Annotated in this window: 38 protein-coding genes and 1 pseudogene; 25 read left to right on the forward strand and 14 right to left on the reverse strand. The window is 62.0% G+C overall.

Going from position 1 to position 41,023, the window contains the following annotated elements; all coding sequences use genetic code 11:
- Positions 1 to 497 precede the first annotated feature (497 nt).
- The 8 genes and pseudogenes from CXY77_RS00870 to fdxA form a co-directional block, all read left to right on the forward strand.
- Positions 498 to 710 carry a heavy-metal-associated domain-containing protein gene (locus CXY77_RS00870; RefSeq protein WP_092112330.1) on the forward strand — a complete coding sequence of 71 codons (213 nt, stop codon included), beginning with the start codon at positions 498 to 500 and terminating at the stop codon, positions 708 to 710.
- Positions 711 to 832: 122 nt separating this feature from the next.
- Entirely contained in the window at positions 833 to 1,672 is an 840-nt protein-coding gene (locus tag CXY77_RS00875) for a heavy-metal-associated domain-containing protein (RefSeq protein WP_369831279.1), read from the forward strand.
- A 70-nt stretch (positions 1,673 to 1,742) separates the two neighbouring features.
- Complete coding sequence (locus tag CXY77_RS00880; protein ID WP_092341430.1) at positions 1,743 to 4,013, forward strand: cation-translocating P-type ATPase; 2,271 nt, start codon at positions 1,743 to 1,745, stop codon at positions 4,011 to 4,013.
- Between the two features lie 50 nt (positions 4,014 to 4,063).
- Complete coding sequence (locus CXY77_RS00885) at positions 4,064 to 4,339, forward strand: hypothetical protein (RefSeq protein WP_092341431.1); 276 nt, start codon at positions 4,064 to 4,066, stop codon at positions 4,337 to 4,339.
- A gap of 94 nt (positions 4,340 to 4,433) precedes the next feature.
- Complete coding sequence (locus CXY77_RS00890; protein WP_104129417.1) at positions 4,434 to 4,751, forward strand: metal-sensitive transcriptional regulator; 318 nt, start codon at positions 4,434 to 4,436, stop codon at positions 4,749 to 4,751.
- A 60-nt stretch (positions 4,752 to 4,811) separates the two neighbouring features.
- Complete coding sequence (locus CXY77_RS00895; protein WP_092341433.1) at positions 4,812 to 5,966, forward strand: FAD-dependent oxidoreductase; 1,155 nt, start codon at positions 4,812 to 4,814, stop codon at positions 5,964 to 5,966.
- On the forward strand, positions 5,967 to 7,232 hold the full coding sequence (locus tag CXY77_RS00900) for an MFS transporter (protein WP_104129418.1): 1,266 nt from the start codon (positions 5,967 to 5,969) through the stop codon (positions 7,230 to 7,232).
- Positions 7,229 to 7,538 (forward strand): annotated as a pseudogene (fdxA, locus tag CXY77_RS00905) (ferredoxin); the annotation flags it as partial. The gene CXY77_RS00900 and the pseudogene fdxA, both read left to right, overlap by 4 nt.
- 360 nt (positions 7,539 to 7,898) lie before the next feature.
- On the opposite strand, the gene CXY77_RS00910 reads toward fdxA, so the two are convergent.
- Positions 7,899 to 9,089, reverse strand: coding sequence for an MFS transporter (locus tag CXY77_RS00910; protein WP_255409955.1), 1,191 nt, complete (start codon positions 9,087 to 9,089; stop codon positions 7,899 to 7,901).
- A gap of 87 nt (positions 9,090 to 9,176) precedes the next feature.
- On the opposite strand from CXY77_RS00910, the gene CXY77_RS00915 reads away from it, so the two are divergent.
- The 7 genes from CXY77_RS00915 (at position 9,177) to CXY77_RS00945 (ending at position 15,741) form a co-directional block, all read left to right on the forward strand.
- A complete protein-coding gene (locus tag CXY77_RS00915; RefSeq protein ID WP_255409956.1) occupies positions 9,177 to 9,617 on the forward strand; it encodes a helix-turn-helix domain-containing protein in 441 nt (146 codons plus the stop codon).
- A 326-nt stretch (positions 9,618 to 9,943) separates the two neighbouring features.
- Positions 9,944 to 11,434, forward strand: a complete 1,491-nt coding sequence (locus tag CXY77_RS00920) for an MFS transporter (RefSeq protein WP_104129419.1) — start codon at positions 9,944 to 9,946, stop codon at positions 11,432 to 11,434.
- 267 nt (positions 11,435 to 11,701) lie between these two features.
- On the forward strand, positions 11,702 to 12,013 hold the full coding sequence (locus tag CXY77_RS00925) for a metal-sensitive transcriptional regulator (RefSeq protein WP_092112347.1): 312 nt from the start codon (positions 11,702 to 11,704) through the stop codon (positions 12,011 to 12,013).
- A 168-nt stretch (positions 12,014 to 12,181) separates the two neighbouring features.
- Entirely contained in the window at positions 12,182 to 12,505 is a 324-nt protein-coding gene (locus tag CXY77_RS00930; RefSeq protein ID WP_233197148.1) for a metalloregulator ArsR/SmtB family transcription factor, read from the forward strand.
- A gap of 26 nt (positions 12,506 to 12,531) precedes the next feature.
- Entirely contained in the window at positions 12,532 to 12,672 is a 141-nt protein-coding gene (locus CXY77_RS20455) for a hypothetical protein (RefSeq protein WP_233197149.1), read from the forward strand.
- A gap of 560 nt (positions 12,673 to 13,232) precedes the next feature.
- Positions 13,233 to 15,413 (forward strand): heavy metal translocating P-type ATPase, encoded by a 2,181-nt coding sequence (locus CXY77_RS00940; protein WP_369831280.1) that lies wholly within the window; start codon positions 13,233 to 13,235, stop codon positions 15,411 to 15,413.
- 16 nt (positions 15,414 to 15,429) lie between these two features.
- Positions 15,430 to 15,741: a metal-sensitive transcriptional regulator gene (locus CXY77_RS00945; RefSeq protein WP_092341439.1), complete on the forward strand. Its 312-nt coding sequence runs from the start codon at positions 15,430 to 15,432 to the stop codon at positions 15,739 to 15,741.
- 107 nt (positions 15,742 to 15,848) lie between these two features.
- Here CXY77_RS00945 and CXY77_RS00950 read toward each other — a convergent pair whose 3' ends face one another.
- The 4 genes from CXY77_RS00950 to CXY77_RS00965 all read right to left on the reverse strand — a co-directional run bounded on the left by CXY77_RS00950 (position 15,849) and on the right by CXY77_RS00965 (position 20,701).
- The gene (locus tag CXY77_RS00950) at positions 15,849 to 16,373 is read right to left on the reverse strand and encodes a glyoxalase/bleomycin resistance/extradiol dioxygenase family protein (protein ID WP_104129421.1); all 525 of its coding nucleotides are present in this window, start codon (positions 16,371 to 16,373) and stop codon (positions 15,849 to 15,851) included.
- Between the two features lie 916 nt (positions 16,374 to 17,289).
- On the reverse strand, positions 17,290 to 18,477 hold the full coding sequence (locus tag CXY77_RS00955; protein WP_092341441.1) for an MFS transporter: 1,188 nt from the start codon (positions 18,475 to 18,477) through the stop codon (positions 17,290 to 17,292).
- A gap of 256 nt (positions 18,478 to 18,733) precedes the next feature.
- A complete protein-coding gene (locus tag CXY77_RS00960; protein WP_092341442.1) occupies positions 18,734 to 19,231 on the reverse strand; it encodes a universal stress protein in 498 nt (165 codons plus the stop codon).
- Between the two features lie 39 nt (positions 19,232 to 19,270).
- Complete coding sequence (locus tag CXY77_RS00965) at positions 19,271 to 20,701, reverse strand: MFS transporter (RefSeq protein WP_092341443.1); 1,431 nt, start codon at positions 20,699 to 20,701, stop codon at positions 19,271 to 19,273.
- Between the two features lie 114 nt (positions 20,702 to 20,815).
- Between CXY77_RS00965 and sucB the strand changes: the two genes are divergently transcribed.
- The 4 genes from sucB (at position 20,816) to CXY77_RS00985 (ending at position 24,806) form a co-directional block, all read left to right on the forward strand.
- A complete protein-coding gene (gene sucB / locus CXY77_RS00970; RefSeq protein WP_255409957.1) occupies positions 20,816 to 22,192 on the forward strand; it encodes a 2-oxoglutarate dehydrogenase, E2 component, dihydrolipoamide succinyltransferase in 1,377 nt (458 codons plus the stop codon).
- A gap of 488 nt (positions 22,193 to 22,680) precedes the next feature.
- Complete coding sequence (locus tag CXY77_RS00975) at positions 22,681 to 22,911, forward strand: hypothetical protein (RefSeq protein WP_092341445.1); 231 nt, start codon at positions 22,681 to 22,683, stop codon at positions 22,909 to 22,911.
- A gap of 20 nt (positions 22,912 to 22,931) precedes the next feature.
- Entirely contained in the window at positions 22,932 to 23,447 is a 516-nt protein-coding gene (locus CXY77_RS20975; protein ID WP_369831281.1) for a GNAT family N-acetyltransferase, read from the forward strand.
- 234 nt (positions 23,448 to 23,681) lie between these two features.
- A complete protein-coding gene (locus CXY77_RS00985) occupies positions 23,682 to 24,806 on the forward strand; it encodes an epoxide hydrolase family protein (protein WP_092341447.1) in 1,125 nt (374 codons plus the stop codon).
- Positions 24,807 to 24,886: 80 nt separating this feature from the next.
- Here the strand turns inward: CXY77_RS00985 and CXY77_RS00990 are convergent, their stop codons facing one another.
- Both CXY77_RS00990 and CXY77_RS19780 read right to left on the reverse strand, forming a co-directional pair.
- Complete coding sequence (locus tag CXY77_RS00990) at positions 24,887 to 25,702, reverse strand: acyl-CoA thioester hydrolase/BAAT C-terminal domain-containing protein (RefSeq protein ID WP_092341448.1); 816 nt, start codon at positions 25,700 to 25,702, stop codon at positions 24,887 to 24,889.
- Positions 25,703 to 25,822: 120 nt separating this feature from the next.
- Entirely contained in the window at positions 25,823 to 26,179 is a 357-nt protein-coding gene (locus CXY77_RS19780; RefSeq protein ID WP_134505264.1) for a hypothetical protein, read from the reverse strand.
- 261 nt (positions 26,180 to 26,440) lie between these two features.
- Between CXY77_RS19780 and CXY77_RS00995 the strand changes: the two genes are divergently transcribed.
- Entirely contained in the window at positions 26,441 to 26,908 is a 468-nt protein-coding gene (locus CXY77_RS00995) for a GNAT family N-acetyltransferase (RefSeq protein WP_035880386.1), read from the forward strand.
- 547 nt (positions 26,909 to 27,455) lie between these two features.
- Here the strand turns inward: CXY77_RS00995 and CXY77_RS01000 are convergent.
- From CXY77_RS01000 to CXY77_RS20980, 4 genes are all read right to left on the reverse strand, one after another.
- Positions 27,456 to 28,343 carry a DUF6024 family protein gene (locus CXY77_RS01000; RefSeq protein WP_035879775.1) on the reverse strand — a complete coding sequence of 296 codons (888 nt, stop codon included), beginning with the start codon at positions 28,341 to 28,343 and terminating at the stop codon, positions 27,456 to 27,458.
- The gene (locus tag CXY77_RS01005) at positions 28,343 to 29,560 is read right to left on the reverse strand and encodes an HAD hydrolase family protein (protein ID WP_081882460.1); all 1,218 of its coding nucleotides are present in this window, start codon (positions 29,558 to 29,560) and stop codon (positions 28,343 to 28,345) included. Before CXY77_RS01005 ends, CXY77_RS01000 begins: the two co-directional genes overlap by 1 nt.
- The gene (locus CXY77_RS01010) at positions 29,557 to 30,267 is read right to left on the reverse strand and encodes a hypothetical protein (RefSeq protein ID WP_198410940.1); all 711 of its coding nucleotides are present in this window, start codon (positions 30,265 to 30,267) and stop codon (positions 29,557 to 29,559) included. Before CXY77_RS01010 ends, CXY77_RS01005 begins: the two co-directional genes overlap by 4 nt.
- Positions 30,268 to 30,890: 623 nt before the next feature.
- A complete protein-coding gene (locus CXY77_RS20980) occupies positions 30,891 to 32,069 on the reverse strand; it encodes an MFS transporter (RefSeq protein ID WP_104129423.1) in 1,179 nt (392 codons plus the stop codon).
- 809 nt (positions 32,070 to 32,878) lie between these two features.
- Here CXY77_RS20980 and CXY77_RS01025 point away from each other — a divergent pair.
- Positions 32,879 to 33,127 carry a hypothetical protein gene (locus tag CXY77_RS01025; RefSeq protein WP_134360431.1) on the forward strand — a complete coding sequence of 83 codons (249 nt, stop codon included), beginning with the start codon at positions 32,879 to 32,881 and terminating at the stop codon, positions 33,125 to 33,127.
- Positions 33,128 to 33,551: 424 nt separating this feature from the next.
- Here CXY77_RS01025 and CXY77_RS01030 read toward each other — a convergent pair whose 3' ends face one another.
- A complete protein-coding gene (locus CXY77_RS01030; protein ID WP_233197150.1) occupies positions 33,552 to 33,995 on the reverse strand; it encodes a rhodanese-like domain-containing protein in 444 nt (147 codons plus the stop codon).
- Between the two features lie 94 nt (positions 33,996 to 34,089).
- On the opposite strand from CXY77_RS01030, the gene CXY77_RS01035 reads away from it, so the two are divergent.
- Complete coding sequence (locus CXY77_RS01035; RefSeq protein ID WP_104129425.1) at positions 34,090 to 34,566, forward strand: Lrp/AsnC family transcriptional regulator; 477 nt, start codon at positions 34,090 to 34,092, stop codon at positions 34,564 to 34,566.
- A 611-nt stretch (positions 34,567 to 35,177) separates the two neighbouring features.
- On the opposite strand, the gene CXY77_RS01040 is transcribed toward CXY77_RS01035, so the two are convergent.
- On the reverse strand, positions 35,178 to 35,774 hold the full coding sequence (locus CXY77_RS01040) for a hypothetical protein (protein WP_233197151.1): 597 nt from the start codon (positions 35,772 to 35,774) through the stop codon (positions 35,178 to 35,180).
- 260 nt (positions 35,775 to 36,034) lie between these two features.
- Here CXY77_RS01040 and CXY77_RS01045 point away from each other — a divergent pair, with 260 nt between their 5' ends.
- Positions 36,035 to 36,463 carry a GNAT family N-acetyltransferase gene (locus CXY77_RS01045; protein ID WP_104129426.1) on the forward strand — a complete coding sequence of 143 codons (429 nt, stop codon included), beginning with the start codon at positions 36,035 to 36,037 and terminating at the stop codon, positions 36,461 to 36,463.
- An 892-nt stretch (positions 36,464 to 37,355) separates the two neighbouring features.
- On the opposite strand, the gene CXY77_RS01055 is transcribed toward CXY77_RS01045, so the two are convergent.
- Complete coding sequence (locus tag CXY77_RS01055; protein WP_104129428.1) at positions 37,356 to 38,366, reverse strand: YafY family protein; 1,011 nt, start codon at positions 38,364 to 38,366, stop codon at positions 37,356 to 37,358.
- Positions 38,367 to 38,461: 95 nt separating this feature from the next.
- On the opposite strand from CXY77_RS01055, the gene CXY77_RS01060 reads away from it, so the two are divergent.
- Positions 38,462 to 39,493: an NADP-dependent oxidoreductase gene (locus tag CXY77_RS01060; protein WP_104129429.1), complete on the forward strand. Its 1,032-nt coding sequence runs from the start codon at positions 38,462 to 38,464 to the stop codon at positions 39,491 to 39,493.
- On the forward strand, positions 39,490 to 40,881 hold the full coding sequence (locus CXY77_RS01065) for an MFS transporter (protein ID WP_104129430.1): 1,392 nt from the start codon (positions 39,490 to 39,492) through the stop codon (positions 40,879 to 40,881). The genes CXY77_RS01060 and CXY77_RS01065 overlap by 4 nt, the downstream gene beginning before the upstream one ends.
- Positions 40,882 to 41,023: the final 142 nt, after the last annotated feature.

Below are 41,023 nucleotides of genomic sequence, written 5' to 3' on the forward strand. Positions count from 1 at the left end.
CCATGACTGGGCAGTTTTCATGGCCACCAGCGGGCATTACTAGTGGCCGCCAGTGGGCCGTTCCTCATGGCCCTTGACAGGTGTACGAGTTTGAGTTCTTCGCATGCCACTGGATCGGTGACGTTCATGAAAGTCGCCCGGCGCACGACGATGGGCTGAGACATGAATAGGGTGCTGCCCGTGACTCGTGTCACCACACGCGGAGCGCCGGGTGCTCGCGACTGCCCAGGAGAGGCTCTTGAAGCAAGTTGATTCATGATGAGCCGCGTTTTGGCGGGGGCCGGCTGATTCGCGGCGTCAGATTCGTGGCGTCGCACGAGACGAGGCCGCGAAGAGCGCTCCGCCGTCTGAAGTTCGCAGCACGGACGAGTGCCTTCTGGTATCGAATAACGGTAGCCAGCGTCCCAGCACCCCCAATTGCGGAATACCCCGTCGGGGTATAGTGTTGGCTCACACATACCCGGTACGGGTACCAGCAAACGGGAAGAGGATATGCGATGGCCACGAACGAATACCAGGTGACGGGCATGACCTGCGGGCACTGCGAGATGTCGATTCGTGAAGAGGTCGCCGAGATCGCCGGGGTCGAGGACATCCAAGTGAGTGCGCAGACGGGCAAGCTCGTTGTCACGAGCTCCGACTCCGTCGAGGATGGGCAGATTCTGGCGGCCGTGGCGGAGGCGGGCTACTCGGCGGTGCGGACGGTATGAACGCGGGCGCACGGCTTGCTCTGTATGGGCTCGGGTTGGTGGTGGCGTTCGGCGGTGCATTCGGTCTCGCTGACGCCGTTATCCCCACGAGTGTTGTAAGCGATTGGACGAAAGGCACTGAAATGAACAATCACGATGACGGCCACGATTCCGGCGCAACCAGCGTCAATGGTTCGACGAGCGCTACTGCGGACAATTTGAAGGGCCTTGCGCTTGGCCTCAACGGGTATGTGCTGTCGCCCGTTGAGGCTCCTGCGGGGATTGGCGAACCCGGCGAGTTGAGTTTCCAGATTCAGGATGCGTCGGGCACACCGGTCACGGAATATACGACCGCACACGATAAGGACCTGCATCTGATCGTGGCGCGGTCCGATGGCAGTCAGTTCCGTCACGTTCACCCGGTGCTGGATGTATCCACGGGCACGTGGTCGTTGCCGTGGGAATGGGCTGCAGCCGGGAGCTATCGAGTGTTTGCAGACTTCACGCCGGCAGGTGCAGATGCATCCGGTCTGACGCTCACACGCACTGTTCAGGTGGCGGGGGAGTTCGCTCCCGTGGCACCCCAACCGACACAGGTTGATCAGGTCGGCGGCTTCACGGTTTCCCTCGATGGCGACCTAGTAGCGGGTTCAGCGAGCGAACTCATGCTCACCATCACGCGTGATGGTGAGCCGGTTACCGCCCTGGAACCGTATCTGGGTGCGTTCGGTCACCTCGTTGCGTTGCGTGACGGCGACCTCGCGTATCTGCACGTGCACGCCGAGGGCGAAGAACCCAGAGCCGGTGAGATATCCGGTCCGGAGATCGCGTTCGCAGCCGAGGCCCCGACCGCGGGCCGCTACATGCTGTACCTGGATTTCCAGGTCAACGGCCAGGTGCATACCGCCGAGTTCGTGCTCGATGCTACTCACGGCGATGGCGCGACAGGCCCCGATGGCGAATCACACGAGGACGGGCATTAATCGTCGAGTCTCGCCTCTGCTGCAGCTGATGGCTGCAGCACTCAGCCACAGCTAATAGAAGGAATAGTACATGAGTACATCAGCGCTCCCGAGTATGGGGACAGGCGTCGAGTTGGAGATCGGCGGGATGACCTGCGCTTCCTGTGCGATGCGGATCGAGAAGAAGTTGAACAAACTCGACGGTGTCATTGCGACCGTGAACTACGCGACTGAGAAGGCGAAGGTCACTGTCCCGGACGGGTATGACCCGGCGCTGTTGATCGCCGAGGTCGAGAAGACGGGGTACTCGGCCGTGATGCCCGCTCCCAAGGGCCAGAAGAAGGACGGTGCAGCCGCCGGTGACGCTGACGACGCGGACCCGGAACTGCTGTCGCTGCGCAATCGGCTGATCGGCGCGATCGTACTGACCGTGCCCGTGATCGCGATGGCGATGATCCCCGCTTTGCAATTCACCTACTGGCAGTGGGCCTCGCTCGCGCTGGCTGCTCCCGTGATCCTCTGGGCGGCGTGGCCATTCCACAAGGCCGCGTGGACAAACCTCAAGCACGGCGCCGCGACGATGGACACTCTCATCTCCATGGGCACTTCCGCCGCGTTCCTCTGGTCGCTGTATGCGCTGTTCTTCGGCACCGCCGGCACCCCGGGCATGACACACCCGTTCGAGTTCGCGTTGGCACCCTCCGATGGTGCGGCGAACATCTACCTCGAGGTGGGCGCTGGTGTGACGATGTTCATCCTCGCCGGTCGGTACTTCGAGAAGCGGTCGAAGAAGCAGGCCGGTGCTGCCTTGCGTGCACTGCTCGAGCTTGGCGCGAAAGAAGTTGCGGTACTACGCGGTGGGGTCGAGACGAAAATCCCTGTTGAGGATCTGCAAGTTGGTGACGAGTTCCTCGTGCGTCCGGGGGAGAAAATCGCCACCGACGGTGTCGTGGTCTCCGGCACGTCAGCAGTGGACGCATCCATGCTTACCGGTGAAGCGGTCCCGGTTGAGGTCTCCGAGGGCGACACCGTCACCGGCGCCACGACGAACGTCGGCGGTCGACTCGTGGTCCGTGCGACCCGGATCGGCTCGGACACGCAGCTGGCGCAGATGGCCCAGCTCGTCGAGGACGCTCAGACCGGAAAGGCCGAGGTGCAGCGCCTCGCCGACAGGATCTCCGGCGTGTTCGTGCCGATCGTGATCGTAATCGCGTTCGTCGCACTCGGCGGCTGGCTCGGCGCGGGATTCCCCGTGACCGCGGCGTTCACCGCCGCAGTTGCCGTACTCGTGATCGCGTGCCCCTGCGCGTTGGGCCTGGCAACGCCGACGGCACTGCTGGTCGGCACTGGCCGTGGCGCGCAGATGGGTGTACTCATCAAAGGTCCGGAAGTGCTGGAATCCACCCGCAAGATCGACACCGTCGTGCTCGACAAGACCGGTACGGTCACCACCGGCAAGATGACCCTGGTCGACGTGGTTGTCGAAGCCGGCACCGATCGTACCGAACTGCTGCGGCTGGCCGGTGCGTTAGAGGATGCCTCGGAGCACCCGATCGCGCAGGCGATTGCCAAGGGTGCAACGCAGGAAGTCGGCGCGCTGCTGACCCCTGAAAGCTTCGCAAACATCGAAGGCAAGGGCGTGCAGGGCATTATCGATGGCCACGCCGTACTGGTTGGCCGTGATTCGCTGCTCGCCGAGTGGTCTCAGAAACTGAGCCATGAACTGACTTCCGCCAAGGCACGCGCTGAGGGCGAAGGTAAAACCGTGGTCGTGGTGGGCTGGGACGGGCAGGCGCGCGGCCTTCTCGTCGTGGCCGACACGGTCAAGCCGACCAGCGCCGAGGCGATCGCACAGTTCAAGGCGATCGGGTTGACTCCGATCCTCCTCACAGGAGATAACGAAGCCGTCGCCCGGCAGATCGCCGCAGAGGTGGGCATCGAGGAGGTCATCGCCGAAGTGCTCCCGAAAGACAAGGTCGACGTGGTCATCCGACTTCAGAAGGAAGGGAGGATCGTCGCGATGATCGGCGACGGCGTCAACGATGCCCCCGCCCTGGCCCAGGCCGACCTCGGACTTGCCATGGGCACCGGCGCCGACGTCGCGATCGAAGCATCCGACATCACCTTGGTGCGCGGCGACCTGCGCAGCGCGGTCGACGCGATCCGCCTGTCCCGCAAGACGCTCGGAACGATCAAGACCAACCTGTTCTGGGCGTTCGCCTACAACGTCGCGGCGATCCCCGTCGCGGCGCTCGGAATGCTCAACCCCATGCTTGCCGGGGCGGCAATGGCGCTCTCCAGCGTCTTCGTCGTCGGCAACAGCCTGCGCCTGCGCGGGTTCAAAAGCGTCGCTAAGCACTAACGCAACCACCCCCACACCACCAACAGAAAATGCGAAAGGAATCACCCAGCATGACGAACGACCTCGAGGCAACCTCCAGCTGTTGCAGCACCACCGCACCCAACCCCGCCACGGCAGGAAACGGCCGCGAGAACCTAATGGGCGGCAGCACGAGCGACGATATGACCACCTGCCCGGTCATGGTCGGCAACCCCGTCAGCAAGAAGGCCGCAGAAGCAGTCGGTCTCTACCGCGACCACGAAAGCGAGCGGTACTACTTCTGCTGCGGCGGATGCGGGCCAGCCTTCGACTCAGACCCCACCAAATACGCCGCCAACATGGCATAACACACGGACGCGGGGTTCACGGCCCACTCTCGCGCGCCGTGAACCTCGCTGACCGGAACGGAACCGAGGACACTGCCCAACCGCCGAGGCACAAGTGTCTCCATGCCCAACCAGCCGGCATGACGCGGCGAACCACGGCTACATCACCGACAAGAACTCGTACCGCAACCGGCTCAGGCGCTTCGAAGGTCAGGTCCGTGGCATCGACCGGATGATCGACAAAGAGCGCTACTGCATTAATATCCTCACGCAGATCTCTGCCATCACCAAGGCCGTCGACAGCGTTGCGCTCGGCCTGTTGGACGATGGTCTTCGCCAGTGCGTCCTCGACGCCGCTGCCGCTGGGCAACAGGTCAGTGAGGTCACGATGGCCGAAGCGTCTGACGCAATCGCCCGACTGGTGCGCTCCTAACACAGGAGCAGCAATCAGCACGCCGCAACCGCACTCACCCGAAACCGGAGGACGCAACACATGACCGCACACCATGCCGTGATACTCGGCGCCGGAGCGGCAGGCACAGCCGCCGCTCGCGCCCTCGCCAAACAGGACAATATTACGATCACTCTCGTCGGACAGACCGACGAGACCCCATACACGCGCATGCTCATCAAAGACGTGGCCTTCGGCAGGATCACGCCTGATTTCGTCGGGCTGCCCATGCCGCGGGCCGATTTCATTGCGGACACGGCCGAACAAATCGACGCCGAAACGCGAGAGGTGCGCCTGGCCTCGGGTAGGGCGATCATGTACGACTCGCTCATCGTCGCGACCGGAAGTCGAGCGCGCCGCCTCGACGCCAACCTTCCGGGCGCGGAACAAGCCGCGCAAGAGGGAACCCTTATCGCCCTGCACTCGCTCGATGATGCCGTGCGAATCAGGGACGCGGTCCTCGCGTGCGGCAAGCCCGCGCGCATTGCGATCTATGGCGCTGGACTGATCGCGTCCGAGACGGCGTCGGCGCTGCAGGAACAAGGTCACCAGATCAGCCTCATCGCCCGCAGCACGCTGCCTGGTATTGCCACATTCGGGAGGTCCGTTGCCGCGCGCGTTGCCGCCGATCACCAGTCCCGAGTGACCACATACTTCGGCCGCACCATCAGCCGGATCCATCCTGAAATTGATGCGACAACCGTCACCCTCGATGACGGAACCGACCTCTCCGCCGACCTCGTCATCATCGCCCTCGGCACGACGCCCATCGCCCCCGCACCGTGGCACGACAGCGTCGACGTCGATGATCGACTCCGCGCACACGACTTCGAAAGCGTATACGCGGCGGGAGGCGTGACAGTGCATCACGACAACCACCTCGGAACCTGGCGCATCGACCACTGGGACGACGGGGCCGCACAGGGAACACACGCCGCTCAGATGCTGCTGTACGTCCTCGGCCGAGGCGAGGACCCCGGCCCGTACCGGCCCCGCAGCGCCCACATGGCCATGATCTACGGCCGGATGATCGCCGGAGTTGGCTACACCGGACACCCGGAGGACACACCCATCGAGAGCGCCGAGGAATTCATCGTTCTGCACGAGCACGGAGGCGCCGTAGTCGGTGCAAGCGGCATCGACGCCGTGGGCGCGGTCTACCAATGGGGCCAGCGGCTCCATGAGGTCTATCCCTAAATGTCAGAGATACCCATCCCGGGACGCCGCCGAAGCTTCAGCTTCGCCATCATAGCGACCATGCTGCTGATGGTTGCCGCCAGCGCACCGTCTCCGTTCTACCCGCAGTTCGCCGAACAACTGGGGTTGCTGCCGGTCGCGACCACGCTAATCTTCGCCGTCTACGCATTCACGATGCTCGCGGCCCTGCTGCTCACAGGAGCACTATCCGACGTCGTCGGCCGACGCCCCGTCATCACGGTCGGGTCCGTGCTGCTGGCCGTGAGCCTCGTGATGTTTTGGCAATCCGGCGGCCTGACCATGTTGCTCGTGGCCAGGGCGCTCCAGGGGGTCGCTGCCGGCCTACTACTCCCCGCCTTGTCGGCAATGGTGGTCGACTTCGCGCCTCCCAAGCACGCGGAGGCAGCATCGCTGTGGAACACCATCGCGGCCATGACCGGGCTCGGAATCGGCGCGATCACGGCAGCGATCGTTCTCGATCTCACAGTCAACCCCGCCGGCGCCGTGTTCGGCTCGCTCGCTATCGTGTTTCTTCTGATCGCCGCACTGGTATGGGCGACTCCAGAAACGTCGCGCTCGGCTCGCCTGCGCGTCACGGGCACCACGTTGAGGCTGGCGGTTCCCGCGTACCTGCGTCGTGCGCTCGTGGTGGCCGTTCCCGCCATCATCGCCGGATGGGCAACCAACGGTTTGTTCCTCGCCCTCGGATCTTCCGTTGTCAAGAGCGAGTTCGGTGCGACGACCCACGCGGGGCAGAGCATCGCCATTCCGATCTTCGCGGTCTCGGGCATTATCGCATCAGTCCTCCTTCACCGCCGGTCGGCCCGCGTCGTCAGCGTGTACGGAACGTCCGCTCTTGGCATCGGCACCGCCCTCAGCCTGGGAGCCCTGGCGCTGCACTCACTCCCCGCTTACCTGATCACCGTGGCGGTAGTCGGAACCGGCTTCGGGACAGCGTTTATGGGGGTTTTGAAGACACTGATGCCGCGTGTCGATCCGACCGAGCGCGCGGCAGTTATGGCGGTCATCTACACCGTCTCGTATCTCGCCTTCGGTGTGCCCACCATCGTCGCAGGTCTGCTCGTTCCCATTATCACGCTCCAGGGAGCGATGATCGGCGTCGGCGTCGTGATCGTGGTGCTCTGCCTTGTCGCGACCGTGAAGCGCGTCCGCATCCGAGACCGTTCGCGCACGGATCCCCACGGCCCAGTGCCACACGAAAACGTCCAGGCGGTACCCGCGAAAAGCAACGGAGTTATTCGATGACGTATGTGATTGCCTTCCCTGCGTGGACGTCAAGGATCGCGCCTGTATCGACGAGGGCCCTGTCGACTGCATCTACGAGGGTGATCGGATGCTGTACATCCACCCGGACGAGTGCGCGGACTGCGGCGCCTGCAAGCCGGTGCGCCCGGTAAAGGCGATCTGCTACGAGAATGATCTGCCCGATATCTGGGCCGACTACTACACGGCCGACGTTGAGTTCTTCAACGACCTCGGATCCCCGGAACCGCATCAAGGGTGGGTCCAACTTTCAGGGACCACTCCACTCCTGCGCCAATACTTCCCCAAGGGCACCGACCACTCAATCCACTCTTCCGAGGAACTCGACTGGGTCGCCGCGGAGCTCAAGGACCGACCACGCAAACGCCTACAATTTCAGAAACCGATCGAAGCAATCGGCGAACTCTTGTTGCAATAACCGCTTGAATCCGCCACCTATGGGCTTCGACACACCTGGGTTACGAGGCGTCCAGTCGGCGGTGGCGATTCACATGCAGCGTCGGCCTGATTCGCCGTTTTCTATTGCGGGTTGGCAACACCGCGGGCGTGGTTGGGAACGCCTACGGATGCACTTCGCGCCGACCCACCAACGTCCGCGGGTACCGATAGTCGTGCCGGCAGGTGAACCTTCACTGAGACAGAGTGAATCTATTTTCTGAGGTGATCGGGGCAAGCAGCGCGTTTCGCGCTTCGCAAGCTGAGCACCCAAGTAACTAGCCCACCGGCTGCGAAGGCAGCTCCAAGACTGACCGAGCCCCGCCAGTCTGCGGTGGCATATACGGCGGTCGTGGCAGCGGCTCCGAGGGCAGAGCCGGTGGAGTAGAAGACCATGTAGGCACCAATGGTGGTGCTGACGCGGTTGGCATAAAAGGTCGTGAGGATGTGCTGGTTGCTGACGTGGACGGCTTGGACGGCAAAGTCGAGCAGGATCACTCCGAGGATCAGCAGGACAAGTGACCAGGTGAGCTGTCCGATCGCGAGCCACGAGGCGAGCAAAATCACTACCGCGATGCCGGTGGTGCGGTTCGCCTGCCCGGCGTCTGCCCAGCGACCAGCTCGGGCGGCGCCGAGGGCACCAACAAGGCCAGCGATACCGAACAACCCGATCTGCGTCTCGCTGAGATACCACGGCGAACCGGCCAAGGGAAGGGCCAGGCCGCTCCATAGCGCCCCGAAGGACGCGAACAGAAAGAACGCGATCAGCCCGCGACTGAGAAACACCGGCTGGGTAAACAGGCCAGCGAACGAGCGGAGCAGGAGCCCGTATTTAGAGGCACTTGAGCGGACATCGGCGGGAAGCAAGAGCGGCACCAGCAACGCGAGAATCGCAGCGAGGACCGCCAGAACGATGTAGACGCCGCGCCATCCCCATAGGTCGGCGAGGAATCCTGCGAGGATCCGCGCACCAAGGATCCCGATCACTACACCTGAGGTCACGATTCCCAGGGTACGGCCGCGCTCGGAAGGAGCCGAGAGCTCCGTCGCGTAAGCAACCGCTGTTTGCACCACAACGGCGAACAGTCCTGCTATCGCGAGTCCTGCGAAAACGACCCACGCAGTAGGGGCGACCGCGACAACGACCAGGCTCGCTGCTACCAAGGCAAGGTGGAGGACGATCAGCCGTCTGCGGTCAAGCAAGTCTCCCAACGGCACCAGGAAAATTAGGCCGACGAGATAGCCGAGTTGACCGGCGGCCACGAACCAGCCCACCGCATCGACCGAAACATCCAAATCAAGGCCCATCTGGCCGAGGACAGGTTGGCCCGCGTACGTGCTCGCCACCGCAACCCCGCAGACAACAGCAAGAAGTAGCCTCGTTCGCTCATTGATACCAACCACCCCATTCAGTTGCAATTTGCTACTTAATTGAATCTAGAGCAGAATGATTGCATTCTGCAACTCAATGGAGGCGTGATGGGACACGATATGACTGCGAACATCGCGTGGACAGACCCGAGATGCCCAGTCGCTCGCACAGTTGACCTGGTCGGCGATCGGTGGAGCCTGCTAGTCATCCGTGACGCGATGGATCGCGCCCGCTCGTTCACCGATTTCCAGCAGCGGACTGGCATCGCCCGCAACATCCTCGCTGACCGACTCCGCAAACTCACCACATACGGACTACTCGAACAAGTCGATGCGCCATCGGGCAAACGCAAGCTCTACAAACTCACCGACGCAGGCAAAGACCTCTTTTCCGTCATTGTCACGCTGCGACAGTGGGGCGAACGTCACGCGTTTGTCGCTGGAGAAGATCATTCGGTGCTGGTAGACGACAATGACGCTCGCATACCGGAGTTCGTGCCGATGTCCTTTGACGGCACGCCACTGACGAGCGACAACACACACGTCCAGCCTGCAGAATGACCGGAACAACGCTCGGCACGAATTCCAATCAGACGAGCGCCCGTAAGCCGGTCGATCACAGGGGCATATGACTTGGCGCGATAGCGCCTTCGACTTCGGGGCGCTCCATGAGTGGCATTCCTTCGAATCATTCGGACGAATTCTCCAGTGAGCTGCTGGCGCAGGCTACTAGCGCTGCGCCCAGCGACTTGGTAGGACCCGGCAGAAGAAGATCGCGTCGCATCGGGAATACCCCAGGGGGGTACTTGGTTGCAGCGTGCATGGCGTGACGAGCCGATACAGATCGACCCGAGCACCACGAACCGCAACGGGAAGGAGCTGCAAAAATGAAAAAGTTGCCATTAGCGATTTGGGCAATGGTCATTGGTGCATTCGCAATGGGAGCCGATGAGTTCATCGTCGCCGGAGTCGTTAGAGAGATTTCCGAAGACCTCAACGTCACGTACGGGCAGGTCGGCGCGCTGGAGAGCATGTACGCGCTCGGCGTGGCGATCGGTGCGCCCGTGTTTACAGCGATCGGTACCAGGTTCGGACGGCGGTCCATGTTGCTGCTGACGACTGCAGTGTTCCTCCTCGGCAACACGCTGTCGGCGCTGGGCCCCAGCTACGAGCTGATCATGGCCGGACGGGTGGTCTCTGCCACAGCCCATGGTGCGTTCCTCGGAATTGCGGCCGTCTTCGCAGCGGAACTTGTCGACGCGAAGCGGAAGGGGCGGGCGGTAGCGATCGTCTTCTCCGGGCTTACGGCATCTACGGTGCTCGGCGCTCCGCTCGGTGCCGCAGTCGGTCAGGCCTTCGGATGGCGGTTCACCTTCTGGACCCTGGTCGTCTTCGGAGGGATCGCACTGATCGGACTGCTCACCTCGCTGCCGCGAACCACGAAGCATGAGGTGCTCTCGTCCGACGTGCAACACCACTCTCATGAACAGGTCGATGCGCACGCCCACGAATCCGCAGGAGGGCATGGGCGCGTCGAGCACGTCGACATTCCTGCTGCTGCGGAGGACCACGACCACGCCGTGCCGGCACCCGGAAGCGAGTTCGAGGGACTTGACGCCCACGCCCTCGCGCACCTCGGTGGTGGCGGCCATGGACCCACCCTGCGAGAGCAGCTCACCGCCCTCACCCGGCCTGCTGTGTGGGGAGCGCTGCTGACCACACTGCTCGGTTACGGCGGTGTGTTCACTAGCTTCGTCTACCTCGCACCTCAGTACACTGAGGTCACCGGATTCGACGCGGCATGGGTCACCCCGCTCTTGCTGCTGTTCGGAGCGGGCCTGTTCGTCGGAAACGCTCTTGGTGGTGAGCTCGCCGACAAGGCAATCATGCCGACAGTGCTCGGCACGCTCGCAGCTCTGGCGGTAGCGCTCTTCGCGATGACCTTCGCCATTCAGAACCCGATCACCGCAGTGATCATGACCTTCGTCTTCGGGGTGACCGCGTTCTCCGTCGTCGCACCCCTTCAACTGCGGGTCATGAACGCCGCCGGTCACGCACCGGACGTGGCGTCCGCCGCGAACATCTCGGCATTCACCCTCGGCAGCGCTATCGGAATCACCCTCGGTGGCGCAGCCATCGACGGTGGACTGGGCTTGGCATCGGTGAACTGGATCGGCGGGCTGATCACCACGACCGGGCTGATCATTGCGGTGGTCACCTGGGCGCTACTCGACCGTCGCACGAGCGCTGCGTCGCACGATCTCGGCCACGCCCATGACCACGAGGCTGGGTCAGCAGGCGTAGCGCACGACCACGGCGACACCGCAGCGCATCATGGCCCCGTCCCGACCGGACACGAAGCCCATCACCACCACTGAGCAGCGTTCGCTGAAACTCACAGGGCCGTCCCGTCACAGTCAGGCGGGACGGCCCTGTTCGATATCGACAGAAAGGCTCATAGTCCAGGCGCACTGCTCCAAAATACTAGACAGTGACAGACCAGTGGGCACGATCAGACTCAGCAGGCAGACGGGGCCTGTAGCCTATCAACGGTTAGGACGCGCTCCACTGCCGACCGGGGTAATCTCAACTTCGCCACACGCACCCTGCCCTATCTTGAACCGCGAGAACCTAAGGAACGTACGATGTCACCCTCATCCGAGCCATCCACACAGCCACACGGCTATATCAGCGACAAGGACCAATATCTCAAGCGAATGGGGCGTATCGAGGGGCAAGCCCGCGGCATCTCCAAGATGATCAACGAGGAGAAATACTGCATAGACATCCTCACCCAGATCAGCGCCCTCACCAGTGCGCTGCAGGTCGTCGCACTCGGCCTGCTCGATGACCACCTCTCGCACTGCGTCCTCGACGCGGCGAAGCTCGGTGAGGACGAAGCTGCGACAAAGATCAAGGAAGCCAGCGACGCGATCCGTCGACTCGTCCGCTCCTAATCAACACCTGTCGTCACTTCGGTACGAGAGACGCCAAGCGCACCCGCTGATAACCCAGGCGCAGCTCCTCTCGCCTCCTCTATACGTATATGCTCACGGCATCGCCGCTTGTTACCCGGTACCGGTGAGGGGTTTAGTGGAGGGATGCACGCAGATGCTCATGGTGCCGTGACGTACGATATTGTCTACCTTCTACCCGCCGTCGACGTCGTCGCTGAGCTTGCCAATCCGGTCCGGATGAAAATCATTCTCGCGTTGCGGGAGACGGAAATGTCAGCGAATCATCTCGCCGACATCGTCGACGGATCCCCTCGCATCGTGGCTCGCCAGCTTGCGCGGCCGAGCGCGGCAGGCATCGTCGCCGAGCGTAACCACGGGTTGAGGGTCTTCTATTGCCTAGCCAACGAGCATGTAGCGGACCTCGCGATCAACGGCGTCCTCCAGGCCCAGCACGCCGTTCCGACCGAACCCGATACCCGTCCCTCGCCCTAGACTGTTCGAAGTGTAAAGGAGTCACCATGCCCCGCCTTCCCCGCCTCACGCCTGCGACCGCTGTAGGAGCCTCGCGCGATCTGCTCGGCGAGCTAGTGGACCGGCACGGTCAGGTCGGCGCCATGGTGTCAACGATGGCGCACTCGCCAGCCGTACTCGGTGGCTAGCTGCAACTCAGTCGTTCCATGAGGCCTGCCAAGCTCGATCGTAAGATCAGCGAACGCATCTCGATCGCCGTTCAGGCTCAACAGGGATGCGGCCTGTGACTGCAGTCGCACATCGTCGCCGCTCGCTCGGCATCAGTGAGGAGGAGATCGAGCTGGCGCAGAAAGGGTCGTCTGCCGATGCCTCCTGGCTGCAATCATTGCCCTTGGCCTCCAGGTATATTAAGAGCCGACGTCGATCACCGACAAGCAGGTCAACAGCATCCGTGCCCAGGACTACAGCGACCGTGAGATTGCCAATGTCGTCGGCATTGTCGCACTCAACATCCTCACGGGAGCGTTCAACCTCCTCGCAGGGCTCACGCCGGGCGGGCATGACTGAGGTGCAGGGCAAGTATCGAGAGACTGCAACCAAACGTCGCTATACCTTGTGGCGAGCCCAGAGTTGCAACGGTGCGAAACCTGAGCTCGCCGCGGTCTCGGTTTGGCTTCACAATACCTGCTCGGCTCCTTCAGAGGACACCACCTAGCCTTTATACCCTAACGGGGTATACCCTAGTGGTATGCCGATGCCACCAGACCACGATGCGCACCATGTTTCCGATCTCACCCGTGAGAAGCATGAAGGACACGAAACTCCTATGACAGGTTCCGGCCGTGGGGAGCATTCGAATCACTCCGCTCATGGTGGGCAGGCGGGGCCCTCCGATCACGAGACCCCACTGGGGCATTCCGGTCACGGCGAACACGGAGCGGGTCATGGCGGTCACGGTGACCACGTGGGGCAGTTTCATCGGCTGTTCTGGATCAACCTGATCATCGCCGTCCCGGTGGTGACGTTGTCGCCCATGTTCGCGATGATCCTTGGTTACGACGTCCCCGGGTGGGCGACGTTCATCGCCCCCCTCCTCGGCACCGTCATGTATGTGTGGGGTGGGTGGCCATTTCTTACCGGCGCGGTCAGCGAGGTCAAGGGCCGCAAGCCCGGCATGATGCTGCTGATCGGCCTCGCGATCACGGTGGCGTTCCTGGCCTCGTGGGGTGCGACCCTGGGGCTGTTGGACCACGAACTGGAGTTCTGGTGGGAGCTGGCACTGCTGATCGTCATAATGCTGCTCGGTCACTGGGTCGAGATGCGTTCCCTTGCGCAGACCACCTCCGCCCTCGACTCCCTAGCCGCGTTGCTGCCCGACGAGGCTGAACGCGTGGAGGGTGACCTGATCGTGAAGGTCGCTCCTGCTGAGCTGCGGGTTGGTGACGTCGTCGTCGTGCGGCCTGGCGGCAGCGTTCCGGCGGACGGCACGATCGTCGACGGCAGTGCCGCGATGGACGAGTCCATGATCACCGGCGAGTCTCGCCCTGTGGGCCGTGGTATCGGGGACACCGTGACCTCGGGCACCGTCGCGACGGACTCGAGCCTGCGGGTGGAGATCACAGCCGTCGGTGACGATACCGCCCTGGCGGGCATTCAGCGGCTGGTAACCGAGGCGCAGAACTCCTCCTCCCGTGCGCAGCGGATCGCCGATCGCGCCGCGGGTCTGCTGTTCTGGTTTGCACTCATCGCCGCCGTCATCACGATCGCCGTCTGGACGCTTGTGGGCAACTTCGATGCTGCGGTTGTGCGCAGCATCACCGTTCTGGTGATCGCTTGCCCGCATGCGCTGGGGCTGGCGATCCCGCTGGTGGTATCGATCGCGACTGAGCGCGCCGCGCGTGGCGGCGTTCTGGTGAAGGATCGTCTTGCGCTGGAGAGCATGCGCACGGTCAACGCGGTCCTCTTCGACAAGACCGGCACGCTCACCAAGGGCGAACCCACCGTCACCGCCGTGCAGCCGGCGTGCGACCTGGACGCGGACCAGGTGCTCGCGATCGCCGCAGCCGCCGAATCCGACAGCGAGCATCCCTTGGCCAAAGCGATCGTGCGCGCCGCTCACGACAAGAAGCTTTCGCTGCCGACGGCGTCAGGGTTTTCGTCTTCCCCCGCGGTCGGTGTCACAGCGACAGTGGGCGGACGAGAGGTTCGTGTAGGTGGACCGAAGTTGCTCGACGAGGTCGGTGCGTCGGAGATCGTTCACGCCGACCAGTGGCGAGACGAGGGAGCGATCATTCTCCACGTCGTCCAGGATGGTGCTGTCATCGGCGGCCTCAAGCTCGCCGACGAGATCCGGCCCGAATCCCACGACGCCGTCGACGCCCTCCACAAGCTCGGCGTCGAGGTGGTCATGATCACCGGTGACGCGCAGGCCGTGGCGGACGCGGTCGGCGCCGAACTTGGTATCGACCGCGTCTTTGCCGGCGTCCGTCCCGAGGACAAGTCCGCCAAGATCGAGGAGCTGCAGAAGGAAGGCAAGAAAGTGGCGATGGTCGGTGACGGCGTCAACGACGCTCCCGCCCTCGCAAAGGCCGATGTTGGCATCGCGATCGGCGCGGGTACGGACGTCGCGATTGCTTCTGCCGGAGTCATCCTCGCCAGCTCTGACCCGCGCTCGGTGTTGTCAGTGATCGAGCTGTCCCGCGCCACGTACCGCAAGATGAAGCAGAACCTGTGGTGGGCCGCCGGATACAACCTCTTGTCCGTGCCGCTGGCCGCGGGAGTGCTCGCACCGATTGGTTTCGTCTTGCCGATGTCGGTGGGGGCGATCCTGATGTCGTTGTCCACGGTCGTGGTCGCTCTCAACGCGCAGCTTTTGCGCCGCATCGATCTCGGCCCCGAAGCAAGCACCCGGGCCATCCTGGGCCGCTAGAACGAAGGAACTGAAAATGACCACAATGCCCCTCACACAAGTACACCCGCACGGGTACATCACGGACAAGGACAAGTATCTTCAGCGGCTCCGTCGGATCGAAGGACAGGCTCGAGGAATCTCTCGGATGGTCGATGAGGAGAAATACTGCATCGACATCCTCACGCAGATCAGCGCGCTCACCAGCGCCCTGCAGGCTGTTGGCTTGGGGCTACTCGATGACCACCTCAAGCACTGCGTGCTCGACGCCGTCCGCATGGACGGCCCCGATGCGGAAGTGAAGATCAAAGAGGCCAGCGCCGCGATCGCCCGCCTCGTCCGGTCCTGACCGGCAAACGGGCGGTCAGCCGTCCTGGTGCTTCGCGCGATGCAGCAGCGTATCCAGCCCGAACTCGAGCCGCGACTCGAACGGGCCGTCCATCAACAGCTCCCTTATCATCGGCAGGGCAGGGCAGGGCAGGGCAGGGCAGGGCGGGGCAGGGCAGGGCAACGAGGACTNGGGGCTTTCTGCTCCGCAAAGCTCCGGCCCGTACGCTCGTTCTGTGTGCCATTGCGACACTGGAACGTCACGAAATGGGTGGCCGAAGTCCAGACGTGCACTTCTGGATCCGTTACCGAGAATCGCCTCTCCCCGTCAGCGTGGTCTTCGAGCTCGCTCGTGATCACCGCGCCGGCGGCGCGTGCCCGCGCGTAAGCGGCATCGACGTCGTCGACCTGCACGTGGATCTGGACGGTGGTGGCTCTGACGTGTTTCGGGCTGCGATAGGACGGGCCGGGGTCGCCGAGCATGATGGTGCCGTTACCACGGCGCATCTCGGCGTGACTGATGGACCCGGATGGGTCGTCGTGGCGCAGTGTCTCGGTGAAGCCGAAGCCGAAGCCGAAGCCGAAGGCGCGGGAAAGGAACACCAGCGCCGATGCTACATCTTCGTAGAGCAGGTAAGGGTTGACTGCGTTCATGGAGCTTTTTGCCTGTGAGTGCGCTGAGGCATAATTCGGGGTCAGAGCGGAAAATGTGCGACGCCAGCCGTGTGGCCGTTATATGAAAACTTTGGTCACGTACTCGTCGGCGGTGAACGGTGTCCCTTGCCAACGACCTTCGCTAGTGCCGTGGGCGAGCACCACAGCGACTTCCCCGTGACCCTCGCTTCGAGCACTTCGAAGGCCATCGCGGAATGGGTCAGATCCCCGGACTTGACGACTACGAGAAGTGGCGCAAGGCCCCGGTCCGCTTTTAGGGGCAACGATTGCCCAATCAGGTTCCGCACATGACCTGATCCGGGCTGCATCGTTGGCAACGATGACGTCGGCCCACTGGTCGAGCAGCGCTTGGAACGTCTCGAGAACGCCGGTTCCTATGCAGCAATCCTTTGCAAAGTCTGAGAGCCTGTCAAGGCGCTGCGTGGCCTTTTGGCTTGCGGGCCATTGCATGGTATACAAAGGTCTCGAGTTTCGAACGAGATGCGTTGTTCTTTGCCATTATTTTCGTCTCAGACCAGGAACTTTCTGGGACGTTGATGATTGCGGATACCGAAGCGAGCATGGCGATCATGATCGCCGCCGCGGCGATGACGAGGTAGCGAAGGTGGATGGTTGTGCCTTCATGGGGGAGAGAGTCGGATCAATCCAGGGTGAGGCGGATGACTGCAATTACAACCAACCATTCGGCCGCGAGGGTGACGGTGCCACGAGGCTTCTGCGTGAGCGCTTTTTACGGGATCGTTGGGCGTCTGCGCAGTCCAATTGTCTCTCGGCCCTGCGGCAGCATGCTCCACGGCCGGGCTAAAGTACGTTGACTACTCCTGCAGAAGGATCACTCTTTGAGTGCGCGAAGCCCACCACTTCTTTTCAACGTAGAACCGGGAGCGATGGACTGCTATCGACTCTTGTCGGTGGCGACTCTTAGCCCTCGTGTGGCGATCAATGCGGCCGGGATGAGAAGGAGGAAGTTGAGTTGCATGGCGGGAATGAGGCCAATCATTCCTTGGAGGATCCCAGAGCCGATGTAGAGCAGGCCGGCCAGACCGCTGCCGATTCCGATGACTACCCCGGCAGCGGCCGTCGGAGCGTTCGGGTTCAGCGTCTGCGCAGCCACGATGAGCAGCGGTTGACTCGCATACAACATGAACCCGGCAACCGCTCCAGCGATCAACGTGCCGCCTCCCGCCGGGAGTAGGAGAACGACCAAGAACGCAGCGGTGGCAGCAAGCAACGAGGCGACCGTCGTGGTGATGCCACCGATGCGTGGTGACATCACACCGCCCGCCACTGCGCCCAGCGCCGCTGCGATGGAAAAGGCGGCAAGCGTCCAGCCAAGAAGAGGGGCATTCGTTTCGATGCGGTGTTCGTTGACCAGCCATAGTGGAACGGCGCTGGTATAGGTGAGAAACGCCAGGTTGATCAAGGTTGATGCGAGGGTGAGGAAGATCGTTTGCCGGTTGAATGCGGACTTGACGAGTCGGAGCCGGGTGCGCCGAATGGCATGAGGTTCGAAATCGGGCAGCAGCAGGTAAACCAACACGGCGAGTATGAGACCGGGAACCATCAGCCAAGGGGTCATGTGAATGCCGAATTGCGAAATCAGATAGAGAATCAGGACCGGGCCGATAGCGAAGCCGACCATTCCTCCTGCGGTGAACAGTCCCACGGCCAGGCTCGGATTCTTCGACGCCGCGCCGCCGACGATGCTTGTCGAGATCGGGTGCAATGCGGCGGAACCGAGCCCGCCAAGCAGAAGTAGAAGGATGAGTACGAGCACTGTCGGGGCCACCCCGATAAGGCTCAAAGTGATGGCGGCGAGGGCGACACCGATTGCGGCGATCTGGCGCAGCCCGACACGGTCAGCGACGGATCCCAATACCGGCTGAGGCGCCGACGAGCTGATGCTGAACACCGCGACCAACACCGCGAGGAGGATCGGGCTTGCCGAGAACTTCACTTCCAGTGTGGGTAACAATGCTCCGAGAACCGCTGTGAGAGCATCGTTGGCCGCGTGTGTCAGTGCCAGGAGCACGGCAATCCACATGCCACTGATAGAGCCGGGACGGGTAATCACATGAGGCATAACGGTACTTCTTTCACTGACGCGGCGGCTGGAACCGTGAGGAAACCGGTCGGGGCTCGACGCTCAGCGCATGCCAACCCCGTCCATCTCGGTGGGGGACACCTGCCAGGAACGATCGGTGCCAGAGACCGTCGGGAACTAGGAAACCTGATTGCGAGATCGCTGTTCGGTCGACTCTGCGTGCTACGCCCTTGATTGCCGGATCCGTCATGCATCTCTGCCTGACAGACCCGGCACGAGCGCCGTCGGCGATTTCCTACTCAGCGGGCGTTGCAACCCGGCTATTGCGGCGAGCTGCTGCCACAGCATCCGACGGAATCACGAGGGTCGGGCGGGTGGCATGGTGAAGCACGCTCGCCGAGGTGCTCCCCAGCAAAGTCGCTTTGAATCCGCGCCGGCCGCGGGAACCGAGGACGATCAGATCGACGTTCAGTTCCTCGGCGGTGTCCACGATGGCCTCGGAGGCGGTGGCCATGGTGGAGGAGATGAGAGGCTCGGCGATCAGGCCGAGGTCGCGGGCCAGCTGCGCGCCGTCGGCCGCGATCTGTTCCGATACGTCGAGCGCTGCCGCGTCGAGACCCTGCAGCTTCTCCAGTGCCGGATGGCCTTCCAAGTGCGCTGCGAAGCCTTCCAGTGGTTGGCGGGCATAGAACAGCACCGCGGTCGCGCCCGGAAAAAGGCCTGCGACGGTGTGCATTGCACTTTGCGCGTTGGGTGAACCGTCGTAGGCGATGAGTAGTTTCGGAGTGGACATGTGTGTTTCCTTCCTAGTGATTAATCGTTGGGGTAGTTGTTAGACCGAGATTGATGCGTCGGATGCCCTAACGGATGCCCGTGGCTTCGTCATCGCGATTGCGGTGATGATTGCTCCGAGTAGAGCGAGGACTGCTGCGCCGATGAAGGCCGCAGAGTACCCCTGAGTTAGCTCTACCTTGGAGGCGTCAGTGCCGGCGATGCCGTAGACGATTGCCGTGAGGACGGCGAGGCCGAGCGCGGATCCGATCTGATAGCTGGTGCTGACGAGTCCTGAGGCGACACCGGTCTCGGCGGGCGGTGCAGCGTTGATGGCGGTACCGAGCGAGGGAACGAACGCGAGTGACATTCCGAGGGCAGCCAGGAGCGATGCGGGCAGAACATCGACCGCATAGTTGCCGTCGGGGCGAACGAAGGCGAGCCATACCATTCCTCCTGCCAGCAAAAGGAGGCCGCTGACGATCAGCGATTTCGCGCCGAATCTCTCCTGCAACCGAGGCGCCAACGCGATCATGACGATAACGACGAGACCGGTCATCGGGAGAAGTGCGGCGCCGGCGGCGAAGGCGCTCGCGCCGAGCACCTGCTGCAGATACAGGTTCAGGAAGAACCACATCGATACCCAGGCCGCACCCAACATCAGCTGGGCACTGTTAGCGGCCCCGAGCAGGGGTGCGCGAAGCAGGCTGAGGCGTAGCAGCGGGTTGCGGCTGCGCGCCTGGATAATGAAGAAGATCACGAGCAGGACGATGCCTGCGGCCAGCACGCTGAGGGTGGACCACGTGAGCCAACCGACTTCCGGGGCATTCACTACGGCGTAGACAACTGCGGCGAGCCCGACTGTCACGGTGAGGGCCCCGCCGATGTCGATCGACCCCGATGCCTTTCGGACAGTTCGGGGAAGTGCCGTTGCTGCGAACGCGAGGACGAAGACCGCGATCGGAATAGTGACGTAGAACACCCACGGCCAGCTCGCATACTCGGTCAGCACTCCGCCGAGGAAGACGCCAGCCGTGCCGCCGATTGGCGCCGCTGCGCCGTAGACGGCAAATGCCTTGGGCAGATCGGAGGTGCCGCCAAAGAGCATCATCAGCAGGGTCAGCGCCGCTGGCGCGATCATTGCGGAACCGGCACCTTGGATGGCGCGGCTAGCGACCTCGAGCCCGACGTTGCTGGCGGTTCCCGCCATCACCGATCCCGCGATCAGGACGAGCCAGCCGAGCACGAAAATTTTGCGGGCGCCGAATGCATCAGAAAGGCGACCTCCTAGCAGGAGGAGGCCACCGAAGGCAACCACGTAGGCATTGAACACCCATGACAGGGACTCTGGCGTGAAGCCGAGATCTCGCTGAATATCGGGCAGAGCAACACCGATGATCGAGGTGTCCATGATGACGACGAACTGCGCTGTGGCGATCAGCACGAGGCCGAGCCACCGCTTTGCCGGTGATATGGGTGGGTGGGTAGACATGGGTTTTCCTCCTGAGAAGCTGTGCCGGCGTACCCGGTCGGGGTGTAGTCTATACCCGTAGGGGGTAGGGGAAGCGATTGGCGCTCTCCTGAAGCTGCAACAAGTTTGAAAGCGATCCCACGCTGCGAAGGAGACAAGCGCATGAGCGAATCCGTCAGCCTCCCTGCACTCGGAGAGAGTGTCACGGAGGGCACAGTTACCCGCTGGCTGAAGAATGTCGGCGACCGGGTCGAGGTCGATGAGCTGCTGCTGGAGGTCTCGACCGACAAGGTCGACACTGAGATCCCGTCACCCGTCGCGGGTGTCATCGAGGTGATCCTGGTCCCAGAGGATGCGACCGTCGAGGTCGGCACCGCACTCGTAATGATCGGCGATGGTTCCGGTACAGGCGAGGCTCCGGCTGTCTTCGAAGCAGCAGAGCCTGCGGCAGCCCCGGAGGCTCTGGCAGCCCCGGAGGCTTCGGCAACACACGCAGCTGCAGACCCCATTGTTCCTGTCGAGGTGGTGTCTGCAGCCCCGGTGGAGTCCACACCGGTAGCTGAGGTCGCTCCCGCTGCGCCTGCTGCCGCGCCGATGGGAGATTCGCTCACCGTGCCGGCCGGTTCCGTGACGTCGATCGTGCGCAGGCTCACGAACGAACAGGGCGTCGACCTTGCGGCCGTCTCGGGAACGGTCGTCAGCGGTCGTATCCGCAAGGAGGATGTCATCTCGGCCGGCGCTGGGGCTGCAGCATTCGCCGCCCCTGTCGCGACCCGTCAGCCGCTCGAAGTCTCGCCGTTGCGCGGTACCACGGTGCCGATGACGCGTCTGCGCAAGGTGATCGCCGAACGTGCGGTCGTGTCGATGACGTCGATGGCGCAGGTCACGACCGTGGTTGAGGTTGACGTGACCCGGGTCGCTCGTCTTCGCGACAAGGTCAAGGCCGACTTCCTTCTGAAGACCGGCAACAAACTCTCCTTCCTGCCGTTCTTTGCGATGGCCGCAGCCGAGGTGCTCCGCGCCCACCCGATCATCAACTCCACCGTCGATGGTGACAGCATCGTCTACCCGGGGCAGGAGCACATGAGCATCGCCGTCGACACGGAGCGCGGACTCATGGCCCCCGTGATTCGTGACTCCGCGGAGCTCGACATTGCGGGCTTTACCGCGCAGATTTCTGACCTCGCGGAGCGCACTCGCAACAACCAGCTGAAACCCGACGAGCTCGCGGGTGGCACGTTCACGTTGACGAACACGGGGTCACGCGGAGCGCTCTTCGACACCCCGGTCGTCTTCCTTCCCCAGTCGGCGATCCTCGGCACCGGCACGGTGGTCAAGCGCGCGGTGGTCGTCTCGGCTGGCGGGGCAGATGCGATCGCCGTGCGTTCGATGGTGTACCTAGCGTTGTCCTACGATCACCGCACCATCGACGGCGTCGACGCCGCCCGGTACCTCATGGCGGTCAAGGAGCGCCTCGAGGAGGGCGCGTTCGAGCCGGACCTCGGCATTTAGTCGAAAGTCTCGTGCAGTCGCCAATCGGCCGCGCCCAGATGGCGAGGAGCAAGGCCGGTCCTTGTTCGACCGTCGCGAGGGCAATCTCACACACGCCGCAGTTCAGCACCTCGTCTGTGGCTGTTCGAGGTGGGTGATGCGTGCGGGGGATGACTATCGGTATTTGCTGAACATGGTTGTCATTGGTGATGCGAATCGTGATCTGTCGAGTTTGTTCACGAGGTGCTAAGCGGAGAAAAGGACGCCGCTCGGCATAGCGCTCGGCGGTGAGAGTTATCAGCGTACCTGTTGCGTGTGACGGTGTCGATCAGAGTTATAACCGTGGTCCAGGACTATCGGTATTTGCTGAACTCCGTTGTGGCAGGCGACGGCGTCCGGGATGCAGCGTCACCGTTTTCACGGTATTTCCTTGAATTTGGGACACCGCCAGGCACCTGGACCGGATCAGGCCTGGAAGGACTGCCCGGCAGCGTTCAGGTGGCAGTGAGGTGGATGAGACGCAGTTGCGCCGTTTCATGGGTTTCGGACAGGACCCGAACACTGGCGAACAACTCGAACGCCTCTACCCGAAGTTCACGACCACGGCCGAGCGTGTCGAGCGGCGTTTCACATGCATCCCGGTGAATCTGACTCCAGAAGAAGCCGCGGCGCAGTCAGCGTTGGTTGAGGTGGAAGAGACGGCAAAGTCGACGAGCGCCCCGTTGCGGGATTCGATCTGACGTTCTCCGCCCCGAAGTCGGTGTCTACCTTGTGGGCAGTTGCTGATGGCGGGAAGCAAACACTCATCGCCGGGGCACATCATGCCGCGATCCAGGATGTCTTCGCACTGCTCGAACGCGATGTCGCGATGACACGAGTAGGCGCTGCGGGAACACGAGGGGCGATCGTGCAGGGGGAGATCCGTGGGGTGATTGCCGCCGGAGCTTGTCAAGTGCCGACAGCTGAGCGAGCTCAACCGAAATTCGACGATTCAGAGTGTTGGATCGTGGCCGAGGACACAGCCACGGGAATCGTCGGATTCGGGCTCGCCACAAAGCCCGGCAGTGGTCTGGTGCGTGATCCGCCGGCCGCGCCGGTGATCGGCCTCCTCGCCGTCGCTCCAGACGCACAAGGTCGCGGGCTCGGTGCCAATTTTCATGGTTCTCACCACCGAGCTAGCCCTACGTGGCTACGACCAATCCGTACAGCGCGTACTCGCCGATCACCGGACGGCGGTGCACCTCTACGAGAAAATGGGATGGAGACAGCTGGGTGAACCATTCCAGCATTCTCTGTTGAGACGCCCGACCCAGGCATACGTCCTCGATTTGCATGGACTGAGCGCCCGTTAGCCGAACCCCTTATGGGGCGAATTCCTGGCCCGTACTCTACGCGTGCTTCATGGCCCTTTACGGTCCCTGACCGGCGCGAACGTGCGTTCGACCGCGCTTGCCGGTGTCCGATTCTGGGGCAGTTCTCAATCGATACCGCGAACTGGCATCATTCGAGGATGAGCAACAACCCAACACCCTTTGTCATCCACGTCCCTGATGACGTTCTTGCTGATCTGCGCAGTCGTCTGCGGAATACGCGCTGGCCCGATGAGGCGCCTGGAGCTCCATGGAGTCAGGGCACGGATCGGACCGTCCTGCGATTGCTCGTCGATGAGTGGGCCGAGCGTTTTGACTGGCGTGAGCAGGAGCGAGCACTGAACCGCTACCCGCATTTCGTGACCGAAATCTCGGGCACCAAGGTGCATTTCATTCACGTTCGAAACGGGAAGCCCCCACTGATCCTCACCCACGGCTGGCCAAGCTCTTTCGTCGAGTTCCTGCCCCTTGTGGACCGCCTGTCCCGAGACTTCGACCTGCTTATCCCGTCGCTTCCCGGTTATGGCTTCTCCGAACGCCCGGGCCGGGTTGGGATCGATGCCGCCTATACGGCAGGACTGTGGCTCAACATGATGGAGCAGCTCGGGTACTCGCAGTTCGGAGCGATCGGCGGCGACTTCGGCGCGGCGGTGACGACCCACCTCGCTCTCATTGCCCCTGAGCGGGCGACCCGGATCATGATCACCACGCCGGAGATGCATCCTGTCTTGGATGCGAGCAGCCGCCCTCTCTCCGCCGCAGAGAAGGCGTACCTCAAGCACGTGGAAGGGTGGGACGCTACTGAGCGCGGATACAGCTCTATCCAGTCGACTCGCCCTCAGACTGTCGGGTACGGGCTCAGCGACTCGCCGGCTGGACTCGCGGCGTGGCTGATCGAGAAGTGGCGAGCCTGGAGCGACAGCGACGGCGACGTCCTTGAGAAATTCGGGACAGATTTCCTACTCACGAACCTCACGCTCTATTGGGCAACAAACTCGATCACGCCATCAATGCGCGACTACTTCGATGCACGCTGGCACGGCACGGAACTGACCAGTACAGACTTCGTGAGCGTTCCGACCGCCATCTCGGTGTTCGCAAACGAGTTCGCTCCTACGGGGACACCGCCTCGCGAATGGTACGAGCGCCTCTACAACGTCCAGCAATGGTCAATCGCCGCTGCTGGTGGCCATTTCGCCGCTGCCGAGGAACCCGATCGGCTAGCGCACGATGTTCGGACGCACTTCACCGCGAAGTTCCCGTAAGCCGGACCCTTTACGGGCGCCACAACTGGTGCGGATGCCGGAGGGACTTTAGAGCAGGAGAGGGCCCGTAAGAGGAACGTCTACCGCGACAGAGCGAACAAGTCCGTGATCACTTCCCATGCGCGGCTACCGAGGCGTCGATCCGCGGCCTCTGTACCGCCGCGTTGCATCGTCATGCCGCCGGTAACTACAGGCTCACCCGGTAAGACAGTCCGGTGGCCGGCCTCCCGTTCTGCGACGATCGTCGTCGTGAGCCCATGGCTGGCACGCAGCCGCTGGATTCGTTCGGCGTGCGCCACACTCGGCCACACCTGGTCGTCGCCACCGGCGACGAGAATCAGACTCCGGATGCCCTCCACCGCGATCGTGGCGGCCGGGATATGTTCGGCGAATGTTTGACGTGATCCCTCGTACAACGGGCGGAATCGGGGCGGATTCTCCTTCACGTCCTGTCGCCAGTCGAACGGCACATAAGGAAGCCGTGCGCCAGTAAGCGTCCAATGAGATGTCTCGGCATGCGCGCCGTCATAACCGGCCCACACCACATCGGAAGGGGCGAACGCGACCACCCCGTCAACGCTGGCCGAGTGGGCACCACACAAGAGGGCGGCCTCAGCACCAAAAGACGTTCCGACCACGTACACGCGGTCACAGTCCCTCTTAAGCACGTCAATGCGACCCAGGAACATCTCGAGAGGGATGTCCCAAGGGCCGTCGTGTTGACCGGGGCCACCGAACCACCGAATCGACTCAGCTACGCACCCTTCACCTGCGAATATGCGCGCGCGTTGACCATCGATACGGCCGCTTGACCCGGCAAGCACAAGTACGCCGTCGCCCGTCTCGCATTCCGGGTTCCACCGGATCCCTTCGGGGTGGGCAATCTCGACTCGCATCACAAATCCATTCTCGCGTGCACCAACCACGCGCGTTCGCAAAAGGGACGACGAACGCGACAGATCTGGGGCCAAATCAGCTGGCGGCCGAGTGTGCCGACGCCGTGTCACAGAGGAACGTTAACCGAGCGCGAACCCGGAACGGGTGAGCGTCCATAAAGGCGCGACGACGGCAGCCACGACAAACACGATCAAAAGAACCCGTAATGCTTTGTCGCGGCGTTTGGGTTGAAGTACCGCGCCGGTGACCGTGAGCGCAACAAACATGGCAACGAGGAAGGCTGTACCGAGAAGTGCTGAACCCAAGCGGGCATCAGGAGCGCAGCTTGGCGGCGAGGGGTAAATTGCTGGGCAAATAGTGGGCAGCGATTGGGCTAACCAGATCAACAAAATAGACACGGCGCCGATCACGGCAGCCGGCACCGTCGACCGCCATAAAGCTCGCGTTTTAGCCTGATCATCCGCTTTGGTCGTCATGCGCTCAGAGTAACGGGGAATTACGCTGGCCCGTAGTTCGTGAAAACTCGATACAGTCCTGCCCGTAACCCGGACGCTCAGCGGGCACACAATCGCGTGAAGCCATTGGCGTCGACTTCGGACCCGAGAGGCCCGGAAGGGGAACCCCCTGCGGGACGCAGAAGAAGGGATGCCTTCGTCGCTATCTAAATTGCCGCGCGGAAGCGATCCCTGCGAACCACATCGTGAACCATCTGTTGTGCGATCGGGCAGACTGGCGAGATGACGAAGATCGTGGTGCGTGAAGCCAAAGCACTCGAGACGGAGGCAATCGCGGGATTGCGCTGGCGGTGGGTGGTGGAGCGGGGCGGAGTTCCGGTCGTGAGCCGGGAGGACTTCGTGGCGTCCGTAGTGGCTTTCGCGTCCGCGCATGAGCAGACACATCACCGGGTCGTGGCGATGCGCAGCGGAGTGGTCGTCGGCATGGCCTGGCTGGCGGTGCTACCCCGCGTGCCCAGCCCGCGCGCCACCGATCGTGCTTCCGGAGACGTGCAGTGCGTGTACGTCGTCCCCGAGGAACGAAACGTCGGCATCGGCGACACGATGATGACGGCCGTTCTGGACAAAGCTCGACAGCTGGGCCTCGAACACGTCACGGTGCACTCCAGCCCCGAGGCAATCCACCTCTACGAACGCACCGGGTTCACCGCCTCACCGCGCGTCTTGTTCGCCGATTTCGCCGGTCGTTGACGGGTTGCGACGCTCTGGGAGTCGAGCGTTAGCCGGTCGCGAGGGTGCTCAGTCGGGATGCTGGTCGTTCCGTCCGTGTTGCGCCGCACCGCGTCGTTGACGAGAGCGCCCGTGCCGCCGAGGAGCGCACGAAGAACGGCTGTCAAACGATCGAAATGCAGGAGCGTGCAGAGTTTGTCCAAATGAGAATTCTTGTCCAGAGGAGCTCGCAAGCGGAACCTTTAGTGAGATGTCGGAAGGGAGCTGGTGAACACCACTTCGGGCATCTGGGAAGTCGTCTGCGCCGGATGCTTTACACGGTCCTGCGGCGATGAGACGTGTTGGACCGTCAGGGTGCGATCGATTCTCGGAGAAAACTGCAGCGGGAAATTTCAGAGGTTTCCCATTCCTCAGGTTCTTCGAAATTTACGTCTGTGGTGCGTGACTGTTGAAGTGATAAATGCACCGAGGAGTAGGACCGTGAGGACCGCAAAAGATACGCGGGTCGGATTGATCCAGGCGGGAATCATGTCGTAGTTGGCGTTGCACGTATCACGCAAATGCGTTGTCAGCGCCCCAGAGCCCGATTGACGGCCATCCGGAACTCGAGGACGTGATCGACTGCCGCTTCGCCCGGCCTGCCTCTTCGTACGAAGGAGAAGCGGGCTGTGTTGAACTCCCGGAAATGACGCCAACCCGTCGGCGCCAGTCGATCCGCGACAGGAATGCCGTCGGTGGTGGTCAGGCACACATACGGCGCACCCGGCCCTGACGCCAGTGGTCGAAGCCCGCGATCGAGACACCACGCGCTCAGCTCCGGACTGACGTTCACTTGGGCCAGGTTGGCTATCCTCCCGTCAAGGTTCTTGATCGCCGAAGCGGCGCGGCGAAGAAGTTCGATAGACTGGGCACCTGACTCGGCCACCCTTAGGACGCGATGAACCGGTTCCAGGTCGGGGACATCGCGGCGGACCAGCACCAGTCCCAGGCCGACCACCAGGCCAAGGTGCTTGTGCAAAGGCGCGATCGCGACGTCGCTGCCTGTCAGGAGCGCGGGGGTGAGCACAGTACCGAGTGACTGTGCAGCGTCGACGATACGGATGCTTCGTCCACCAAGTTCATCGACCACTGCGGTGACCGGCGAGACGTGGGTTCGCAGCTCCCAGTCGGCTAATGGCCCGGCTCGCGGCAGCAGAAAATTATAAGGCGAGTAGTGCTGTTCGATGGGGCCCTCGGTATTGATGCTGCGGCCTGCGTTGGTCGCGGCGAACAACACCGCCATCAAGGCGGAGGTGGAATTATGAAGCAGATAGGGCCGGAAGTCTCCCGCGCCCAGGTCACGGACTAGTGCGCAGGTGATGGTGGACCGCAGCTCCGCTGCCTGAGCGTAGTAGTGTCCGTGCCCGGTAGACACCTGCAGATCTGGATGTAACGCCGCAGCGTCCAGTGCGCACATCAGGCCTCGAGCTCATCGGAGGCTGGAATACTCACCACGTGCCACAAAGCCGTGGCCACTGCGGCATCATCAGCTGATACCCGGCGCACATGTCTGGCTCGTTCCAGGCCGGGTAACCCGATGCCGACCACGAACGCAACGTCGGCCCGGGCTAGCAACTCTTGGTCATTCAGGTCGTTGCCGAACGCCACAACCACTGACCCGTTAGCGTTCATCCGGAGGTCAAGTGGCTTCGCTTTTGTGACGCCGGCGGCTGTGATATCGATAACCCCGCCGGCGTGCAGACATATCTCCACGTCGTCGCCGGCCGAGTCCCGGAGTCGGCATATCCACAAGGCAGAATCCTGCGAGTCCACAACCAGCTTGATGACAGTCGCCAGGTCAGGGTCAGCGTCGGGGCTGTACTCGGCCCGATCGGGATAGGCCATCCACGAGAAGCCGCCGCCGCTGACGACAAACCGGTCGCCATACTCAAGGTAGAAGGGAACGGCCTCTGCGCGAAGGCACGCGATCATCGCCCTCAAGGGTTCACACGGCAGCGCTGTGGTCTCGGTCTCCCTTCCGTGGCCAGTCCGGAAGGCACCGTTGCAGCACCACCACTCATCCACTCGATCGGCCAACGCACCCATGATTTTGCGGGCTCCGCGAGGAGCGCGTGACGTAGCCACCACCAGATGGATATCGCTTCGCTCGCCCAGATGGTCCAGGGCCGCGCTCACCTTGGGTCCCGGGTGGCCTCCGTCGAAGGCGATGGTGCCGTCCAGGTCGACGATGATGGTGCGCTCGGCAGGCCGACCGAGACTCGGCATCGACCCCGGACGCAGCAGCCCCTGGGCGAGGAGCGCGGGCACCACGAAATGATCGAAAATCGAGCCCAGCTCGATACCTGCCTCTCGGAATCCGCCGTCGATCCAGGCGACCTCCTCGATTTCCTGACCCGGGGTTGCGGTCCCGTCCGCCTCAGCGAGAAACACCTCGATCCGCACCGTCGAAGACGGCTCAAAGGCAGCGCGGTCAGAGTAGGTCCCAAACCGTTGCCAAGACCGTAGATGCAGCCCGGTCTCTTCTGTGAGCTCACGTGCCAAGGCCTGGTCCATTCTTTCCCCAGGTTCCGGTTTTCCTCCCGGGGAAATAAAAGTCGTCGAGCCACGCTTTCGAACCACAAGGAGTAAGCCGCCACGGAGGATCACAGCGGCCGCCTTGTCGATTCTCCTCATCCAGTAATCTCAGCCCGATCGCGCGTCTCGTGACCAATGGCCAACGAACGCCCGCTGAGAAAGTTGATGATGTCGTGACTCAGGGCCTCCTTCTCCTGGAGGTAGGCCAGGATGGTCTCATCCGTTGGTGTGGAGAAGCTGTCGCCGAAGATAGAGACACCCTCCAAAGACTTTGTGGAGAGGCCGAGCTGAAGGAGGCGATATTTGACGTCGTCGCCCGATGTGGCGAACTCGTAGATAGGACTGCGGTAGTCGATTCCATATTCAGCGAGGAACCCCTCGAAGTACTCTCGGGCGACCATGCGCTGCTCGGGGAAGTCCTGCTGATAGCGAGCGATGCCATCGTTCATAATGGCGAGGCCGTTGCGACGACAGTAGTCGACGGCGTGTGCGTGGATGGCGATTTTCTCGCCGAGAAGGATGAGATTCTTGCGGTGGGTCAAGATATCGTGCTCGATATTCGCTATTGCGATGGACCGGAAGGCGCCGCTCACGTCACTGACTACGTGAGTCACGACGAGGTCACCGAAGCGGGCCTGCAGCTCCTTAACTCGAAGGGTGAGCAGTCCGCGGTGGAGCGAGCATCCGCTATTTCCACTGAAGAGGTGGACGGGGATCCCCTGGAGCATGAGGCGGGCAGCAACCAGAGTGCTGTCTCGTCCGCCACTGAACATAACCAACTGGGCATTCTCTTTTTCAATAAGCATTTATTCTCCGTAATTCATTGTCAATGACTGCTAATGACTGCTAATGACTGCTAATGACTACCAATGCTTCGCGCAGCCTAGCAGACCGTTAGCGCGCCTAGAATTATGACTGGTCAGCCTGCCGGCGTGGATGTTCGATTTCTGCGTGTTACTGGTGAATGCTGATGTGATGAGTGGTGCGCCCGTACCGTGACTTGAGACAGTCGGTAGGAGGATCATGTTTCATAATGAATTGTCGTAACATTCAGTGTATGGACGCACCCTGTAGACGGTTGAAAGTATCATTTTCGTTCACCCTGTAAGACCGACAAAACCTTCCGTGACACCAACCGATATAACAGGTTGCAATGGCCTGCCGCGGATATCTCGGACAGTCGGCCCTGGGTGAACATGGTGATCGCTGATCAAGTTTATTTCCTGGGATCGACGGGTGAATGAAGGCTCGATAAGTGGGGAAGATACAGTTCAAGATCATCATGGTGTCGCGGGTTCAAGTCCCCTTTCCGCTAGACAGCATTCACTAAAATTGCCCAGAACTTCCGCCGAAGTCCGGGGCATTCTTCTTCCTGTTATGGGTCGAGACCTGGCTAGAGCCTCGTGTCGAGAGAGATATCCGCAACCCGCTATATGTCTGCACGCGGGTAGCGCGGTTTGCCACGGAGCGCGAGCGGAAGCGTAGCGAGGCAGATGCCGGCCGCGACGAGCAGTGCCGTGGAAAATGACAGCCCGGCAGCGAGTGTACCGATCAGCACTGAGCCCACTGCCGTGCCCAAATCGAATCCTATGTTCCACACAGCGCTGGCGGTGCCGTACTGCCCCCGTTTCGCCGCGGCGAGGGACAGCAGCAGGGTCAGGTTCTGGAGTCCACCAAAAGCGATGCCGACTAAGATCAGCCCTGCAAGGAAGAGCAGGATGCTCGTCGCGTCAGGATTCTCGACCGCGGTGGCGGTGAGAATAAGACCGATGACTGATATCAGCACCAGCGGCCACAAAAAGCGCTGGGCGCCATAATGATCAGCTAGTCCGCCAACGCCCCACCGAGTCACTGCCGCGCTGAAGGTGAGCAGCGCGAGTCCGCCGGCCGTCGCGGCTGGCGCTGAACTCATCTGTGGCGCGAAGGTGATGAGCGCACCGCCGGCCAGTGTGACGCCACCAAGGAGAAGCATGGGGCCAAGGAGGCTGCCCAGCAGAAGCCGCCCCCCAGTCCCCGTGTTGTTCACCGTTGTCGTGGGTTCGGTCGGCGGCTGAAGAGCGCGTTCGGCTGTCTGTTCCCGCAGAACACGGGCCAGTTGTGGCGCAGAACTGATGCCCAGAATCGGCAGGGTGCCGATTGCAAAAACTGCCCAGAATCCCACTGACTCGGACATCCATGGCCCGAGGGGGAAAAGAACTACTTGCGGCACCGCGATTGCCGCACCGCAGGCCCCGATGGCTGCACCGTGTTGGGCACGCGGTACGAGATTGGCCACCACGGTCGATCCGGCCACGGTGAGCACACCAAACCCTATGCCACGCACTATTGAGAGGAGCAAAATCCAATTCAGATGGTCAGAGAAAAGAAACAGCAACGACGGAACCCCCAGAAGCACCAGGCCAGCGGCCAACACGCGACCGGTTCCTAGACGACTGAGAAGTCGGGGAACGAACGGCTGCGTCACAACCGTTGCCAGCAGCAACACTCCATTGACGAGACCGGCACCGGCCTCATTCGCACCGCCGGTTACCGCCCAAAGGGGTACGACGGGTAGGAGGGCAGAGAAACCGGCGAATCCAGCGGCCGCGAAAACAAGGAGCGCCGGCATTCCTGCAGCGCGCCACACCGGCGGTGGGGTTGGTGCGGGATTGGGGCTCACGTTGGACAACCCTAACCGTAACCCTAACTCCAACTCCAACTCCTAAGCGCCAAGGGCGGTGTTGCGATCAGCAATGGGGCCAACATTTTCTTGTTGCGCGGTCGACCTGATCTCCTGGGTACGGTGGTCGCCGCTTGTTTACTCGGGTGCACGGCCGACCGCGTGTCTCCAGAATCTGACACAGGCGCGTCCGCGAACGAGGGGACCGATAGGACCGAGACTCGATCGGCCAAGATAGCTCGATGTATGCAGGCGGAAGGGTGGGACGTCACGTACTACCCGTCAGATGACTCGTACGGTGGCGAGACGTCGACGGATCAGGCAGATCAGTATGACGCGTCGGCCGTCGAATGTGGAGAGCGGTTTCCCGTGACCGGCCCGAGCTCGTTTGAAGAGTATTCTCAAGCTGATTGGGATCAGTTGTACAAGGGCGAGGTTGCCCGGGCTGCTTGCTTGCGAGCGGAAGGGGTTGAGATCCCGGGTGCGCCGTCGAAGACTGTTTTCATCGAGGAGTACCCGTCCGGGGATGGCTGGTATGCGTACAGCTTCGTTTCTCCGTCAGAAGTCGGACGTGATACTTGGGAGGACCTGAATCAGGCGTGTCCTCAGTCGTGATCACTCGTCTCAGCTGAGTTATTCTCACTTAAATAATTACCGTCATCGACCAGCCCTCGATAACGCATTGGCTCATTGGGCGGCGTTCGCCTACCTCGGAGTGGTGAGCATCTTCACCCGGGCTGCCGCTTTTCGTACCGCGAGTGGCCATCGGGGCTATGGCCCAGGTCAGCCAGGTGCAACGCACCCGACCTACCCTGCACATCCTCTGGACAGCGCTACTCCTCCGCGAAGAGCTCAACTGGCGGACCATCATTGGCGGCATCGCCGTCATTCTCTGCGCCGTCATCACCGTGCGAAACACCTCTATCGCGTCAGGCTCACCCTCCGCCGAGGACCGTGAAGTTGGACCAGAAACAGTCGAGGCGATGCCGAGCACCAACCGCCCGTAAGCCGAACCCTCTACGGGACCTGCTACGTCCCGGTGGTTGACTCGCTGGTTGTCGTCAGTCGCGGTGAAGCCATGAGGTGCTGCCTCACCTTTGATCACGGCCATGGAGAGTTTGCCGAGCCCGTGCCCACGCGCATGGTCTCGTATGAACAGGCAATCCATGTTCAGAAACTCGCTTGCCTGCCAGGTCGAGAGCTCCGCGGTGACGGTCGAATACCCCACGAGAGCTCCGGCGTGCGAGGCGCCAACGAAGCGTCGCAGACGTGATGGCGGGGTGCCAAAGAGAAGGGGCGCAAGTCGAATTGCAAGGTCGGAGGGAAGCGACCCTCCGGTTTCGTATGCTGCGTTTTCGTAGATCATCGGCACGATTTCGTCCAGATCCTCCGGCTCTGCGGGACGATGTCAGACGAATGGCGCTGCGGGTTTCAGCACTCACAGCTGATCTCGTTCAGCGGTGCCGTAAGGGCGTCTTTCGCCCGAACTATCGGACCGTGATCGTTTTCGGTGAGGTACCCCTCTCGTGCCCAGTACTCGTATCCGCCGATCATCTCTTTGACTTGGTAGCCGAGGGTGGCGAAGGCGAGAGCTGCCCGGGTCGAGCCGTTACATCCGGGGCCCCAGCAATACACAACGACTGGGGTGCTGATGGGGATGCTGGCTAACGCTTGGGTGGCGATGCTGCCAGTGGGTAGGTGGAGCGCACCAGTGATGCGGCCTTGCCGCCAGCTTGCATCCCCACGGGAATCGATCAGCACGAACGAGGTTCCGTTGACGAAATCAGCATGCACATCGGAGGGGTCGGTTTCGAAGGAGAGTTTGCCGGCGAAGTGAACGATGGCCGGGTCCATCAAAACGGGAGTTGTTGTCATGAAAGATGAAGATACGGGGTAATAACCACTATCTAAAGAGATCAATCACGGCATTGTGGCCTCGCATCGGTAATTGTGCAGGCAGTATTGCAAGATGACCGCAATATCTTCTTTCGGGCTCGACAAGGTCGATACCGATATCCTTTCCGCTCTCCAGGCGGACGGACGACAGACCATCGCCCAGCTCAGCCGTGTTCTCAACATGTCCAACAGTGCGGTTGCCGAGCGGGTGCGACGCTTGGAAGAAAGCGGCGTGATCAGCGGCTACAGCGCCGTGGTGGATGCGTCCAGGCTCGGGTTTACGATCATGGCCTACCTTCGTTTGCGCTACCCGAGCAGTATCTACGAACCGCTCCACACCTTGCTGGCCGAAATCCCAGAGGTCATCGAGGCCCATCATGTGACCGGCGAGGACTGTTTCATCATGAAGGTTGTCGCCACATCCATGCAGCACCTCGAACAAGTCAGCGGCCGCATCGGAACCCTCGGCAGCGTGACCACCAGCGTGGTCTACTCCAGCCCCCTACAGCCGCGACCGCTGCTGCCACCTACGAGCAAACCGACCAAGTAAGGAAAGGAGCCGCCCGTAAGCCGGACGACCAGCGCGACAGATCTGAGGCCAACACACCTAGCGGCCGAGTGCGCCGACGTTGTGTCACGGGGGAACCCCCACTGGGACGATCTGACGTGAAACCGAACGCGCACGTCATGTCGGCCCAAAGCCGTTCCCATCTGACACTCCGCGCCCATGTGGTCATTTGGTATTCGAGAAGCAGGACAATAACGCCCACGGTGTCTTTTTCAAAGAGCGTCGACAAGCGATGCCGACTGTCGCGGTTCACCGTCCGGTGAACGTCCCGCTTATTGCCGAGGGCGGCGATGGTTTGGTCGGGTGTCATCAGGGGTGACGCCGGTATCGAACAGCTTCGAAGCAGACACCTCCTCCGCGTAACCGCGCCGGGAGCGAACGAGCGCCCCAGTACGTCCGCTGCCTTGCGGTCTTTCGGCCCGGTTGAAATCCGAACGCGAGGCCTACCGGAGGAAACTGAGCCAGCTCCAACTCGCGCTGGCCAAGGCGCAGGGTGAGAACTTAGAGCTCAGACGGCGCCTCGCCGGCCACGAGGATTAGGGCTAGAGAGATGAGGAGCGGCCCGGCAAGCGGCCGCATTCGGCGGAGTGGAACTAACTACCTGGCCCGGTCGGATCGATCGGCGCACCGTCGCCATCCTCAGGTAGGTCTCCGCGCTCCACCGGTTCGCCCGGAGTCTTGGGAACGTCGGAGAAGAGCAGTTCGAGTTCCGCATCCGATGGCACGTGCACTTTCTTCGCGGCTGTCAGAAGATCCGCTGGCGACGCGTCGTTCATTCCGGATACCCAGATCAGCGCACCGTCTCGCACAGCGACGTACTCGTGGATGCCACCAGCCGACCGATGCCAGACGCCATCCTCATTGGCACACGTCACCGCTCCGCCGGGCGCATCCCAAAGGGGTGTCGCAGCACACGACGCTTCCGTGAGTTCACCGAAATCGCTACGGATGGTCAGCATCGCACCCGTGCTGCTGTTGAACCAGGTAGCCGACATCCCGTCTGCATCACCCGGCCCGACCGACTGCGGTGCGAGATCGTAGCCGTCCACCTCAGTCGTGTACACGAGTTCAGGAGCGATACCAACAGCTCTCGCGAGCTCGGCGATCGAATCCAGGCTCGCCGCATCCGCGCCCGTCGTCGACGCGCATCCAGTGAGAGATACGCAGACGGACGCCACAGATGCAGCCACGGCTAATGTCCACGCCCAAGGAAAGCGACCAGATCGACGCAAGAGCACCCCCTCCTTCGGTCACGGCTGTGCTTGGCGACTCTGCCAATCGCCAGCTCGTACAGTGTGAGTCTACGGTCCGGCCTACCCGGCCGGGGCATGTGCCGACGACGCGCGACAGAAGACCGCGCACAGTGGGGATACGGGGAGTCTGCACGCCCCATCACGAACCGTCAGCGGGACATTGCTTGGGCCCGCATAGACGTGTGACAGCATGTCCCATGCCCACCTTTACCTTTTCCGAGTCGAAGCACCTCCTGCGACATGATCTCGTTGGTCTCTATTCAAGCGTCGGGTGGACGGCGTACGCGAGCGACCCAGATGCCCTTGTCCGTGCGCTGGAGCAGTCGTCGTACGTCCTGACGGCGAGGAACGCGGACGGCGAACTTGTGGGATTGGCCCGCGTCGTCTCCGACGACAGCACTATTTGTTATCTCCAAGACATCCTTGTGAGCCCCAGTCAACAACGCGCCGGCCTCGGCAAGGCCCTGGTAGAAAAGGTCCTGGAGCGCTACGTCCACGTTCGACAGAAGGTACTTCTAACCGATGACGAACCTGGCCAGCGCGCATTCTACGAATCCCTGGGCTTCGTCGAAGGAAGTGACTTCAGCCCGACTCCATTGCGTACTTTCGTTCAAATCGGGGGCTAAGAGCAATCGCCCGTCTTCGAGAGGGGAACGTCAAACGGGACACTCGAACTTCGAGCCTTTCGCTGACGGACGCCGGACCAAAACTGATTTTGTCTAATTCATTTCGTGTCGTGCTCTTGCAGGCGCGGCCGAAACCGCGACCGCTGACTCGGGGGCGTTTGCAGGACGCGTCGGCGCCTCCTGGCGACCAAAACGGTCGGAATGAGAAGGCCGCCTGAAGCAACCGGACCGGCGCCGCTAACATCGTTTAAAAGGACCGCTGACCTCGTTCAATGTCTTCTTGCATCTTCGTCATCGCCTTCGCGACCTCCGGGTTGGAACCCGCCAAGTCCCGCGCGGATCTATTGAACCTTCGTCGTGACGAAAGGAAATAGAACGCCGCGAGGATGGCTAGGGCCAGAACGAGTCCCCCTCCTGCGATGAGCACAATCATTAGGCCGCCTGCAGTCATGGAAGATCCTTTCGCGGTTTCTTGGACATCATCCTTACACGAAACGATGCAGAGAATTAATTATCGTCAGCCGTTCCCTGATTCGCGCTAGAGATCTTCCAGAGTGCTAACGCCTTGCATGAGTGGAAGCTCTGAGCAGGCTCGTATCATACGCCAGCTCCCTCCCGTGCCGCTGAAGATGGGACGGACCGAGAACGAACCATCGAGTACACGACGCCTTGACCAACGAACAAGGCAAAATCAAATTTCAAGTCGGCGTCCGCAAGCCGAACCCGCCACGGGACTATCAAATTTTGAATCTGTCGCTGACTTTGCTGACGCCATTGAGCCGGCCATTCATCGTCGAAAACCTCGCTGAGTAGAAGTGGCGCGTCCCAGAAAACGGATCGTGGGCCTGCGCCTAAATCACGTGCACGCCACAGTTAGGAGCTAACACTTCTGCTATTTCGCCGCAGACCCCCCTGTGGCCTCTTTCGAAGCTGTGCGTTTTGCCTCGGTGGCGATGGTCGCAAATGCCGCTCGCAGCGCCGGTGGGTCTACGACGGTTAGGGGTCTATTAATTAGAAGCAGCCAGCGTGCGATCGCGTTGTAGCTGTCCGCGCCGGCCTGGAGGATTGACGTTTCGGCTGTTTCCTCGGTAATGGTTCCCCAGGCGGCTGAGATCCAGTGGGCGACCTCAGCGCGGGGAGCGTGCACGCGCACGGTCGCGGTGACCTGCCGGACCGCCGCACCGACTCGGCCCGCGACATAAAGATCAAGGTCTTCCGCCGGCGGTTTTCGAGGGCGACTTGAGGCTGTCGTGATGGTGGCATCCTCTAGGCGGTCGACACGAAAGATGCGCCAGTCGTTCGCATCGAGGGAGAACGCGACGAGGTGCCACCGGTTCATCGTGCGAACCAGATGGAGCGGCTCGAGGTATCGGCGATTACTCGATCCCGCGTGGCCCTTGTACGTGACCTCGATTTGTCGACGGTCCCGGCAGGCTCGAGCAAGCAGCACAAGAGTGTTCGTGTTTACGGGCACCGGGTCTGAGCCGATCTGGCTGCCAAGGTCGATGCGGCTGGAGTTCTCTGCCAGGGCGTCGATCGTGGAACGCAGTCGGGGCGGCATGACCCGATTGAGCTTGTCGAGGGCGCTGAGTGCCCCCGGCGCTGCGCCCCGATTGCCTGTCGCGGAGGCATCCTGCAGCGCGAGGAGGGTGGCAATTGCTTCCTCGGCGTCGAACATCAGCGGAGGCAATGTTGTACCGGCTTCGAGCTGGTAGCCACCACCGATTCCATGGATGCTGGCCACCGGGTAGCCCAGATCACGGAGCCGGGCGACGTCGCGTCGAACAGTGCGGGCCGTGACCTCCAGTTCGACTGCTAACTCGGCGGCATTCCACTCCCGGGTGCGTTGGAGCAGCGCTAACAATCTCAGCAGTCGTCCGGAGGTATCCCACATGACATTCATCTTCCACCCTGTTGCGGACAAGACCTGTCCGGTACTGCTTCTACGGTGGCAACTGCCCCGCAACCACCGCGCCGAATTCACCTGGAGAATTTCACATGCCCAACGTCACCGCGCTTGCCGCCACCACCGAAATCGTCCTGAACCAGTACCGCACCGATCACACCGTCTCTCCATCGCACTGCCTCACTCTGCAGACGATCGAAGCCGTCCGTCTGGAGCCCGGTCAGGTTCGGGTGCGAAACGATTTCATGCAGATCACCGCCGTCATGGCCGATCTCATGACAGAACATCCCGGCCTTCCGATGCCGCCCTATGCGCTGGGGACGCCGCTCTGGGGCGGAGCCGTTGGAACAGTTACAGAGTCAGCAGCCGACCTGCTGGTCGGATCGGTCGTGACTCACATGAGCGGATGGCGGGAAGAGACCGTTGCCGCCGCGGAAACGTTTTGGCCGGTACCGATCGAGGTACTGCCGGGAGCGGAATACGTGCTGAATCAAGGTGTCACTGCCTATCACGGGATCGTCGATATCGCCCAGGTCCGGGAGGGCGACGTGGTTTTCGTCAGCGGGGCCGCGGGCGGCGTGGGTTCACTCGCCGGACAAATCGCTAAAGCCCTAGGCGCGAAGACCGTCATTGGGAGCGCCGGCAGTGCTGCCAAAGTCGCCTACCTGGTCGACGAGCTCGGCTTCGACGCTGCGATCAACTACCGCACAGAGTCGATCGCCTCCCGCTTGCAAGCACTGGCGCCAGAAGGCATCGACGTCTTTTTCGACACGGTTGGCGGTGACCAATTTGAGGCGGCAGTTCAGGCCGCGGCTCCCGGCGGACGCTCCGCGCTCTGCGGGGCGCTGGCGGGCCAGATCGATGGCGGCGACGCCGGCAGTCCGCGTCTTGACATCATGACGGCCATCGTCAAACAACTTCAGATTCGTCCCTTCTCGACCTTCCACACCCCCGACCAGATCCGAGCCTGGAACCAGCACTACGGGCTCTGGCTCAGTGAAGGCAAAATCATCTTTCCGCACACCATCGTCAACGGCGGCCTCTCAGCTGCGCCGGCGGTCCTTGACGGACTCCTCCAGGGGAAGTTTCGCGGCAACGTCATCGTTCGCCTCGACCGCGAGTGAAACAACACCGCGCTATCCTCGCCGTCTGCAGTATTGCGCAGCTCCTGGTCGTTCTCGATAGTTCAATCTTGACCGTCGCACTGCCGCAGTTGGCAGCCGACCTCGGCATCTCACGCGAAAACCTGCCCTGGGTCGTGAACGCGTTCGCTATTCCGATCGCTGGGCTGCTCCTCGTGTCGGGACGCTTAGCCGATACTTTTGGCGCGCGTCGGATCCTGCTTGTCGGATTTGCTCTTTTTGCAGTGGCCAGTTTGGTCGGAGGGATGGCCCCAACGGCCGGCGTCCTGATCGCGGCGCGCGTGGCCCAAGGAATCGCTGCGGCGCTTATCTCGCCCGCGACGCTATCGCTGCTGTCATATTCCTTTTCTGCAGGCCCAGATCGCGCTCGTGCGTTTGGACTGTGGGGTGCCGCGGCCGGCAGCGGCGGCGCGATTGGCGTTCTCGCCGGCGGCCTCCTGGTCGAGTGGGCGGGTTGGCGGTGGACTCTTCTCGTGAACATCCCGCTGTGCGTGGTTCTCCTTGGCCTTTTAACCATCGCTATCGGCCGCATTCAGCCAGTACAGAAAGACGACCTCGATCTGCCCGGGGCGGCGACCGGAACCGTCTGCGTCACGACCCTGACGCTGGGGTTCGCGTCGCTCCAATCAGAGTGGCTCGACGTCCCCGCGGCTGTCTGGTTGATCACAGCAGCGGTGAGCCTCCTACTGTTCGTATTCATCGAAATCCGATCATCGCCGAATCCCCTGCTACCCCTTCGACGCTTGGCCGGGGAACGAGTGTGGCAGCTCCCCGTGGCGATGCTTCTCGTGGGTGGGGCGATGACCAGTACGTTCTATTTTCTGACCCTGAATTTCCAAGTGCACAGAGAGCTGAATGCTCTGCAAACAGGGTTGTCATTTCTGCCTCTATCCGTGGCCGCCTTTATCGCGGCCGCTGCCTCCCCGGGCATCGTGAGAAAGCTCGGATCCATAGGTTCGGCTGTCCTCGCCGTCTTACTGATGGGTCTGTGTCTGGTCACCATCGCGGCCCTAGCTCAGGATGGTTGGACAGGTGCGATCATTCTGATCAGTGCTGGCTTTGGCGCCGGAATGGGAGTGGCGATCAGTACCCTTGCCAACCTCATCACGGCATCCTGTCCCAGCAGCCTCGGAGGCATCGCCTCCGGAACCCTCACGACTGCCCAGCAGATTGGGAACACCATCGGACTCGCTGCCATAGTCTCCATCGACCTCGGAACCGCATCCCCCGGCCACGATATTGCGTTCCTGGCGGCCGCATTACTGGCACTCATCACAGCCGGATGGCTCGCCTACCAAGCAATGAGACGACGATCCAACAGGTCAATAAATACACCCTCACCACGTCCTGCTGCACACAACAGCCTCTGAATCGTTGCGGCACACCATCGGCTGAAATTGCGCCAATAAAACCGGGTCCCGTAAGACGAACGGCGGATTCAACCGGTCGTCGCAACGATGGGCTTTTCTGGCTCTGATAATAGTCGTTGCATGGCTTCAGCGGGTGTGCTGC

The organism is Cryobacterium sp. N21, assembly GCF_002929575.1.
In the GTDB taxonomy this organism is placed as follows: domain Bacteria; phylum Actinomycetota; class Actinomycetes; order Actinomycetales; family Microbacteriaceae; genus Cryobacterium; species Cryobacterium flavum.

Bases quoted from the DNA above. Each gene is read 5' to 3' on its own strand.
- CXY77_RS00895 (WP_092341433.1), top strand. From the start codon at position 4,812: ATGACCGCACACCATGCCGTGATACTCGGCGCCGGAGCGGCAGGCACA.
- CXY77_RS00985 (WP_092341447.1), top strand. From the start codon at position 23,682: ATGAGCAACAACCCAACACCCTTTGTCATCCACGTCCCTGATGACGTT.
- CXY77_RS00955 (WP_092341441.1), bottom strand. From the start codon at position 18,477: ATGCCTCATGTGATTACCCGTCCCGGCTCTATCAGTGGCATGTGGATT.
- CXY77_RS00925 (WP_092112347.1), top strand. From the start codon at position 11,702: ATGTCACCCTCATCCGAGCCATCCACACAGCCACACGGCTATATCAGC.
- CXY77_RS01005 (WP_081882460.1), bottom strand. From the start codon at position 29,560: ATGAGGAGAATCGACAAGGCGGCCGCTGTGATCCTCCGTGGCGGCTTA.
- CXY77_RS00885 (WP_092341431.1), top strand. From the start codon at position 4,064: ATGACGAACGACCTCGAGGCAACCTCCAGCTGTTGCAGCACCACCGCA.
- CXY77_RS20455 (WP_233197149.1), top strand. From the start codon at position 12,532: ATGCCCCGCCTTCCCCGCCTCACGCCTGCGACCGCTGTAGGAGCCTCG.
- CXY77_RS00940 (WP_369831280.1), top strand. From the start codon at position 13,233: ATGCCGATGCCACCAGACCACGATGCGCACCATGTTTCCGATCTCACC.
- CXY77_RS00965 (WP_092341443.1), bottom strand. From the start codon at position 20,701: ATGTCTACCCACCCACCCATATCACCGGCAAAGCGGTGGCTCGGCCTC.
- CXY77_RS00945 (WP_092341439.1), top strand. From the start codon at position 15,430: ATGACCACAATGCCCCTCACACAAGTACACCCGCACGGGTACATCACG.
- CXY77_RS00960 (WP_092341442.1), bottom strand. From the start codon at position 19,231: ATGTCCACTCCGAAACTACTCATCGCCTACGACGGTTCACCCAACGCG.
- CXY77_RS00995 (WP_035880386.1), top strand. From the start codon at position 26,441: ATGACGAAGATCGTGGTGCGTGAAGCCAAAGCACTCGAGACGGAGGCA.
- CXY77_RS01030 (WP_233197150.1), bottom strand. From the start codon at position 33,995: ATGACAACAACTCCCGTTTTGATGGACCCGGCCATCGTTCACTTCGCC.
- CXY77_RS19780 (WP_134505264.1), bottom strand. From the start codon at position 26,179: ATGACGACCAAAGCGGATGATCAGGCTAAAACGCGAGCTTTATGGCGG.
- CXY77_RS01055 (WP_104129428.1), bottom strand. From the start codon at position 38,366: ATGAATGTCATGTGGGATACCTCCGGACGACTGCTGAGATTGTTAGCG.
- CXY77_RS00880 (WP_092341430.1), top strand. From the start codon at position 1,743: ATGAGTACATCAGCGCTCCCGAGTATGGGGACAGGCGTCGAGTTGGAG.
- CXY77_RS01060 (WP_104129429.1), top strand. From the start codon at position 38,462: ATGCCCAACGTCACCGCGCTTGCCGCCACCACCGAAATCGTCCTGAAC.
- CXY77_RS20980 (WP_104129423.1), bottom strand. From the start codon at position 32,069: ATGCCGGCGCTCCTTGTTTTCGCGGCCGCTGGATTCGCCGGTTTCTCT.
- CXY77_RS01045 (WP_104129426.1), top strand. From the start codon at position 36,035: ATGCCCACCTTTACCTTTTCCGAGTCGAAGCACCTCCTGCGACATGAT.
- CXY77_RS00990 (WP_092341448.1), bottom strand. From the start codon at position 25,702: ATGCGAGTCGAGATTGCCCACCCCGAAGGGATCCGGTGGAACCCGGAA.
- CXY77_RS00915 (WP_255409956.1), top strand. From the start codon at position 9,177: ATGACTGCGAACATCGCGTGGACAGACCCGAGATGCCCAGTCGCTCGC.
- CXY77_RS00870 (WP_092112330.1), top strand. From the start codon at position 498: ATGGCCACGAACGAATACCAGGTGACGGGCATGACCTGCGGGCACTGC.
- CXY77_RS01035 (WP_104129425.1), top strand. From the start codon at position 34,090: ATGACCGCAATATCTTCTTTCGGGCTCGACAAGGTCGATACCGATATC.
- CXY77_RS01000 (WP_035879775.1), bottom strand. From the start codon at position 28,343: ATGTGCGCACTGGACGCTGCGGCGTTACATCCAGATCTGCAGGTGTCT.
- CXY77_RS00900 (WP_104129418.1), top strand. From the start codon at position 5,967: ATGTCAGAGATACCCATCCCGGGACGCCGCCGAAGCTTCAGCTTCGCC.
- CXY77_RS00875 (WP_369831279.1), top strand. From the start codon at position 833: ATGAACAATCACGATGACGGCCACGATTCCGGCGCAACCAGCGTCAAT.
- CXY77_RS00920 (WP_104129419.1), top strand. From the start codon at position 9,944: ATGAAAAAGTTGCCATTAGCGATTTGGGCAATGGTCATTGGTGCATTC.
- CXY77_RS01010 (WP_198410940.1), bottom strand. From the start codon at position 30,267: ATGCTTATTGAAAAAGAGAATGCCCAGTTGGTTATGTTCAGTGGCGGA.